60 protein-coding genes (2 of these 60 cut by a window edge) are annotated in these 55,764 nt (G+C 70.5%); 22 read left to right on the forward strand and 38 right to left on the reverse strand.

Annotation, left to right across the window (positions count from 1 at the left end; all coding sequences use genetic code 11):
- From IW245_RS27915 to IW245_RS27935, 5 genes are all read right to left on the reverse strand, one after another.
- A protein-coding gene (locus IW245_RS27915) for a hotdog fold thioesterase (protein WP_197006121.1) crosses the window boundary here: on the reverse strand, positions 1 to 171 show its start. It extends 234 nt beyond the left edge of the window; the window shows 171 of its 405 coding nt (coding positions 1-171); it begins with the start codon at positions 169 to 171; its stop codon lies off the left edge, out of view.
- Complete coding sequence (locus IW245_RS27920; protein WP_197006122.1) at positions 168 to 902, reverse strand: enoyl-CoA hydratase/isomerase family protein; 735 nt, start codon at positions 900 to 902, stop codon at positions 168 to 170. Before IW245_RS27920 ends, IW245_RS27915 begins: the two co-directional genes overlap by 4 nt.
- The gene (locus IW245_RS27925; RefSeq protein ID WP_197006123.1) at positions 887 to 1,735 is read right to left on the reverse strand and encodes a 3-hydroxyacyl-CoA dehydrogenase family protein; all 849 of its coding nucleotides are present in this window, start codon (positions 1,733 to 1,735) and stop codon (positions 887 to 889) included. Before IW245_RS27925 ends, IW245_RS27920 begins: the two co-directional genes overlap by 16 nt.
- 103 nt (positions 1,736 to 1,838) lie before the next feature.
- On the reverse strand, positions 1,839 to 3,170 hold the full coding sequence (locus tag IW245_RS27930; protein WP_197006124.1) for a PrsW family intramembrane metalloprotease: 1,332 nt from the start codon (positions 3,168 to 3,170) through the stop codon (positions 1,839 to 1,841).
- Positions 3,167 to 3,688, reverse strand: a complete 522-nt coding sequence (locus IW245_RS27935) for a hypothetical protein (RefSeq protein ID WP_197006125.1) — start codon at positions 3,686 to 3,688, stop codon at positions 3,167 to 3,169. Before IW245_RS27935 ends, IW245_RS27930 begins: the two co-directional genes overlap by 4 nt.
- A gap of 184 nt (positions 3,689 to 3,872) precedes the next feature.
- Here IW245_RS27935 and IW245_RS27940 point away from each other — a divergent pair, with 184 nt between their 5' ends.
- The 3 genes from IW245_RS27940 to IW245_RS27950 all read left to right on the forward strand — a co-directional run bounded on the left by IW245_RS27940 (position 3,873) and on the right by IW245_RS27950 (position 7,761).
- Positions 3,873 to 4,427, forward strand: a complete 555-nt coding sequence (locus IW245_RS27940) for a helix-turn-helix domain-containing protein (RefSeq protein ID WP_197006126.1) — start codon at positions 3,873 to 3,875, stop codon at positions 4,425 to 4,427.
- A gap of 149 nt (positions 4,428 to 4,576) precedes the next feature.
- The gene (locus IW245_RS27945; protein ID WP_197006127.1) at positions 4,577 to 5,329 is read left to right on the forward strand and encodes an ABC transporter ATP-binding protein; all 753 of its coding nucleotides are present in this window, start codon (positions 4,577 to 4,579) and stop codon (positions 5,327 to 5,329) included.
- Positions 5,329 to 7,761 (forward strand): FtsX-like permease family protein, encoded by a 2,433-nt coding sequence (locus tag IW245_RS27950; protein WP_197006128.1) that lies wholly within the window; start codon positions 5,329 to 5,331, stop codon positions 7,759 to 7,761. Before IW245_RS27945 ends, IW245_RS27950 begins: the two co-directional genes overlap by 1 nt.
- 142 nt (positions 7,762 to 7,903) lie before the next feature.
- Here IW245_RS27950 and IW245_RS27955 read toward each other — a convergent pair whose 3' ends face one another.
- Together IW245_RS27955 and IW245_RS27960 are read right to left on the reverse strand one after the other, a co-directional pair.
- The gene (locus IW245_RS27955) at positions 7,904 to 8,431 is read right to left on the reverse strand and encodes a hypothetical protein (RefSeq protein ID WP_197006129.1); all 528 of its coding nucleotides are present in this window, start codon (positions 8,429 to 8,431) and stop codon (positions 7,904 to 7,906) included.
- A 10-nt stretch (positions 8,432 to 8,441) separates the two neighbouring features.
- Positions 8,442 to 8,627 (reverse strand): hypothetical protein, encoded by a 186-nt coding sequence (locus tag IW245_RS27960; RefSeq protein ID WP_197006130.1) that lies wholly within the window; start codon positions 8,625 to 8,627, stop codon positions 8,442 to 8,444.
- A 207-nt stretch (positions 8,628 to 8,834) separates the two neighbouring features.
- Here IW245_RS27960 and IW245_RS27965 point away from each other — a divergent pair, with 207 nt between their 5' ends.
- Entirely contained in the window at positions 8,835 to 9,671 is an 837-nt protein-coding gene (locus IW245_RS27965) for a helix-turn-helix domain-containing protein (protein WP_197006131.1), read from the forward strand.
- Positions 9,672 to 9,689: 18 nt separating this feature from the next.
- Complete coding sequence (locus tag IW245_RS27970) at positions 9,690 to 9,893, forward strand: DUF397 domain-containing protein (protein ID WP_197006132.1); 204 nt, start codon at positions 9,690 to 9,692, stop codon at positions 9,891 to 9,893.
- Between the two features lie 53 nt (positions 9,894 to 9,946).
- Here IW245_RS27970 and IW245_RS27975 read toward each other — a convergent pair whose 3' ends face one another.
- A complete protein-coding gene (locus tag IW245_RS27975; RefSeq protein ID WP_197006133.1) occupies positions 9,947 to 12,064 on the reverse strand; it encodes an MMPL family transporter in 2,118 nt (705 codons plus the stop codon).
- Positions 12,065 to 12,140: 76 nt separating this feature from the next.
- Between IW245_RS27975 and IW245_RS27980 the strand changes: the two genes are divergently transcribed.
- Positions 12,141 to 12,764 (forward strand): acyl-CoA-like ligand-binding transcription factor, encoded by a 624-nt coding sequence (locus IW245_RS27980; protein ID WP_197006134.1) that lies wholly within the window; start codon positions 12,141 to 12,143, stop codon positions 12,762 to 12,764.
- Here IW245_RS27980 and IW245_RS27985 read toward each other — a convergent pair.
- The 4 genes from IW245_RS27985 to IW245_RS28000 form a co-directional block, all read right to left on the reverse strand.
- Positions 12,751 to 14,583, reverse strand: a complete 1,833-nt coding sequence (locus IW245_RS27985) for a hypothetical protein (RefSeq protein ID WP_197006135.1) — start codon at positions 14,581 to 14,583, stop codon at positions 12,751 to 12,753. The genes IW245_RS27980 and IW245_RS27985 overlap by 14 nt on opposite strands.
- A 31-nt stretch (positions 14,584 to 14,614) precedes the next feature.
- A complete protein-coding gene (locus IW245_RS27990) occupies positions 14,615 to 15,880 on the reverse strand; it encodes a gluzincin family metallopeptidase (RefSeq protein WP_197006136.1) in 1,266 nt (421 codons plus the stop codon).
- Positions 15,881 to 15,988: 108 nt separating this feature from the next.
- Positions 15,989 to 16,198 (reverse strand): BldC family transcriptional regulator, encoded by a 210-nt coding sequence (locus IW245_RS27995; RefSeq protein ID WP_197006137.1) that lies wholly within the window; start codon positions 16,196 to 16,198, stop codon positions 15,989 to 15,991.
- 174 nt (positions 16,199 to 16,372) lie between these two features.
- Entirely contained in the window at positions 16,373 to 17,215 is an 843-nt protein-coding gene (locus IW245_RS28000; RefSeq protein ID WP_197006138.1) for a DUF8083 family protein, read from the reverse strand.
- Between the two features lie 145 nt (positions 17,216 to 17,360).
- On the opposite strand from IW245_RS28000, the gene IW245_RS28005 reads away from it, so the two are divergent.
- The 3 genes from IW245_RS28005 (at position 17,361) to IW245_RS28015 (ending at position 19,432) form a co-directional block, all read left to right on the forward strand.
- Entirely contained in the window at positions 17,361 to 18,428 is a 1,068-nt protein-coding gene (locus tag IW245_RS28005; RefSeq protein WP_197006139.1) for a Glu/Leu/Phe/Val family dehydrogenase, read from the forward strand.
- A 213-nt stretch (positions 18,429 to 18,641) separates the two neighbouring features.
- Positions 18,642 to 18,824, forward strand: coding sequence for a DUF3073 domain-containing protein (locus tag IW245_RS28010; RefSeq protein ID WP_197006140.1), 183 nt, complete (start codon positions 18,642 to 18,644; stop codon positions 18,822 to 18,824).
- A gap of 92 nt (positions 18,825 to 18,916) precedes the next feature.
- Positions 18,917 to 19,432: an amino-acid N-acetyltransferase gene (locus IW245_RS28015; RefSeq protein WP_233472901.1), complete on the forward strand. Its 516-nt coding sequence runs from the start codon at positions 18,917 to 18,919 to the stop codon at positions 19,430 to 19,432.
- Between the two features lie 35 nt (positions 19,433 to 19,467).
- Here the strand turns inward: IW245_RS28015 and IW245_RS28020 are convergent, their stop codons facing one another.
- From IW245_RS28020 to IW245_RS28035, 4 genes are all read right to left on the reverse strand, one after another.
- Entirely contained in the window at positions 19,468 to 20,076 is a 609-nt protein-coding gene (locus tag IW245_RS28020; protein WP_197006141.1) for a hypothetical protein, read from the reverse strand.
- A 210-nt stretch (positions 20,077 to 20,286) separates the two neighbouring features.
- Positions 20,287 to 21,402: a phosphoribosylformylglycinamidine cyclo-ligase gene (gene purM, locus IW245_RS28025; RefSeq protein ID WP_231398958.1), complete on the reverse strand. Its 1,116-nt coding sequence runs from the start codon at positions 21,400 to 21,402 to the stop codon at positions 20,287 to 20,289.
- Complete coding sequence (purF, locus tag IW245_RS28030; protein ID WP_197006142.1) at positions 21,399 to 22,898, reverse strand: amidophosphoribosyltransferase; 1,500 nt, start codon at positions 22,896 to 22,898, stop codon at positions 21,399 to 21,401. The genes purM and purF overlap by 4 nt, the downstream gene beginning before the upstream one ends.
- A 241-nt stretch (positions 22,899 to 23,139) precedes the next feature.
- Positions 23,140 to 23,445: a sterol carrier family protein gene (locus IW245_RS28035; RefSeq protein ID WP_197006143.1), complete on the reverse strand. Its 306-nt coding sequence runs from the start codon at positions 23,443 to 23,445 to the stop codon at positions 23,140 to 23,142.
- Between the two features lie 169 nt (positions 23,446 to 23,614).
- Between IW245_RS28035 and IW245_RS28040 the strand changes: the two genes are divergently transcribed.
- On the forward strand, positions 23,615 to 24,982 hold the full coding sequence (locus IW245_RS28040; protein ID WP_197006144.1) for a carboxypeptidase regulatory-like domain-containing protein: 1,368 nt from the start codon (positions 23,615 to 23,617) through the stop codon (positions 24,980 to 24,982).
- A gap of 285 nt (positions 24,983 to 25,267) precedes the next feature.
- On the opposite strand, the gene IW245_RS28045 is transcribed toward IW245_RS28040, so the two are convergent.
- The 5 genes from IW245_RS28045 to purB form a co-directional block, all read right to left on the reverse strand.
- Entirely contained in the window at positions 25,268 to 26,026 is a 759-nt protein-coding gene (locus IW245_RS28045) for a 2-phosphosulfolactate phosphatase (RefSeq protein WP_197006145.1), read from the reverse strand.
- A gap of 1 nt (position 26,027) precedes the next feature.
- The gene (gene purL, locus IW245_RS28050) at positions 26,028 to 28,238 is read right to left on the reverse strand and encodes a phosphoribosylformylglycinamidine synthase subunit PurL (protein ID WP_197006146.1); all 2,211 of its coding nucleotides are present in this window, start codon (positions 28,236 to 28,238) and stop codon (positions 26,028 to 26,030) included.
- Positions 28,235 to 28,918, reverse strand: coding sequence for a phosphoribosylformylglycinamidine synthase subunit PurQ (gene purQ / locus IW245_RS28055; protein WP_197006147.1), 684 nt, complete (start codon positions 28,916 to 28,918; stop codon positions 28,235 to 28,237). Before purQ ends, purL begins: the two co-directional genes overlap by 4 nt.
- The gene (purS, locus tag IW245_RS28060) at positions 28,915 to 29,151 is read right to left on the reverse strand and encodes a phosphoribosylformylglycinamidine synthase subunit PurS (RefSeq protein ID WP_197006148.1); all 237 of its coding nucleotides are present in this window, start codon (positions 29,149 to 29,151) and stop codon (positions 28,915 to 28,917) included. The genes purQ and purS overlap by 4 nt, the downstream gene beginning before the upstream one ends.
- A gap of 240 nt (positions 29,152 to 29,391) precedes the next feature.
- A complete protein-coding gene (purB, locus tag IW245_RS28065) occupies positions 29,392 to 30,810 on the reverse strand; it encodes an adenylosuccinate lyase (RefSeq protein ID WP_197006149.1) in 1,419 nt (472 codons plus the stop codon).
- A gap of 177 nt (positions 30,811 to 30,987) precedes the next feature.
- On the opposite strand from purB, the gene IW245_RS28070 reads away from it, so the two are divergent.
- Entirely contained in the window at positions 30,988 to 31,575 is a 588-nt protein-coding gene (locus IW245_RS28070) for a VldE C-terminal domain-containing protein (RefSeq protein WP_197006150.1), read from the forward strand.
- Between the two features lie 213 nt (positions 31,576 to 31,788).
- A complete protein-coding gene (locus tag IW245_RS28075) occupies positions 31,789 to 32,103 on the forward strand; it encodes a hypothetical protein (protein ID WP_197006151.1) in 315 nt (104 codons plus the stop codon).
- Here the strand turns inward: IW245_RS28075 and IW245_RS28080 are convergent.
- Positions 32,100 to 32,738, reverse strand: coding sequence for a TetR/AcrR family transcriptional regulator (locus IW245_RS28080; RefSeq protein WP_197006152.1), 639 nt, complete (start codon positions 32,736 to 32,738; stop codon positions 32,100 to 32,102). The genes IW245_RS28075 and IW245_RS28080 overlap by 4 nt on opposite strands.
- A gap of 61 nt (positions 32,739 to 32,799) precedes the next feature.
- Between IW245_RS28080 and IW245_RS28085 the strand changes: the two genes are divergently transcribed.
- Positions 32,800 to 33,270 (forward strand): hypothetical protein, encoded by a 471-nt coding sequence (locus IW245_RS28085; protein WP_197006153.1) that lies wholly within the window; start codon positions 32,800 to 32,802, stop codon positions 33,268 to 33,270.
- Positions 33,271 to 33,316: 46 nt separating this feature from the next.
- Here the strand turns inward: IW245_RS28085 and purD are convergent, their stop codons facing one another.
- Positions 33,317 to 34,531, reverse strand: a complete 1,215-nt coding sequence (gene purD / locus IW245_RS28090; RefSeq protein ID WP_197006154.1) for a phosphoribosylamine--glycine ligase — start codon at positions 34,529 to 34,531, stop codon at positions 33,317 to 33,319.
- Positions 34,532 to 34,574: 43 nt separating this feature from the next.
- On the opposite strand from purD, the gene IW245_RS28095 reads away from it, so the two are divergent.
- Positions 34,575 to 34,778 (forward strand): ribbon-helix-helix protein, CopG family, encoded by a 204-nt coding sequence (locus IW245_RS28095; protein WP_197006155.1) that lies wholly within the window; start codon positions 34,575 to 34,577, stop codon positions 34,776 to 34,778.
- Positions 34,775 to 35,152 (forward strand): type II toxin-antitoxin system death-on-curing family toxin, encoded by a 378-nt coding sequence (locus IW245_RS28100; protein ID WP_197006156.1) that lies wholly within the window; start codon positions 34,775 to 34,777, stop codon positions 35,150 to 35,152. The genes IW245_RS28095 and IW245_RS28100 overlap by 4 nt, the downstream gene beginning before the upstream one ends.
- A 40-nt stretch (positions 35,153 to 35,192) precedes the next feature.
- On the opposite strand, the gene IW245_RS28105 is transcribed toward IW245_RS28100, so the two are convergent.
- Positions 35,193 to 36,491, reverse strand: coding sequence for an adenylosuccinate synthase (locus IW245_RS28105; RefSeq protein ID WP_197006157.1), 1,299 nt, complete (start codon positions 36,489 to 36,491; stop codon positions 35,193 to 35,195).
- Between the two features lie 78 nt (positions 36,492 to 36,569).
- Between IW245_RS28105 and IW245_RS28110 the strand changes: the two genes are divergently transcribed.
- Entirely contained in the window at positions 36,570 to 37,442 is an 873-nt protein-coding gene (locus IW245_RS28110; protein WP_197006158.1) for a diacylglycerol kinase family protein, read from the forward strand.
- 160 nt (positions 37,443 to 37,602) lie between these two features.
- On the opposite strand, the gene IW245_RS28115 is transcribed toward IW245_RS28110, so the two are convergent.
- The 3 genes from IW245_RS28115 to IW245_RS28125 all read right to left on the reverse strand — a co-directional run bounded on the left by IW245_RS28115 (position 37,603) and on the right by IW245_RS28125 (position 39,551).
- Positions 37,603 to 38,010, reverse strand: a complete 408-nt coding sequence (locus IW245_RS28115) for a DUF3151 domain-containing protein (RefSeq protein WP_197006159.1) — start codon at positions 38,008 to 38,010, stop codon at positions 37,603 to 37,605.
- Positions 38,011 to 38,219: 209 nt separating this feature from the next.
- On the reverse strand, positions 38,220 to 39,332 hold the full coding sequence (locus IW245_RS28120; RefSeq protein ID WP_197006160.1) for an LOG family protein: 1,113 nt from the start codon (positions 39,330 to 39,332) through the stop codon (positions 38,220 to 38,222).
- A gap of 39 nt (positions 39,333 to 39,371) precedes the next feature.
- Positions 39,372 to 39,551: a hypothetical protein gene (locus IW245_RS28125; RefSeq protein ID WP_197006161.1), complete on the reverse strand. Its 180-nt coding sequence runs from the start codon at positions 39,549 to 39,551 to the stop codon at positions 39,372 to 39,374.
- A 105-nt stretch (positions 39,552 to 39,656) separates the two neighbouring features.
- Between IW245_RS28125 and fbaA the strand changes: the two genes are divergently transcribed.
- From fbaA to IW245_RS28140, 3 genes are all read left to right on the forward strand, one after another.
- Positions 39,657 to 40,682 carry a class II fructose-bisphosphate aldolase gene (gene fbaA, locus IW245_RS28130; RefSeq protein ID WP_197006162.1) on the forward strand — a complete coding sequence of 342 codons (1,026 nt, stop codon included), beginning with the start codon at positions 39,657 to 39,659 and terminating at the stop codon, positions 40,680 to 40,682.
- A gap of 176 nt (positions 40,683 to 40,858) precedes the next feature.
- Entirely contained in the window at positions 40,859 to 41,506 is a 648-nt protein-coding gene (locus tag IW245_RS28135; RefSeq protein ID WP_197006163.1) for a glucosaminidase domain-containing protein, read from the forward strand.
- Between the two features lie 67 nt (positions 41,507 to 41,573).
- Entirely contained in the window at positions 41,574 to 42,302 is a 729-nt protein-coding gene (locus IW245_RS28140) for a DedA family protein (RefSeq protein WP_233472899.1), read from the forward strand.
- A gap of 53 nt (positions 42,303 to 42,355) precedes the next feature.
- Here IW245_RS28140 and IW245_RS28145 read toward each other — a convergent pair whose 3' ends face one another.
- The 5 genes from IW245_RS28145 to clpB form a co-directional block, all read right to left on the reverse strand.
- On the reverse strand, positions 42,356 to 42,733 hold the full coding sequence (locus IW245_RS28145) for an ArsR/SmtB family transcription factor (RefSeq protein ID WP_197006164.1): 378 nt from the start codon (positions 42,731 to 42,733) through the stop codon (positions 42,356 to 42,358).
- 203 nt (positions 42,734 to 42,936) lie between these two features.
- Positions 42,937 to 43,464, reverse strand: coding sequence for an orotate phosphoribosyltransferase (gene pyrE / locus IW245_RS28150; protein ID WP_197006165.1), 528 nt, complete (start codon positions 43,462 to 43,464; stop codon positions 42,937 to 42,939).
- Between the two features lie 10 nt (positions 43,465 to 43,474).
- Positions 43,475 to 44,254, reverse strand: coding sequence for an SDR family NAD(P)-dependent oxidoreductase (locus tag IW245_RS28155; protein WP_197006166.1), 780 nt, complete (start codon positions 44,252 to 44,254; stop codon positions 43,475 to 43,477).
- Between the two features lie 34 nt (positions 44,255 to 44,288).
- The gene (locus IW245_RS28160; RefSeq protein ID WP_197006167.1) at positions 44,289 to 44,891 is read right to left on the reverse strand and encodes a hypothetical protein; all 603 of its coding nucleotides are present in this window, start codon (positions 44,889 to 44,891) and stop codon (positions 44,289 to 44,291) included.
- A gap of 78 nt (positions 44,892 to 44,969) precedes the next feature.
- Positions 44,970 to 47,555 carry an ATP-dependent chaperone ClpB gene (clpB, locus tag IW245_RS28165; protein ID WP_197006168.1) on the reverse strand — a complete coding sequence of 862 codons (2,586 nt, stop codon included), beginning with the start codon at positions 47,553 to 47,555 and terminating at the stop codon, positions 44,970 to 44,972.
- 46 nt (positions 47,556 to 47,601) lie between these two features.
- Between clpB and IW245_RS28170 the strand changes: the two genes are divergently transcribed.
- Positions 47,602 to 48,351, forward strand: coding sequence for an SDR family NAD(P)-dependent oxidoreductase (locus IW245_RS28170; RefSeq protein ID WP_197006169.1), 750 nt, complete (start codon positions 47,602 to 47,604; stop codon positions 48,349 to 48,351).
- A 23-nt stretch (positions 48,352 to 48,374) separates the two neighbouring features.
- Here the strand turns inward: IW245_RS28170 and IW245_RS28175 are convergent, their stop codons facing one another.
- The 5 genes from IW245_RS28175 to IW245_RS28195 all read right to left on the reverse strand — a co-directional run bounded on the left by IW245_RS28175 (position 48,375) and on the right by IW245_RS28195 (position 52,499).
- Positions 48,375 to 48,761 carry a RidA family protein gene (locus IW245_RS28175; protein WP_197006170.1) on the reverse strand — a complete coding sequence of 129 codons (387 nt, stop codon included), beginning with the start codon at positions 48,759 to 48,761 and terminating at the stop codon, positions 48,375 to 48,377.
- A gap of 96 nt (positions 48,762 to 48,857) precedes the next feature.
- Positions 48,858 to 50,075 carry a hypothetical protein gene (locus IW245_RS28180; protein WP_197006171.1) on the reverse strand — a complete coding sequence of 406 codons (1,218 nt, stop codon included), beginning with the start codon at positions 50,073 to 50,075 and terminating at the stop codon, positions 48,858 to 48,860.
- A gap of 11 nt (positions 50,076 to 50,086) precedes the next feature.
- Positions 50,087 to 50,977 (reverse strand): fructosamine kinase family protein, encoded by an 891-nt coding sequence (locus IW245_RS28185; RefSeq protein ID WP_197006172.1) that lies wholly within the window; start codon positions 50,975 to 50,977, stop codon positions 50,087 to 50,089.
- Between the two features lie 70 nt (positions 50,978 to 51,047).
- The gene (locus IW245_RS28190) at positions 51,048 to 51,716 is read right to left on the reverse strand and encodes a hypothetical protein (RefSeq protein ID WP_197006173.1); all 669 of its coding nucleotides are present in this window, start codon (positions 51,714 to 51,716) and stop codon (positions 51,048 to 51,050) included.
- A 117-nt stretch (positions 51,717 to 51,833) separates the two neighbouring features.
- The gene (locus tag IW245_RS28195; RefSeq protein WP_197006174.1) at positions 51,834 to 52,499 is read right to left on the reverse strand and encodes an SDR family NAD(P)-dependent oxidoreductase; all 666 of its coding nucleotides are present in this window, start codon (positions 52,497 to 52,499) and stop codon (positions 51,834 to 51,836) included.
- Between the two features lie 88 nt (positions 52,500 to 52,587).
- Between IW245_RS28195 and IW245_RS28200 the strand changes: the two genes are divergently transcribed.
- Positions 52,588 to 54,849 (forward strand): bifunctional salicylyl-CoA 5-hydroxylase/oxidoreductase, encoded by a 2,262-nt coding sequence (locus IW245_RS28200; RefSeq protein ID WP_197006175.1) that lies wholly within the window; start codon positions 52,588 to 52,590, stop codon positions 54,847 to 54,849.
- 175 nt (positions 54,850 to 55,024) lie between these two features.
- On the forward strand, positions 55,025 to 55,396 hold the full coding sequence (locus IW245_RS28205; RefSeq protein WP_231400338.1) for a hypothetical protein: 372 nt from the start codon (positions 55,025 to 55,027) through the stop codon (positions 55,394 to 55,396).
- 20 nt (positions 55,397 to 55,416) lie between these two features.
- Here the strand turns inward: IW245_RS28205 and IW245_RS28210 are convergent, their stop codons facing one another.
- Positions 55,417 to 55,764: the 3' portion of a hypothetical protein gene (locus IW245_RS28210; RefSeq protein ID WP_197006176.1), read on the reverse strand. Its footprint extends 57 nt past the window's final position; only the last 348 of its 405 coding nucleotides appear in the window; its start codon lies off the right edge, out of view; it ends in the stop codon at positions 55,417 to 55,419.

The following is a 55,764-nucleotide window of genomic DNA, read 5'->3' on the forward strand; positions in this document are numbered from 1 at the left end:
GACGGTCTCGGCGAGGACGGCGGAGGCGCCGCCGTGCAGTACACCGTAGGGCTGGGTGTTGCCCTCGACCGGCATCGTGGCGACCACCCGCTCGGGGCTGGCCTCGGTGATCTCGATGCCCATCTTCTTGGCGAGGTCGCCGCCCGGGCTGATGTCGAACGACTCGGTCATTTCTTCTTCTCCAGGAAGGCTGTCATCCGGGCGTACTTCTCCGCGTCCTCGAACAGCACGGCCTGGCTGGCCAGTTCGATGTGCGGGTGCGCGCCCTCGGGGGCGTCCACGGCCAGCTTGGTCAGCCGGAGCGCGAGGGTCGAGGACTTCGCGATGTCGTCGAGGATGCCGTGGGCGGTGGCGAGCAGGTCGGCGGGCGCGACGACCCGGGAGACCAGGCCACGGGACAGTGCCTCGTCTGCGAGCATCCGCCGGCCGGTGAACAGCAGTTCCTTGGCCAGGCCCTCGCCGATCAGCCGGGGCAGCCGGTAGGTGGCCCCGGCGCCGGCGAGGATGCCCAGCCGGGCCTCCGGCTGGCCGAAGAAGGCGCGGTCGGTGCAGATCCGCAGGTCACACGCGTACGCGAGCTCCGCGCCCCCGCCCAGCGCCGGCCCGTCCACGGCGGCGATCGTCGGCAGCGGGAGCTTGAGGATCCGCGCGAACAGGCTCTGGTTGATCCCGGCCAGGGCTTCCAGGCGGCCCCGGTCGCGGAGCTGGGCGATGTCGGCCCCGCCGGCGAACAGGCCGTCCGCGCCGCCGGTGAGCAGCAGCAGCTTCGGGTCGCGTTCGAGCCGGGCGCACACCTCGTGCAGCTCGGCGACCAGTTCGGCGTCGATGGCGTTGCGCTTCTCGGGGCGGTCGAGAGTGACCACCAGCCGGTCGTCGCTCTCGGAGATCAGGAGGCTGGCCACGTGTGGAACCCCTCGCCGGTCTTCTTGCCGAGCTTGCCGGCCGCCACCATGTCGATCAGGAGCTGCGGGGGCGCGAACCGGTCGCCGTACGCGGCCTGCAACGTGCGGGCGATGTCGAGCCGGACGTCGAGCCCGACGACGTCGGTGAGCTCCAGCGGGCCCATCGGGTGCTTGTAGCCGAGCTTCATGGCCTTGTCGATGTCGGCGGCGCTGGCCACGCCGTCCTCGAGCATCCGGATGGCCTCCAGGCCGAGCATCACGCCGAGTCGGGAGGTGGCGAAGCCGGGCATGTCCCGGACGACGACCGGGTCCTTGCCGAGCCGGTCGGCGACGATCAGCGCCCGCTCGCGCGCGTCGGCGGAGGTGTCGTCGGCGAGCACGATCTCCAGCAGCGGCATCGCGAACACCGGGTTGAAGAAGTGCAGCCCGCACAGGACCGACGGGTCGGGCAGGCCCTCGGCGAGCGAGGAGATCGCGATCGAGGAGGTGTTGGTGGCCAGCAGCGCCGGCTTGAGCGCGGCGGCGGCGGCCAGCACGGACCGCTTCAGCTCCAGCCGCTCGGGCACGGCCTCGACGATCACCGACGGATCGGGGGCGACCTCGTCCAGGGACCGGACCAGGTGCAACCGACCGGCGGCCCCGTCGGCTTCGAGCTGCGACAGCTTGCCCCGGGTCACCGCCTTGGCCCACAGGTCCCGCAGCCCGGCGACCGCTGCGGGCCCCCGGTCGGGATCGGGCTCGACGAGCGAGACGACGTACCCGGCCCCGGCGGCGACGTACGCGATTCCCGCGCCCATCGTCCCGGCCCCGATCACCACGAAGCGTTCCAGCATGAGCCCGATTCTGCCCGGCTCCGGATCGGCCCCGCCATGACCCCCGCCACGGGGTGCCGAAGTCATGTCCGTGCATTTCATGCAGTTGCATATTATGCAGGCGTCAGCCGCCGCCCAGCCGGCGGATCAGGACGGCCAGGGCGACCGCTCCCACCACCACCAGCCCCACCCGGAACAGCAGCCCGTTCCAGTGCACCCGGTGCCGCACCTCCGTCGGCGCGGCGGCGTCGGAGATCCCCAGCCCGAGCAGCCGGCCCCGGAGCATCCGGACCTCCTGCACCCGCCGCTGCACGACAGCGGCCGGATCCCGGAACCGGCCGGCCACGTCGTACACCGTCCCGGCCGGGTTGCCCTGGGCCCGGCTGATCGCGACCGCGAGCTTGGCCTGGGCCATCTGCAGCCGGCGGACCAGCAGTTGGGCCTTGAGTCCGCCGCGCGCCTTCGCGTACCGCCGGGCCGCGTGCCGCCGCCGCGCGTGGCACAGCGTGTCGACCTCCCCCGCCGTGGCCAGCCCCGGGTCGGTCAGCCCGAGCAGGGTGTCGGAGTAGTAGCGCGCCTCGCTGCGTTTGGCCGCGCCGACCAGGAGCAGCACGAGCAGCAGGCCCGGCAGGCCCTTGATCAGCAGGATGGCGGCGATCCCGCCCAGTCCGCCGCCGAAGCCGTTGATCAGCAGCGGGGAGTTCCAGACGAAGTGCAGGCCCCACGCGCCGAGGAAAGCCAGCGCCGCGATGCCGAGCCGGCGCCACCAGGGCCGGCGGACGGCGACGAGTGCGTACCCGATGCCCGCGCCGGCGAGCGCCGTGAACATGGTGTGGCTCCACAGCCCGGACAGGAACCCCCTGACCAGAAATGTCGCGACCACCGGGGAGACGGTGTCGCCGTTGCCGGAGATGGCGACGGCGTACATCGCGTACATGAAGTTCTCGACGAGCTGGAAGCCGAGGCCGACGAAGGCCCCGTAGACGACGCCGTCGACGACGCTGTTCAGCTGGCCCTTGGCGAGCAGCACGATCATGATCACGCCGAGGATCTTGGCCGGTTCCTCGATGGTCGGGCCGACGATGGCCGGGGACCACTGGTCGGAGAACGCCGGCGAGATCAGCTTGGCGAGGATGCCCTGCAACGCCTGGCCGCCGGTCACGCCGACCGCCGTCGCGGCCAGGCCGCCCCAGGCCACGGCGGTGCCGATCAGGGACACCGGTTCGGGTTCGAGGTAGTCGAGGCCGGTGACCAGCAGGGTGTACGGGATCGCGTACAGCCCGAACAGCACCACGGCCAGCGCGGCGGCCCGGGGATAGTTGACGAAGTTCGGGTACCCGAACTTCCCGATCTGCCAGGCCCCGTATCCGATCACGACGACGGTCAGCCACAGCGCCGGGCTGCGCCAGGTGAGTCTGCGTTGCCCGCTCTGCATGGGTCGGACGGCGGCGGTCACGCGAACCTCAATCCCGCGAGGCTCTGCTCCACGGCCCCGACCTGTTCGGCGAGCGCGGTGCCGCTGACCGTGACCTGCACGCCGATCCCGTTGGACACGTACGCCGCGTAGATGCCGTCGCGGCCGGTGGAGGAGAACGTGCCGCGCAGGCCGCGCACCCCGGCGTCGGTGTGCACCTCGCGCAGGTCGCCGGTGACCTGGACGCCGCGCTGGTTCTGCACCCGGGTGCGGAGCCGGCTGGCGAGCCCGTCGACGCCGTCGGAGGTGGTCTTCGCCTCGGCCCGGAAGTCGAGGCCGTGCAGGACGAGAGCGAGCACGCCCCGGTTGGGCAGGGTGCGGGTGACGTCGACCCTGGCCCCGACGGGTGGGGTGATGGTCACCCCGTAGCCGATCGCCAGCTCCTGGCCGGCGGGCAGCGAACGCTCGGCGGGCAGCGCGCGGTTCACGGCTGGTAGGCCGAACGTGAGGGTGGCCAGCACCGCGAGGACCGCGAGGGTGCCCAGCAGGTTCGCACGCACTCGGCCTCCCCTACCGGTAGCGGCGTTATCGCTGAGGGTGAGCCTACCGTGTCCGGACCCCAGGTTGGAGCCCCGACACAATCCGCTCTTTCCGGGTACCGATGCTGTGCACACGCCCACGTGCACAAAGTTTCATGCACAATCCCCCTTGCACAATCTCCTGTGCACGAGTGATCATGGACGCATGACGGGCTCACCCCTCCCCCCGGAGGTGACCGACCTGGAAGCGCTCCGCACTCTCGCGCATCCCCGCCGGCACCGGATCCTCCAGCACCTGGAGGTGCACGGACCGGCGACGGCCACCACCCTGGCGGCGGCCCTCGGCGAGAACACGGGCGCCACCAGCTACCACCTGCGCGAACTGGCCCGGTACGGCTTCGTCGCCGAGGTGCCCGACCTGGCGCACGGCCGGGAGCGGTGGTGGAAGTACACCGAGCGCCGGCTGCCCCTCCGCGACCAGCAGGACCAGGACATGCGCCCGGTGCTGCACGAGGTCACCCGGCTGGGCTACTCGGCGGACCTGGACCTGTTCGCCGCGGCCCAGGCCGCCCGGGACGCCACCGGCGAATGGGCGGAGGAGCTGCCCTACGACCGCGATGCCGTCGAGCTCAGCTACACCGAACTCATCGCACTGCAACGCGACTACCAGGAGCTGCTGGCCAGCTACCGCGACCGGCCCCGTCCGGCCGACGCCCGGACCGTGCACCTGCGCTTCCTGGCTTTCCCCGCACCCAGGTAAGTCCCGACACGAAACATCCGGGCCGCGCGCCAACGCGGCCCGGGATCCGCACACGCAAAAACGGGTCGTCGAGCGCCAACTCGACGACCCGGCCCTGCCCTTGCGCAGAAAACACCGCACAGCGCTTCCTCCTCAAAGGACAACACACCATGCGCACCGAACACAACGACCCGCCACCCGCAGTGCACCTCACCGGCGTCACCCGCAGCTACGGCAGGGGCGACGCCCAGGTCCACGCCCTCCGCGACCTGTCGGTGTCGATCCCCCGGGGCACCTTCACGGCGGTGATGGGCCCGTCCGGCTCGGGCAAGAGCACGTTCCTGCACTGCGCCGCCGGCCTGGACACCCCGACCTCCGGCTCCGTCCGGCTGGGCGACACCGAGCTGTCCGGCCTGTCGGAGACGGCGTTGACCCTGCTCCGCCGCGACCGGCTGGGCTTCGTCTTCCAGGCGTTCAACCTGCTGCCGGCGCTCACGGTCCGCGAGAACATCACGCTGCCGCTGCGGCTGGCCGGCCGGAAGACCGACCAGGCCTGGCTGACCGAGATCCTGCACCGGGTGGGCCTGTCCGCCCGCGCCGACCACCGGCCGAGCGAGTTGTCCGGCGGCCAGCAGCAGCGGGTGGCCATCGCCCGCGCCCTGGTCACCCGGCCGGAGGTGCTGTTCGCCGACGAGCCGACCGGCGCGCTGGACAGCCGCACGGCCGCCGAGGTGCTGGGCCTGCTCCGCCAGATCGTGGCCGAGTCGGGCCAGACGATCGTGATGGTCACCCACGACCCGGTGGCCGCCGGGCACGCCGACCGGGTGCTGTTCCTGGCCGACGGCCGGATCGTGGACTCGATGTCCGCGCCGACCACCGACCGGGTCGCCGAGCGGATGGCACGGCTGGGGGCGTGGGTCTGATGCTGGGACTCGCCCTGCGCACCCTGCGCTTTCGCAAGGCCAGTTTCGTGGGCGCGTTCCTCGCCCTGTGCTGCGCCGCGGCCCTGGTCTCCGCCTGTGGCCTGATGCTCGACACCGGCCTGCGCGGCGGCCTGCCCGCCGAACGCTACGCCGGCATGACGATCGTCGCCGGCGACCAGGAACTGCACCACGACACCGGCAAGAAGATCAAGACCAAGCCCCTCACCGAACGGGTACGCGTCCCCGCCGACCTCGCCGCCACCCTCCGCGCCATCCCCGGCGTCCGGACGGTCGTCCCGGAGCTGAGCTTCCCGGCGGTGCTGCCCGGCGTGCCCGGCCCCCAGTCCCTGGGCCACGCCTGGGAGTCGGCGGCCCTGGGCCCGTGCACCCTGGCCGACGGCCGCGCCCCGGCCACGGGTACCGAGGTGGTGCTCGACGCGGCCCTCGCGGGGCGGGCCGGAGTCCGGACGGGTGATCAGGTCACCGTGCAGTCGACGGGGGCCCCGGCCCGGTACACGGTGGTCGGCCTCGCCAGCCCGCTGCGCCTGCAGTCGGCGGTGTTCTTCGCCCCGGCCGAGGCGGAGCGGCTGTTCGGCCACCCGGGTGAGGTCACGGCGTTCGGCGTGGACGCGCCGGGCGTGAACCTCGGCAAGGCTCTGGCCGGCACGCCCGCCCGGGTCTACACCGGGGCGGACCGGGGCGGCCTGGAGTTCCCCGACTCGGCCAAGGCCCAGGTGCGCCTGGTGAGTATGAGCGCCACCCTCGGCGGCACTGCCCTGATCGTCGCGATCCTGGTGGTGGTGGGCACATTCGCGCTGCTGCTCCAGCAGCGGTACCGCGAGATCGCGCTGCTCCGGGCCATCGGCGCCACCCCGAGGCAGATCCGCCGGCTGATCGGCGGCGAGGCGCTGCTGGTCGGCGTGGTGGCCGGCGGCCTCGGCTCGGTGCTCGGCATCGCCCTGATGTCCTGGCTCCGCGACCGGTTCGTGGCGGCCGGCGCGATCCCCGCGGCCCTGGATCCGGTGGTCGGCTTCGTCCCGCCGCTGGCCGCAGCCCTGGTGACGGTGGCCGCCGGTCTGGTCGCCGCGCTCGTCTCGGCCCGGCGCGCGATCCGGATCCGCCCGACGGAGGCTCTCGCGGAGTCCAGCCTGGGCGTCCGCACCGGCGTGGGTCGGCTGGTGGCCGGCGCGGTGGTCGGCGTCCTCGCGCTCGCCGGCACGGGACTGCTCACCATCCTGGACACCGAGGCCGCGTCGAGCCCGGTGACGTACCTGACCGTGCTGCTGTGGTGCACGGCCGTGTCGCTGCTCGGCCCGCCGCTGGCCCGGGGCGCGGTCGCCGTACTGGCCGTCCCCCTGCGCCGGTTCCGGATCGGCGGCTGGCTGGCCGCGGCGAACTCCACGGTCGGCTCCCGCCGGCTCGCCTCGGTGATCACCCCGCTCACGCTGATGGTCGCGATGACCTGCACCGTGCTGTTCATGCAGTCCACGACCACCGAGGCCACCACCCGGCAGGCCAACGACGGCCTGCTCGCCGAGCACGTCCTGGGCTCAGCGACCGGCGTACCCACGGCAGCGGCCACCGCCGCCCGCGCCGTGCCCGGGGTGACCACGGTGACCGAGGTGAAGCGCGGCCGGGTCCTCAACGGGCTGACCAAACTGTCCGCCCAGGGCGTCACGCCGGCCGGCGCGGACCGCACCCTGGACCTGGGGGTCAGCGCCGGCGACCTCGCCGACCTGGCAGCCGACAAGGTCGCGGTGAGCGCCCGACTGGACCTCCGGGTGGGCACCTCGCTGAGCCTGAGCCTCGGCGACGGCACCCGGGTGAGCCTGACGGTGATCGCCGTCTACGACCGTGGCCTCGGCTTCCCGGACGTGACCATCGACCACGACCTGCTCGCCGCGCACGTCGACAACCCGCTCAACGACATGGTCCTGGTCCGGGGCGGCGACCCGGCCAGCCTGGCGGCGACGTTCCCCGGCCTGCGGGTACTCGACCGGACCGGCGTCCAGGCCGCCCAGGCCGAGCAGGGCAGCGTCAACGCGCAGATCAGCCTGATCGCGATGGGCCTGGTGCTCGCGTTCACCGCGATCGCCGTGGTGAACACCCTGGCCCTGTCGGTCGGCGACCGCCGGCGGGAGTTCGCCCTGCTCCGCCTGGTCGGGGCGACCCGCCGCCAGGTCCTGGGCATGCTGCGCTGGGAGTCCGCGGTGGTGGCCGTGATCGGCCTGGTGTTCGGCACGGCGGTCAGCCTGGCCGTCCTGACCGGGTTCAGCGTGGGCCTGACCGGAGCGGCGTCCCCGCAGGTGCCGCTCATGACCTACATCGTCGTGGCCCTGGGCAGCGCGGCTCTCGCGTTCGCCAGCACCCTGGTGCCGGGTCGGCTGGCGCTGCGGGCCAACCCGGCGGACACGATCGGCGCCCGCCAGTAGGACATGCGAAGCCCGGAGCCGCCCTCGTCCCACACCGGGAAGGGGGCGGCTCTCCACCCAGATCAAGAACATTCATTTCCGGTTACGGCGACACCTGCCCCGGTCTCCATCAGCGGCCCCGGCCGGCCTGCCGGCGACAGCCCTACGGCCAGCGCCGCAGCTCCCAGCACACCCCGACCGGCCACAGCGCATAGTTGCGCCCCGGGTCGAGGTGTTCACGGACTCCCGTGTCGAGGGGTAACACGGTCGCGTAGGAGTCGCCCCGGGTGAGCCGGTGCATGCGCTCGACGTCGAGCCCGTCCCCGGCGAGCATCCAGCACAGATCCGTCCGGTACCAGGCCATGTAGTAGAGCCCGCCGGGAACCATCCAGTATTCGCGGACCCCGGCTGTCCCGTCGGTCGCCAGGTCCACGCCCTCGATGGCGCACCGCTGCTCACTCGCCGGGATCCGGTATCCACCGAGCACCACCGCCGGCCCGATCGTGTCGAGCACCCCCAACAGCACCCCGGGCGTGCGCGCGTCTGCGGCGGGCCCTGGCCGCGCAGGCTGCTTCGTGGCGGGGCGCGGCCGCTCGGGCTCCTCTGTGGCAGGGCCCGGCCGCTCGGGCTCCTCCGTGGCGGGGCCCGGCCGCCGGGGATGGATCGGGGAACCCGACGACCGGGCGTTCATGGGTGGCATGTCAGGTCCGCCGGGTCAGCCCGAGCAGCCTGTTGCCGAGCCGGTTGCCGGCATCCAGGTAGGTGTCGCAGGGCCACGGCCGCTGACAGGCGACACAACACCCGGTCTCACTGTCGAGATGCGCCGCCCGCAACGCCTCGTCAGCGGCGACCTCGGAACCGACTTCGTTGAGGGGGATGGCACTCACGGGGAGCCTCCGTCCGGGAAGTGTCCGGGGCGCGAGACGCCTGGGGCCGGGACGGCACGCCACGGCACCACAGGCGTCTCGCGCTGGGCGCCAGCTCTGTGAGCCGGGCCACACACCGAGATTAGAGCAGCCGATTGCAGCATGCAACACTCATCTTGACCGTTTTCAGCTGTGGAGATCCACTCGTCCGTGCGCCACACTGTGTGGATGGCTGGACCCACTCTCAGGCGGCGGCGACTCGCCCGCGCTCTCCGTGCCCGACGCGACCAGGTCGGGCTGGGCCTCGGCGAGGCGGCGAAGAAGGCTGGCGTCTCGAAGTCGACGTTGAGTCGCCTGGAAGACCCGACCGTGACCGTCATGCCCAGCGTGCCGACAGTGGCCACCCTCGCCCGGATCTACGGCGCGAGTGAGCAGGACATCGAGGCGTTGACCCAGGTGGCACGCGAGGCGCGGCAACGTGGCTGGTGGCGGAAGTTCAGCGACGTGCTACCCGACTGGTTCGAGCTCTACGTCGGCCTGGAATTCGACGCGAGCGAGATCCGGGACTACTCCGTCGCCCAGATTCCGGGTCTGCTGCAGACCGAGGACTATGCCGGGGCGGTCCTGTCGACCGGCCCGCGCACGGCCGCCGCGATCGAGAAGCTGATCGAGTTGCGCATGCGTCGGCAAGCGCGCGACGACAAGCCGCGGCTGCATTTCATCATTGATGACGTGGTGCTCCGCCGACCCGTGGGTAACCCCGGCGTGATGCGTGGCCAGTTGGCGCGCCTGCTAAATGCGGCCGAGCAACCCAACCTCACCTTGCAGATTCTGCCGGCCAGCGCGGGTGCGCACGGCAGCATGGGCATGGCGTGGACGGAGCTTCTCTTCGACACTGAGGAAGATCCGCCACTCATCTACCTCGAGAACTACACCAGCAGCCTCTACCTCGAGGAGCGACCGGAGGTCGAGCAGTATGAAGCGTTGTTCGGCCAGCTCCGGAAGCTCGCGATGACTCCCAAGGACTCGACGGAGGCCATCGCGGCGGCTGCGGACGGCACCTAGGACAGAAAGGAGGGCTGGATGGCTGGGCAGACAGACATCCACGCCCCGTGGCGCACCTCCACCCGGAGCGGTAACCAGGGTGGAAACTGTGTCGAAGTGGCGTTGGGCGAAGTGGTCGGTGTCCGGGACACGAAGGACCGCGCGGGCGGGGTTCTCGTCGTCGACGGCAGAGACTGGTCGGCGTTCGTCGCTGACGTGAAGACCGGCCGTTTCTCGGGCTGACCCGCACGGAAAAGGTCGCCCCGCTCTCACTGAGGGCGGGGCGACCTTGTGCGTCAGCGCGCGAGCGCCGGCTCCTCCGCGACCACGTCGGCCGGGGCCGGTCGGTGGCCCGGCCACCAGGACGAGCCGCCGAACAGGACGGTCGCCGCCGGCACCAGCACGAGGGACACCACGAACGCGACCAGCGCGATCCCCAGCGTCACCGCGAAGCCCATCTCCGCGAAGAACGACACCCCGGAGATCAGGAGCGATCCGAAGGTACCCATCAGAATGACCGCGGCAGCGGCCACCGACGGTCCGGCGTGCTCGATGGCCAACGCCGCGGCGTCCCGGGGGCTCCGGCCCTCCCGCAGTTCCTCACGGATCCGCGCGGTGACCAGGATGTTGTAGTCCGTCCCGATGGCTGTGACGAACAGGTACATGATGATCGGGAGCATGAACATCAGGCCGCCGTGGCCGAGTGCGCCCTGGAAGACGTACACGGTCGCGCCGAGGGTGGCGACGAAGCCGAGGACCACGAACACCACGAGGTAGAGCGGTGCGACCATCGCGCGGAGCAGGCCGCCGAGGATCAGTAGGAACAGCAGGCCGGCCACCGGGAAGATGACGCTGAGGTCCCGGTTGGTGATACCGCGGATGTCGGCGAAGGTGCTGGTCATGCCGCCGATGTGCACCTGGGTGCCGGCCGGGGCCGCGTGTTCGGCGGCGGCCCGGAGTGCCGGCACGGAGTCCATCGCAGCGGTCTCGTAGGGCGAGGACTTCAGGATCAGCGGGATCTGGGCGACCTTGCCGTCCGAGGACACCGTGGGCGGCATCGGGCCGGCGACCCCTGGGGCGGTGGACATCGTGGCGACGAACTTCTGCAGCTCGGCGGGGGCCAGCGGGTGGTCGGACCTCAGGTACACCTGGGAGGGGTTGGCCACGCCGGCCGGGAAGTTCTTCCCCAGGTCCTTGAACGCCGTGGTGGCCTCCATCTTCGCCGGCAGCTGGGCGAGGGGGTCGAACTGCGGCTGGAAGCCGAGCGCCCCGGCGGCGAGTACGCCGAGCAGGACGAGCGAGCCGACCAGCGCGACGGCCGGGCGGTGCGCGACGAACCGGCCGAGCCGGGCGAACCCGGGGTGCCCCTTGCCGTCGGCCTTCGTCCTCGTCGGCCAGAAGACCCGCTCGCCGAGCAGGGTGATGATGGCCGGTACCAGGGTGAGCGCGGCGAGCAGCATCACGAACACGCCGATGGCCAGCGAGGGCCCCAGGGTGGTGAAGAAGCCGAGCAGCGCCAGGACCAGCGCGCCGAACGCCGCGATCACGGCGAACGCCGCGGAGGAGATGGCCTCGCCGACCTTGTCGACGGCCGCGACGATGGCCTCGCGCGCGGTGTCGCCGGCCCGGAGCCGTTCGCGGTAGCGGAACAGGAGGAACAGGATGTAGTCGGTGCCGATTCCGAAGAGGACCACGGTCATCAGGGTCTGGACCTCGGTACCGATCTGGAAGTCGAAGGTTTTCGCCGCGATCGCGACCAGCGCCTGGGCGATGCCGTAGACGATGCCGACCGACACCAGCGGCAGCAGCGACGCGACCGGGCTGCGGAAGATGACCAGCAGCAGGATGACGATGAGGCCCAGGGTGGCCAGGGTGACGATCTTCTCGGCGTCGGCCATGGCCTTGGTGTTGTCCACGTCGATGGCGGCCTCGCCGGTCATGCCGGCCTTCAGCTGGCCGCCCTTGAGGGCTTCGGCGGTCTGGGTCCGCAGGGTGGCGACGGCGTCGTGCACCTTCTCGTCGCGGGCCGCGCCCTCGAACTGGACGACGAGCAGCGCGCCCCTGCCGTTCGGCGCGACGGTCTGGGCCGGGTCGAAGAGCACGCCGGTCACGGCCGGCGCCTTCAGCGTCTGCGCCAACCCACCGATCGCGCCCAGGTCGGCCTGGGTCAGGGTGCCGCCGTCGGCTCGCTGCACGTGGATCACGCCGGTCGCGCCCTTGGTGAACCCGGCAGCCTTCGCGACCGCTGCGGCCTTGGCCGACTCTGCGGAGCTGGGCAGAAAGGCACTTTGATCCGAGTTCGTCACGGATTTCAGGCTCGGCGCCGCCGCGATGACCGCGACCGCCACGAGCAGCCACGTGGCGATGACCAACCATGGCCTGCGGGCCACCCCGCGCCCGATTGCTGCGAACATGTCCATCCTCCCCAATCTGGCACGCCGTGCCACAAGACACAGCGTGCCACATGAGTTTCCGTGACACCATGTGAGCGTGACGACAGAGGTGGGACAGCCGACCGAACCCGGACGCCGGGAGCGCAAGAAGCTGGAGACCAGGAGAGCCCTGGAGAACGCGGCACTGCGGCTGTTCGCCGAACAGGGCTACGAGCAGACCACGGTCGAGGACATCGCCGAGGCGGCCGACGTGGCGGTCAGAACCTTTTTCCGGTACTTCTCGTCCAAGCAGCACGTCCTCTTCGGCGACGTCGCGCACGACATCACCAACCGGCTCCGGGCCAGCTTCGAGGCCCGGCCGGCCGACGAGCCGGCGATCGAGGCGGTGCGCAACGCGCTGGACGCGCTGGCGTTCGACGCGGAGGAGCAGCAGCGGCAGATCGGCGCGCGCCTGGACCTGATGGCGCGGCAGCCGGCCCTGCTCGGGTCCTACTACGCGGTGTTCGCCGAGCTCACGGACGTGGTGGCGGAGTACGCGGCCAAGCACAGCGGCCACGACGTCAACGACATGTTCCCCCGGCTGTTGGCCGTGGCGGCGATCGGTTCGGCCCAGGCGGCACTCAGCGTCTGGCACGCCGGGCGGGGCGCGGCGGGCCAGACGCTGGACGACCTGTGCCGGGAGAGCTACGACACCCTGATCTCAGGGCTCAGCCCCCGTTGATCGAGCGCTTCACCTCGTTGCGCCACTGCGTGGTGAAGTCGGCCAGCGACACGCCCAGGGCGTCGCGCATGGCCTTGTCCCGGGTCTCCAGGTTCTGGTCCTTCGCGTCCTTGAAGGCCAGGTACAGCGCGAGCAGCTTCGCCCGGCCGTACTTGTCGGCGATCATCATGCAGGCCAGCCACGCGAGCGTGTAGTTCTCGCCGTTGTCGTCGTAGAACGTCCGGGCGTAGGGCAGCTCGTCGAGGTTCTTGCCGGCGAGGTGCTCCTTGGCCCATTCCGGCTTGATCTGCATGTTCGTCATCATGCCGCTCTCGACGAACTCGGCGGTGCCCTCGACCAGCCAGCTCGGGGTGTAGCCGTTGTCGATCGGCTGCATGGCGACGTGCGTGATCTCGTGCGTCATGATCGACTCGATCCGGTCGTCGCCCTTGCCGAGCGAGTCAGGATTGATCATCACGAGGGAGCCGGAGATCTTCGGCGGGGTGGCGCTGCTGCTCCACCGGCCGACCCGGTCGTACCGGGCGGTCTGGAACGCGGAGAACTTGTCGCCCTTCCCCTCGCCCATGTACTCGTTGTAGAGCTTCTTGTCCCGTACCGCGATCGCGTAGACCTTGCCCGACCAGCCGTCCGGCCGGAACTTCTTCACGTCGCGGATCGAGTTCTCGATCAGGTTCGACCACTCGGCGACCTTGCTCTCGTCGGACGGCGAGTAGACCAGCACGGCGTTGGCCGTGGTCCGCACCGAGATCGCGTCGCCCTGCCAGGGCTGGGTGCCGAAACCGAACGGGATCGCGCTGTCCAGGTCCTTGGTCACCGCCTCGCCGACCAGGGTCCACTTGTCCTTGATCCGGCCGAAGATCGGCACGTAGGGCGTGGCCGACTCGACGTCGTCGACCCCCTCGATCCGGAAGTGGATCGTGACCGCGGGCAGAAAAACGATCTTCTTGTACTTCGCGACCAGGTCAGCATGCGACTTCAGCCGGAACTTGTCCGTCTCCAACGTGTAGCTGAACGCGGCGAACGGCAGCTTGACCAGGTTCTCGTACTGCAACGTCTGCGCCGCCACCAGCCCCGGCTGGGACGGGTCCACGTCGGCGAGGAAGGCCGCCTTGTCCTTCTCCCGGACGGCCTTGGACCGCCGGGCGAGCAGGTCGGACACCTCCCGGTTGCGCTGGTCGACGACCACCCCGGACAGGTACAGGCTCGCGGCGGGGGCGTCGCGCTTGTCCTTGGCGACCTTGACGGCCGCGGCGGCCGAGCCGACCCCGGCGAACAGCAGCGCCGCCACCAGGCCGAGGATCGTGAGCACCAGCGGGACCCGGCTGGGGCCACGACGGGGCGGCGGCCAGCCCTGGGGCTGCCAGCCGGCGAGCTGCGGCGGCGGCCACGGCATCGGCCCGGCCTGCCCGGGCACGTACTGCCCGCTCCCGGGCGGGACCTGGCCGTAGGGCTGGGGGCCCGGCTGAGCCTGCGGGTAGGTGCCGAACACCGGCTGGCCCGGCACATAGGGCTCGGGCGCGACCTGACCCGGCGGGATCTGGCCGGGCGCGCCGGGCAGGGGCTGGGCCCACGGCCCGGGCTGGGGCTGGGGCTGCGGCACTGCGGTGGTGACCGGCTCGGAGTTCACGGCCCAGGTGTCCGGCTCGGACTGACCGGCGGCCCAGGGGCTGGGCGCCGGCTGATCCACTCCAGCAGGACCGGGCACGGGCTGGCCGGGCAAGGGCTGGGCCGGCGCGGGCTGCGCGGGCGTGGTCTCGCCCGGCCCGTCCCGGAGGGGGCCGTCGACCGGTCCGAGACCGGGCGCGGGGTAGTCACTCATGGTGGCGCCTATCAATGTGAGGGGTGGCAGGTCAGCCTGCCGCGACAGTGTCCTGGACCTGGCGGCGCCACAGGGCGGTGAAGTCCGCCAGGGAGATCCCCAGCACTTCCCTGAACCCCTGGTCCGGTGGGCCGTCGTGCTGGGCGAACCACTCGTAGACGCCGACGAGGCCACGCTCGCCGTACCGGGTCACGAGGAGCTTGCAGGCCAGTAACGACAGGTCGTAGTTCTCCACGGCGTTGTAGAAGGTGTCGTCGGGTGGCAGGCGGGAGAGGTCGCGTCCTGCGAGGTGCTTCTTCGCGTACGTCGCCCCCAGCACATCATCGCCGAACTCGACGTACACCGCTGTCCCTTCCATCAGCCAGGTCGGGGTCGCCGCCGTGGTGACCGGCCCCATGGCCGCGTGCGTGAACTCGTGGACGAGGGTCGCCGACAGCCCGGGGTCGTCCAGCCCGTCCGGGTTGATCACCACGACCGTGCCGGCGTATCCGGCCTTCTCGCCCGGGTGCCACTCGGGGACCCGGTCGAACTGGGCGACGGCGACAGCGCCGACCCGGCCGGCCTCGGCCCCCAGGTACCCCTCGAGCATCTTTCTGTCCCTGACCGCGACGACGAACACCCGCCCCGACCAGCCGCCCGGGCGGAACCGCAGCACGGCGTCCAGCGCCGACTCGATCCGTCCTGCCCACGCGTCGGCCCGGCCGGTGTCCTCCGGGGAGTGCACCAGCACGGCGCGCGGGGTGGCGCGGACGGCGATCGGGTCGCCCTGCCACGGCTGCGCGCCGGGCGGGACCGGCGCGTCGACGTCGGTGTCCGTCGCCTCGCCGGCCACCGCCCACCGGCCGCCCGTCCACGCCAGGATCGGCACGTAGGGGGCTGCGGCATCCGCCTGGTCGACGTCGGAGATCCGGTAGTGGATCTCGACGGCGGGCAGCGCCACCCTGCCGTGGTAGCGGTCCGCGAGTTCCGGGTGCCCCTTCAGTTCGTAGCGCGCCTTTCCCAGGGCGTAGGTGAACGCCGTCAGGGGCAGCCGGGCCAGGTTCTGGAAGGTACGGGTCTCCGCCGCGACGAGGTGCGGGCGGGCCCGGTCGACGTCGGCGAGGTACCCGTCGAGGTCGTGGTCGCGCACCGCCTTGGCCCTGCGGTCCAGCAGGGTCGCGAACGCCGCGTCCCGGGCTCCCGGGTCCGTGGCCGGCAGGAAACCCGCTGCGGGTGCCCCGAGCGCGCCGAGCACCGCCCCGCCCGCGCCCCCGAGGGCGAGAACAAGAGCGACCACGAGCGGGGTACGACGGCGCACGGGCATCCCAGTGGGTGAGGGCGGACATGCCGGAGGGGCGCGCCGTAGTTCACGGCCACGCCCCTCACCAGCAACTCCAGGGCTATCGAGGGTCCTGGAGCGACTGCACTACTCGCCCGTACGCTGCTGCGGGATCTGGCCCTGCAGCAGAGCGCGAACCTCTGACTCACGGTAACGGCGGTGCCCGCCGAGCGTGCGAATTGCGCTCAGCTTGCCAGCCTTTGCCCACCGGGTGACGGTCTTCGGGTCGACGCGGAACATCGACGCAACCTCAGCCGGGGTGAGCAGCGGCTCGGGCTCGTGAGTACGAGATGCCATCGGTCACTCCTCCACAAGTGCTCTCAAACGTGGCCGGGGTCCCGCCGACCAACGCCGTTCCATCGTCCGGCCTGTCCGCGATGTCGGACATGGCCCGAACGGTTGAAGCCATGTAGCCGGACGGCGGATCATTGGCTAATTTATGTGGATATGTCGCTCTTCGATGGTCACGAATCAGTTACAGCGTTCTAACAGTTGGGTCTCGCGCCAGAACTCAACCAGTTCTTCATAGGCCGCACCGGCCCCATTCAGGTCCCCTTCGGCCATCGCTGCCACCCCGTTGGCCGCCAATTCGGCCGACCTGTCGGCCATCAGCTTGGTCTCGGACATCAGTCCGGCGAGTCCGCCATAGTCCAGTTCGAGGATCGAGCCGGGGTGGAACTCCTCCAGCCAGCGCACCGTGTCGGCGAGCTCGGAGGTCACCGGGCCGTCCGGCAGCGCCCGACGGAGGATCGCCAACGCACGGTGACCACGGCGCCGGGCCAGCGAGATTGGTGTCCGAAATACTACAGACCGCTCGGGAAGGAGGTTTATCTCCCGTTCGGAGGCCTCCACGAAGACGAACCAGCGGATCGGCACCATCCAGTTCGAGGACTGCTCGTGCAGCCGGGGCGCGTTGCCCGGCTCGGACACCGAGGCCCGCCAGCCGGCCAGGGCCGCCTCGGCCGCCTCCGCCAGCCGGGACGGCACGAACGCGTCCGCCAGCACCGGCGGCACCCCGTCGCGGACCTCCAGCGCCGACTCGGCGACCCGGACCCGCAGGTTCCACGGACAGACCAGCGGCGGACTGAGGTCCGGTTCCGTCTTCCACAGCAGGTAGGCCTCGTCCTCGTCGGGCAGGCGCGACCAGCCGGCGCCCAGGGACTCGAGGATCAGGGTGCGCTGCCGGGCCGGGCCGGTGCTCGTCGACACCGCCCTGCCGGACTTGGCGTAGCCACGCCAGTAGCGTTGCCGCTCGCGGTCGAACGCTGCGAGCGGCTCGTACACCCGAAGAAAGCTGGCAAACGGAGACGACACGCGCCCGATCGTCGCACGTTGTGGGACCACGCGGGTGGCAAGCCACCCCACTGATCGGGCGGTCTATCGTGCGACTTACCCCGGCACCACCCCGCCGGGCCCGTCGGAAGGCCCCAGAAGGGCCGGCCAAACACAGGAGTTTGCGATGGGCGTATTCACCGCCGACACCGGACACGAGCAGGTCGTGTTCTGCCAGGACAAGCAGTCCGGGCTCAAGGCCGTAATCGCGATCTACTCGACCGCGCTCGGCCCGGGACTGGGCGGGACCCGGTTCTACCCCTATGCCACCGAGGAAGAGGCCCTGCACGACGTGCTGGAGCTGAGCCGGGGCATGGCCTACAAGAACGCGCTCGCGGGTCTCGACCTCGGCGGCGGCAAGGCCATCATCTGGGGCGACCCGGTCCGCGACAAGTCCGAGGCGCTGCTGCGCGCCTACGGCCGCTTCGTCGAGTCCCTCAACGGCCGGTACTACACGGCCTGCGACGTCGGCACGTACGTCCAGGACATGGACGTCATCGCCAAGGAGACCCGTTTCGTCACGGGCCGCTCCGTGGAGAACGGTGGCGCCGGTGACTCCTCGATCCTGACCGCCTGGGGCGTCTTCCAGGGCATGCGCGCCGCCGCCGAGCACCGGTGGGGCACCCCGTCCCTGGCCGGGCGCACCGTGGGCGTCGCGGGCCTGGGCAAGGTCGGCAAGTACCTGGTCCGGCACCTGATCGAGGACGGCGCCTCCGTGGTCGCCACCGACCCGTACGAGCCGGCGCTGGAGTGGGTGCGCGCGACGTACCCCCAGGTCGAGGTCGTCGCCGACACCCTGGCGCTGATCACGGCCCCCCTCGACGTGTACGCGCCCTGCGCCCTCGGCGGAGCGCTCAACGACGACACCGTGCCGGTCCTGACCGCCAAGGTCGTCGTCGGCGCGGCGAACAACCAGCTCGCGCACCCGGGCATCGAGAAGCTGCTCTCGGACAACGGCGTGCTGTACGCCCCCGACTACCTGGTGAACTCCGGCGGCGTCATCCAGGTCGCCGACGAGATCCAGGGCTTCAACTTCGAGCGCGCGAAGGCCCGGGCGACCCGGATCTACGACACCACGAAGCAGATCCTGGCCCTGGCCGACACCGAGAGCATCTCGCCGGCCGCCGCCGCCGACCACCTGGCCGAGCGTCGGATGGCTGACTGCGGTCGACTGCGCACCATCCTGCTGCCGTAGGGGTTCAGCCAGGTGTGACGTCGTTAACCCGGTGGGATTGCGGGATGGTTCGGACAAAACTAGCCGATCCTTCCGCGATCCCCCGGGCGCGCCGGTGGGGTGAGATTTTGCAAGTCGCCTCGGCGCTGTAGTGTTGTCTGCACGAGATAACCTGACGTCTTCGGGGCCCGCCTCTATGGGGCCGCCCCGTTCTTCTGTGCGAGGGGGTCGGCCATGGGGCGCGGCCGTGCTAAGGCCAAGCAAGCGAAGGTGGCCCGGGAGCTGAAATACTCCTCCCCCACTACGGACTTCGAGAAGCTCCAACGCGAGCTGGCGGGCGGGGATCCGCAGCCAGCCGGGAAAGTCGACGACCTCGACGAGGACGAAGACGACCCCTGGGCACCCACCCAGCGCTGAGCACTGCTCCATCCGCTCCACCCGTTTTCGCGCGAGCGCATCGTCCGGCCAGGGCGGTGCGCTTCGTCGTCGACGCGGAGTAGCATCGGGGCGTGCATGATGATGCGGAGAACCGTATAGCAATCCGGCGCGCCCGCACCGCGGACGTGCCCGGCATAAAACGCCTCATCGACATGTATGCACCGGACCGCCGACTGCTCACGAAGCCGGCGGTCACGCTGTACGAGACGGTGCAGGAGTTCCGGGTCGCCACCCGGGCCGACAGCGTGGTCGGCTGCGGTGCCGTGCACGTCTTCTGGCGGGACCTGGCGGAGATCCGCACCGTGGCCGTCGACCCGGCGATGGCCGGATCCGGCATCGGGCACCGCCTCGTCGCCGAGCTGCTCGACGCGGCCCGAGACCTGGGCATCCGCCGGGTGTTCGTGCTGACCTTCGAGGTGGACTTCTTCGCCAGGCAGGGCTTCGCCCCGATCGAGGACAGCCCGATCGACTCCTCGGTGTACGCGGAGCTGCTCCGTTCGCACGACGAGGGCGTGGCGGAGTTCCTCGACCTGCAGCGGGTCAAGCCGAACACCCTGGGCAACACGCGGATGCTGAAGCTGATCTGAGCGCCCTCCCACCCCGCTGGGCGGGACTGGGCAGGTCAGAGGAGCAGGGCCAGGCCCACGGCCGCCGGGTACAGGTGCGCCAGGATCGGCGGGTTGAACGGGCCGGAGAACCGGGTCGAGACCAGGCCGAACAGGCACCCGGGGCCCAGTACGACGCCGAGCCAGCCCAGCCATGTCGGCAGCTCCGATACGACGACGGCCGCGCCGAGCACCGTGAACGCGGTGTAGGAGGCGAGCATGTGGGCGCAGTACAGCCAGCTGGCCCAGGAGTTCAGCGCTGGGAAGATGCTCGGGACCTCGCCGGCCCGTACGGCCCGCGCGGCGGCCCATGGCACGACCGTCAGGCCGAACACCAGGGTGCAGAGCATGCACACCGCGCCGACCGCGTAGACCGCGAACGCCATGGCGGACAGGACCCTCGCCGACTCGGCCGCCTGGAGTTCCTGGAAGCCGGCCAGCCCGGCCGTGGTCACGAACATCGCCGCTGCCATCCAGCCGTGGATCCAGGCCCGGCGGCGGCGGTCGTGGTAGATCAGGGGCAGTGAGTCGGCCAGCGGGCCCTCGTACGCCAGTCGCCACCGGGCCGCGCCCACGCTGAAGACGACGAGGCCCGCGATGAGCACCCAGCCGACGAAAGTGTCCACGGTCGTAGCATCCCACCGCCGGGAGACCTCGCGAGGCAAGTGCCGACCCGCGGAGGAGGAGAAACGCGGCGTAACCAGAAAAGGGTCTTGATCTAAGGCGAAGTGGCCCGGCTCAGGGCGGCGAGGCGAAGGCGGGAAGGCTCCTGCATACCGGTGTTGTATGCAGGAGCCTTCCCAACGCGCGCATCGTCGTTCTGAGCCGGGCCCAACCTAACCTCGGGTGTAGTCGCCTAGCATCTGGACTACTCCGGAGCCCTCGATGACCTCGCCGACGACCCAGGACTCGACGCCCCGGGCCGTGAGCAGCGCCAACGCCCGGTCCGTGTCTGCAGCCGAGACGACGGCCATCATGCCGGCGCCCATGTTGAAGGTGCGCTCCATCTCGGCCAGCTCGATCTTGCCCTTGGCGTGCACGAGCTCGAAGATCGGCTGCGGGCGCCAGGTGGAGCGGTCCACGACGGCGTCCATGGTGTGCGGGAGGACCCGGTCCAGGTTGCCGGGGATGCCGCCGCCGGTGATGTGCGCGAACGCCCGGACGTCGCACTCGGCGATCAGCTCGAGGCAGTCCTTGGCGTAGATCCGGGTCGGGGTGAGCAGCTCCTCGCCGAGGGTGCGCTGGGTGCCCAGCTCCTCGACGACGGACTCCAGGCGCATCCGGCCGACGCCCTGCAGGACGTGGCGGACCAGGGAGTACCCGTTGGAGTGCAGGCCGCTCGACCGCATCGCGATCACGGTGTCGCCCAGCTGGACCCGGTCCGGGCCAAGCACGAGGTCGGCCTCGACGACGCCCACGGCGGTGCCGGAGATGTCGTACTCGTCCGCGCGCATCACGCCCGGGTGCTCCGCGATCTCGCCACCGACCAGCGAACAGCCCGCGTACCGGCAGCCGTCGGCCATGCCGCCGGCGATCTCCGCGATCCGGGCCGGGACGACCTCGCCACAGGCGATGTAGTCCTGCATGAACAGCGGCTCGGCCCCGCAGGCGACCAGGTCGTCCACGATCATCGCGACGAGGTCGATGCCGACCGTGTCGTGGATGCCCATCTGCTGGGCGATGACGAGCTTGGTGCCCACGCCGTCCGTGGAGGACGCCAGCAGCGGCTGCTTGTACTTCTGCACGTCGAGCTTGAACAGCCCGGCGAAGCCGCCGATCCCGCCGACCACCTCGGGCCGGTAGGTCTTGCGGACCTTGCTCTTCAGCAGCTCCACGGCCTCCTCACCGGCGGTGATCGAGACGCCAGCGTCCGCGTACGAAGGACCGCCGCGGCGCTTGCCCCCGTTCCACGGCTCCCGGATCAGTTTCGCGTCCTCGGTCGCATGGGTCATGACTCTCCCCTATGAGGGCCGGTGGTCAGCGGAGCGTCCTCGCGACGCTTGCTGAGGGTTTCCAGCAGGTGCTTGCCGAGCATGTTGTCCTCGGGCAGCGCGATCGGGTACTCCCCGTCGAAGCAGGCCCGGCACAGCCGGTTCTTCGGCTGTTCGGTGGCCGCGACCAGCCCGTCGATCGACACGTAGCCGAGCGAGTCGGCGCCGATCGAGCGGCGGATGCCGTCGGTGTCCAGGCCGTTGGCCAGCAGTTCGGCGCGGGTCGGGAAGTCGATGCCGTAGAAGCACGGCCACTTCACCGGCGGCGAGGCGATCCGGACGTGCACCTCGATGGCGCCAGCCTCGCGGAGCATCCGCACGGTGGCCCGCTGGGTGTTGCCCCGGACGATCGAGTCGTCGACGACGATGATCCGCTTGCCGCGGACCACGTCGGGCAGGGGGTTGAGCTTGAGCCGGATACCGAGCTGGCGCAGCGTCTGCGAGGGCTGGATGAAGGTCCGGCCGACGTAGGCGTTCTTGACCAGGCCCATCCCGTACGGGATGCCCGACTCCCTGGCGTAGCCGATCGCAGCCGGGGTGCCCGACTCGGGCGAGGGGATGACCAGGTCGGCCTCGACCGGGAACTCCCTGGCCAGCTGCTCGCCGATCGCCACCCGGGTCTGGTAGACGTTGCGGCCGGCGATGGTCGCGTCGGGGCGGGCCAGGTAGACGTACTCGAAGATGCAGCCCTTCGGGTCCGGCGCGGCGAACCGCTCGGACCGCAGTCCGTTCTCGTCGATCGCGATCAGCTCGCCGGGCTCGATCTCCCGCACGACGCTCGCGCCGACGATGTCCAGCGCCGACTTCTCGCTGGCCACGACCCAGCCGCGCTCCAGCCGGCCGAGGACCAGCGGGCGGACGCCCTGGGGGTCACGGGCCGCGTACAGCGTGTTCTCGTCCATGAAGACGAGGCTGAACGCGCCCTTGACCGTGGGCAGCACCTTCATCGCGGCGGCCTCGACCGACAGGTCCGGATACCCCGCGAGCAGGGTGGCCAGGCTGCCGGTGTCGCTCGTGCCGAGCTCGCCGGGGCTGATCTCGGCGGCCTGGGCGGCCAGCTCGGCCTTGTTCACCAGGTTGCCGTTGTGGGCCAGCGCGATCGTGGTGCCGGCGGTGGTGGACCGGAGAGTCGGCTGAGCGTTCTCCCAGGTGGAGTCGCCGGAGGTGGAGTAGCGGGCGTGGCCGATGGCCAGATACCCGTGCAGGCTCCCCAGGGTCGACTCGTCGAAGACCTGGGAAACGAGACCCACGTCCTTGTACACGGTCACTCCGGTGCCGTCACTCACCGCGATGCCCGCAGCCTCCTGGCCACGGTGCTGCAGTGCGTACAGCCCGAAATAACTTAGTTTGGCGACCTCTTCGCCGGGAGCCCAGACGCCGAAGACCCCGCAGGCATCCTGGGGTCCCTGGTCCTGGGGGTCGAGGTCATGGGTCAAGAGCCCGTCGCCTCGGCGCACGTGCCGCTCCTCGCAGAGAGGGGGGAATAGCCGTCGTCCGTGAGTCTACGCGAGCCCCCTGTGCTGGACCGGGAGCCACCGTGAAGCCGGTTTCCGTCACTGACCATAGCGGGCGACACCGGGCTCACGCCAGTGATTGAGTGCCATAATTGGGACTTTTTGCCGTACCCCAATTTGATATTGAACGTTCTTTTTAGCCTTTTTATGATTTTTGTACGTTTTGGCTGTGACCAGATTAACGTCAGACCAACGGCAGGTAGTCCGACAGGTCGGCCCGGGAGCCGCTCGCCCTGACCCGACCGGCCTCCACCGCCGCCGACCAGTCCAGCTCGCCCCGCGCGAGCGCCAGCCACGTCGACGGATCGGTCTCGATCACGTTCGGCGGGGTGCCCCGGGTGTGCCGCGGACCGCCGATGCACTGCACTGCCCCATAGGGCGGAACCCTGACCTCCACCGATCTCCCCGGGGCGCGTTTCGCCAGCTCCTGGAGATACAACCGAGTGGCACTCTTCTCATCGCCGGCCGAATTCGCGTCATGAACGGGCATGAACCGACCATAGCTCCGGGCTCGCGACGCAACGCCTCCCCGGTCCGCCGTATAGTGCACGACGGTGGTAATGCGGGGGGAAGGCTGACCAGGAGGCGGGAACGTGGGCACGCACCGAGCGGCATGGGTGGCGCGAATCGGCGTCGTCGGCGCACTCATCGTAAGCAGTGTGGCAATTGCCGCAACACCGGCCCTGGCAGCGGACGGTGTCGACGTCAACGTGTCACCGAACACGGTCGCGGTCAACGCGGGTGGCACCGCGTCGGTCCGGATCGACATCGACAACAAGAGCGCCGCGGTGGCTCCCGTGACGGGCACGGTGACGATCACGTTGCCGTCGAGCGTCTCGTTCTCCGACGCCATCCAGAACAACGCCTACCTGACCGGTTGCGCGCTGAGCAACCAGGGCAAGACGGCCAAGTGTTCGCTGGCGATCCCGAAGAGCCAGAAGGGCCAGGTCCAGCTCCAGCTCGGCGCCCAGCAGGGCACGCCGACAAGCAGCCTGAGCGCCAGCGTGGAGGTCGCGGCCAGCGTCCCGGACAACGGTGACAAGAGCTTCACCGTCAACGTGACCGGTAGCGCCACACCGGCCGGCGTCCTCGGCGTCACCGGCACCGTCACCGACGCCGCCGGAGCCGCCGTGGCCGGAGCCGACGTGACGGCCACCGACTCGGCCAACAAGGTCCGCGCCACCACGACCAACGACCAGGGCGTGTACGTCATCGACGTGCAGACCGACCCGTTCAAGGCCGGGCCCATCGTCATCCAGGCCAAGAAGACCGGCTTCGCGATCGGCAAGTTGACCCGCACCGGCGCCGCCGGCCAGCCGATCACCAACGCCGACCTCAAGCTCGCGCTGTCGGCCTCGCCCAGCGCGTCGGCGAGCGCCTCGGCCTCGGCCGCGCCGTCCTCCGCCCCGCCGACCTCGGCCCCGGCGGCCACGGACGACACCTCCGCCAAGACCGGCAAGGGCGACGGCGGCGGTGGCGTGCTGATGTGGCTGATCATCGCCTTTGGCGTGCTGCTGATCGGCGGCGGCGGCGCCGCGATCTTCTTCCTGCTCCGCAAGGGCAAGGACGACGACGACACCGGCTCCGGCAAGCCCACCCCCACGGTGTACGGCGGCGGGGCCCCCGGCGGCCGGCTGCCCGTCGCCGACGACTCGCCGACGATGATGCACCAGGGCCCGCTCGTCACCGACGACCCGTACGGCGACCCGCGCACCCAGCCCTACGGCGGCGGCTACGGCGGCCGGACGGACCAGTATGGCGCGCCGGCCGACCCGTACGCCGCTCCGCCGGCTCCGCCCACGCAGCAGTACAGCCGGCCCACGGACCCGTACGCGGCGCCGCCGACCCAGCAGTACGGCGGGCGACCGGCGGCGGATCCGTACGCCGACCAGACTCGGCAGTACGGCGCGCCGCAGCAGCAGGACGAGCGGACCCAGCAGTACCGTCCGCAGCAGCCGCAGGGCCACCAGCAGCAGGCCCCCGGCCAGCCCGACAACCGCAAGCCGCTGGACTGGCTGGACGACTAGCAGGTCCGGCACCGCGCCCCGGCAGTTCTCCGCGAGGAGAGTGCCGGGGCGCGGTCGTTGTGCCCGGTCGGCGCGCGGAGTTTCCGGGACTGGCGACACCAGTGATCAACTACGCGTAATTGCGGTTTTCGGCGACGGAGAACTACAACTACGCGTAGTTGATCACTGAGGTGGGTGGCGGGGCCGGGCCGGGCGGGCCCACCGAGTGCTTGTCCCAGGATGGGGGGACGCGCGGGGCTGGGCCGTGCTGATCGGGGCAGGTGTCGCCGTAACCGTCTGACGGTTTTAGAAGGCGGGGATGAAGGAGTCGTTGCGCAGGATGGGGACCACGTCGGAGACGTCGCGCTGGGCGGCGAGGTCCACGTCCGCCGCGAAGCCCATGTCGCGCAGCTCACCGGCCGAGACGCTGCCCCGGACGGCGGCGCTGATGTCCGGGACGCCCGAGTAGGACGCCAGGGCCACGGCCGCCTCGATCGACAGGCCGCCCGCGGCGTTGACCAGGCCGTCGAGGATCGTGGCCGCGCCCAGCAGGTCCTCCACGGACGGCCGGAGCGTCGCGTTCGGCCAGCGTTCGCCGGCGGCGATGACACCGATGGGCCGGTCCGGAGTGCCGTAGCCCTGGGCCAGCAGCCAGCGGGAGACGGCGCGCGCGTTGCGCAGGCAGCCGGCGACGACGGGAACGCCGGTCGAGCCGGCGGCGGAGCAGATCGCCGAGCCGTTCGGGGACGGCAGGACCAGGTCGGACACGAAGGGGGCGCCAGCGAGCGCCGCCGGTGACAGCGACCAGGGGTGCTGCGGGGTGGCCCCGCGCCGGGCCGCGGCCACGGTGGCCCCGATCCGGCGGGCGTACTCCGCGGCCTGGGTGTCCCACGGGAACGGGTACACCCGGGTGCCGCGGCTGACGGCGATGCTCACGGAGGTGGTGAACGACAGAACGTCCACCACGACCAGAACCGAACAAATCCTGCCGAGTTCGGCGGCGCCGGTCAGCCCCCAGTCGAAGCGGACCCCGCTTCCGGGTTGCGTGACCGGCGCCTCAGCCAACTCAGCCGAACAATCGCGCCAGAGTGCCCTGGTGGGCCTCCGCCAGCTCGGTCAGCGGGATCTCGAACTGACCCTCGATCTTGAGGGACTCACCGCCGGTGGTGCCCAGCACGGTCAGCGGGATGTCCCCGACGACCGCGCGCAGCGCCTCGACGTCCTTGACCGTGACCAGCACCCGGCCGGCCGACTCGCTGAACAGCGCGACGAACGCGTCGCCTTCCAGCGTGACGGTCGCGCCGACGCCGCGCCGCAGCGCGGACTCGGTCAGGGCCTGGGCCAGACCGCCGTCGGACAGGTCGTGCGCGGAGACCAGGTCGGCGGCGCGCAGGGCGTCGGCCAGCTTGATCTCGCCGAGCAGGTCGACCTTCGGCGGCTGACCGCCGAGGTGCTCGTGCTTCACCCACGCCCACTCGGAGCCGGACAGCTCCTCACGGGTCTCGCCGAGCAGGACGATCGTGTCGCCCGCCTCGGCGAAGCCCATCGGGGTGCGCTTCGTGACGTCGTCCAGCACGCCGAGGACCGCGACCACGGGGGTCGGGTTGATCGCGACGGTGCCGGTCTGGTTGTAGAAGCTGACGTTGCCGCCCGTGACCGGGATGCCCATCTCCAGGCAACCGTCGGCCAGGCCGCGCACGGCCTCGGCAAACTGCCACATGACGGCCGGGTCCTCGGGCGAGCCGAAGTTCAGGCAGTCGGACACCGCGATCGGGGTGGCCCCGGTGACGGAGACATTCCGGTACGCCTCGGCCAGCGCCAACTTCGCGCCCTCGTACGGGTTCAGCCGGGTGTAGCGGCCGTTGCCGTCCGTGGCGAGCGCGACGCCGAGGTTGGACTCCTCGTCGATCCGGATCACGCCGGCGTCCTCGGGCTGGGCGAGCACGGTGTTGCCCAGCACGTACCGGTCGTACTGCTCCGTGATCCAGCTCTTGTCGCACAGGTTCGGACTGCCGACCAGGGTCAGCAGCTCGGCCCGCAGGTCGGTCGGCCGGGGCAGGGTCTCGGCCCGGTCGGCCTGGAGCAGGATCAGGTCGGCCGGCTCGCGCAGCGGACGCGCGTAGACCGGACCGTCGTCGGCGAGGCTGCCCGGGGGGCAGTCCACGACGACCTGGTCGTTCCAGGAGATGACGAGCCGGCCGCCCTCGGTGATCTCACCGATGTTGGTGCCGAGCACGCCCCACTTGTCGCAGATCGCCAGGACGGCGTCCACGTTCTCCGGGGCCACGATCAGCAGCATCCGCTCCTGGGACTCGCTGGCCAGGATCTCGTGCGGCTCCATCGACGCCTCGCGGAGCGGCACCCGCTCCAGGTAGGCGCGCATGCCCAGCCCGCCGGCCGCGCTCGTCTCGGAGAGCGCACAGGTCAGGCCCGCGCCGCCGAGGTCCTGGATGCCGACGACCAGGCCGGCGTCGTAGATCTCCAGGCACGACTCGATCAGCAGCTTCTCCGTGAACGGGTCGCCGACCTGCACGGCCGGCCGCGAGTCCTCGGAGCCCTCCTCGAACGTGGCGCTGGCCAGCACGGACACGCCGCCGATGCCGTCGCGGCCCGTCTTGGCGCCCATCAGGATCACCGCGTTGCCGACGCCGGACGCCGTCTTGTTCTGCAGCCGGCTGATCGGCAGCACGCCGATGCTCAGCGCGTTGACGAGCGGGTTGCCCTGGTAGCACGGGTCGAACACGGTCTCGCCGCCGATGTTGGGCAGGCCCAGGCAGTTGCCGTAGCCGCCGACGCCCTGGACGATGCCGTGCACGAGGCGCGGGGTGTCCGGGTGGTCGACCGCTCCGAACCGGAGCTGGTCCATGACTGCGATCGGGCGCGCGCCCATCGCGAGGATGTCGCGGACGATGCCGCCCACGCCGGTCGCCGCGCCCTGGTACGGCTCGACGAAGCTCGGGTGGTTGTGCGACTCGACCTTGAAGGTGACCGCGATCTTGTCGTTCAGTGCGACGACGCCCGCGTTCTCCCCGATGCCCGCGAGCATCTTGTTGTTCTTCGCGACCTTCTCGGTGAACTGCTTGAGGTGCACCTTGCTCGACTTGTAGGAGCAGTGCTCGCTCCACATGATCGAGTACATCGCGAGCTCGGACTGGGTGGGCCGCCGACCGAGGATCTCGCGGATCCGGTCGTACTCGTCGGGCTGGAGACCCAGCGCCGCGTACGGCTGCTCCTCGTCGGGCGTCTTCTCCGCCAGGTCGACGGTATCCGCGGTCATGCCTTGACTCCCAGCGACGCGAGAACGGACGTGAACATCACCAGACCGTCGACGCCGCCGCCGAACGGGCCGGTCAGCGCCTCGGTGGCGTGCTCGGGGTGCGGCATCAGCCCCACGACGTTGCCGGCCTCGTTGCGGATGCCGGCGATGTCGCGCTGCGAGCCGTTCGGGTTACCGTCCAGGTACCGCATGACGACCCGGCCCTCGGCCTCCAACGCGTCGAGCGTGTGCTCGTCGGCCTGGTAGCAGCCCTCGCCGTTCTTCACCGGGATGACGATCTCCTGGCCCTCGGTGTAACCGCTGGTCCACGCGGTCGAGGTGTTCTCGACCTTCAGCTTCTGGTCCCGGTTGCGGAAGTGCAGGTGCGAGTTGCGCAGCAGGGCGCCCGGCAGCAGGTGGGCCTCGCAGAGCACCTGGAAGCCGTTGCAGATCCCCAGCACCGGCAGTCCACCGTTGGCCGCGTCGATGATCTTCTCCATCACCGGCGAGAACCGGGCGATGGCGCCGCAGCGCAGGTAGTCGCCGTACGAGAAGCCGCCGGGCAGGACGACCGCGTCCACGCCCTTCAGGTCCGCGTCGGCGTGCCACAGCTGCACGGCCTCGGCACCGGCCAGGCCGGCCGCCCGGCGGGCGTCGCCGTCATCGAGCGAGCCGGGGAAGGTGACTACCCCGATCTTCACTTCTCGACCCGCACGTCGAAGCTCTCGATGACCGTGTTGGCCAGGAGCTTGTCGGCGATCTCGCGTGCCTTCTCCAGATCGGGCTCACCGGTGAATTCGAGCTCGATCCGCTTGCCGATCCTCACCGAGGCCACCTCTGTGACCCCGAGCCGGGGCAGCGCATTGGCCACCGCCTGCCCCTGGGGGTCGAGGATCTCGGGCTTGAGCATGACGTCGACTACGACGCGCGCCACGGGTCACTCCTGACGTTAATTCACAGCCATTAGCGCCTCAGAGCTTACCGGTCGCCGTGAACCACCACGCCTCTGACCAGCACAGTGACGCCCACCACTGGCTGGTTTCGGAAAGTTGCCGCCATTTCACGCGAACAGCGGCAACATTTCCGCGCTCTTAGCAGCAACTTTCCACATCGTGAACACTGACGCAGGCGCGAAAAGAGGCCCCGGGCGTCGCCCGGGGCCCCGATGTGCGCGTTACAGGATCGCGCCCGGTGCGTAGCTCGTCGCGTCCGGGTGGGAGGCGAGAACCTTCTCGATCCGGGACAGGACATGCGCGACCTGCGCCCCGGCCGCGCCGGTGAACGCCGCCTTGTCGGACACCAGGACGTCGATCTCCGCGCGGGACAGCTTCAGCCGGTCGTCTGCGGCGAGCCGGTCGTACAGGTCGTTGTCCGCCGCGCCCTTCTCCCGCATGCCCAGCGCGACGGCCACCGCGTGCTCCTTGATCGCCTCGTGCACCTGCTCGCGGCCCACGCCCTTGCGCACCGCCGCGACGAGGATCTTCGTGGTGGCCAGGAACGGCAGGTACCGGTCCAGCTCGCGCTCGACGACCGCCGGGTACGCCCCGAACTCCTGGAGCACGGTGAGGAATGTCTGGAACAGCCCGTCGAGGGCGAAGAACGCGTCGGGCAGCGCGACCCGGCGGACCACGGAACAGGACACGTCGCCCTCGTTCCACTGGTCGCCGGCCAGCTCGCCGGTCATGCTGAGATATCCCCGGATGATCACCGCGAGGCCGTTGACCCGCTCGCAGGACCGGGTGTTCATCTTGTGCGGCATCGCCGAGGAGCCCACCTGGCCCGCCTTGAAGCCCTCGGTCACCAGCTCCTGGCCGGCCATCAGCCGGATCGTGGTGGCCATGCTCGACGGGGCGGCGGCGGCCTGCGACAGCGCGGAGAGCACGTCGAAGTCCAGCGAACGCGGGTAGACCTGGCCGACGCTGGTCAGCACCCGCTGGAAGCCCAGGTGGGTGGCGACGGCCTTCTCCAGCTGGTCGAGCTTGTCCGGGTCGCCGAGCAGGTCCAGCTGGTCGGCGCCGGTGCCGACGGGACCCTTGATGCCCCGCAACGGGTACCGGTTGACCAGGTCCTCGATCCGCTCGTAGGCGATCAGGAGCTCCTCGGCGGCGCTCGCGAACCGCTTGCCCAGCGTGGTGGCCTGCGCCGCGACGTTGTGCGACCGCCCGACCATGGTCAGCGCCGTGTACTCCCCCGCCCGCTCGCCCAGCCGGGCCAGCGTCGCGGCGATCCGGCCCTGGATCAGCTTCAGCGAGGACAGGATCTGCAGCTGCTCGACGTTCTCGGTGAGGTCGCGGGACGTCATGCCCTTGTGAATGTGCTCGTGCCCGGCCAGCGCCGAGAACTCCTCGATCCGCGCCTTCACGTCGTGCCGGGTGACCCGCTCGCGTGCGGCGATCGACTCCAGGTCGACGTGCGCGACGACGGCCTCGTAGGCCTCGATCACGCCGTCGGGGATCTCGACCCCCAGCTCCTTCTGCGCCCGCAGGACGGCCAGCCAGAGCTGACGCTCCAGAACGATCTTGTACGCCGGCGACCACAGCTCGGTGAGCTCGGCGGAGGCGTAGCGGTCGGCGAGGACATTCGGGATCTGCACGGCTCCATCCTATGGCTGTGACGCTGCCCACCTGACCAGGGCATCGACCTCCGCGGGAGGTGTCCGGGCCGGGTGCGCCGACGACCGGGCCTGTCCCGGACGCCCGACCACCTTCCGGGACGCCGACGGGCCGACTTCGCTGGGCATCGACCAACTCCCACCGAACGGAGCTCGAAGATGTCCACGTTCACCAAGAGAATCCTCCCCCTCGCCCTCGGGGTCGCCCTCGTCGGCGGCCTGATCGCCGGGGTCGCCGGCACCTCCTTCGCCCAGGGCGACTCGACGGCCCTCTCCGCGAGCCACAGCGAGAGCGTCGCCGACCTGACCGCCGACGCGGAGACCGACCGGATCGCGGCCGAGGCGCTCGCCGCCGCCAAGCCGGTGCCGTGCCCCGCCAGGACCACGGCGAAGATGTGCACGCTGTACCGGGCGGCGCTGACCGCGTCCACGGCCGGCAAATACAAGTGGGACAGCATCGGGTGCTACCGGCAGGACCGACTGCCGTACCACCCGGAGGGCCGGGCGTGTGACCTCGTGTACGGCACCATCGGCAGGCGGGCCGCCGGGGACAACCTCTCCGACGGGACGGCCATGAAGAACTGGCTGGTGAAGAACCACACGAAGTACAAGATCGACCACATCATCTGGCGGGGCGTCATCTACTCGCCCAACGGCAACTGGAAGGGCCACCCGCAGCCGAACTGCAACTCCGGCAAGATCACGGAGTGCCACTACGACCACGTGCACGTGGCGGTGGTCCGCTAGCCGGATCCGAGCGCGGGCGCCGGGTTCCCCGGCGCCCGCGCTGACGTCGCCGGAGGCCACAGTGGATCCCCTGTGAACACGCCGTTCTGGCGAGGCCATTTCAGATAGTGCGACAAACGGGCGCCTGGGTCCAGTGACCAACATTCACTCAACAAGTGACCACTATTCGCGGCCCAGTGACGAGAGTGGAATGGAGAGCAGAGAGGAACCCACATGGACAGCACCACAAAAGTGCCAGTCGGCGGACACCTGCTCCGAGAACTGCTCTGGTGCGGGGCCGTCTGCCACAAGCCGATGTTCGCGGCCGTGCTCGACGGCACGGCCATCTACCACTGTTCCTGCCTCATCGTGGACGCCGAGGCGGTGGACGCGCACGCGTGGCGCCAGTTCGAGCGGGACCATGAATGGCTCGCCGGCGCCGTTCCGCCGCACTGCCGGGGCCACGTGCTCGGGCACGCCACGGGCGCGGTCACTTATCGACCGGTACCCGGTGGCGGATTCGTTCTTTCTTTCGAATCGCGGAACTAGAGACCCGCGTATCCGGCGAGCAGGATGTCGACCGCCTCGGCGAAGCGGTGGTCGAAGTCGAGCCCGACCCCGGTGGTCAGCACCTCGGCGAGATTCGGAAAGGCGCCCAGGTCCCGCCCGTCCAGGTCCGGCTCGCTGCCCTCGTGACCGGGCGTCCGGCCGACCTCGGCGAGCGTGAGGCCGATGGTGAGGGTCGCCAGCACGTTGAGCATGTCCATGGCCCGCCCGAGGGGCAGCCCTGCCGCCCGGAGCCCGCCCAACCAGCCGTCGAGCACGCGTAGACCGTCGGGCGAGTTCAGCGGCCGGGTCGCGGCCAGCGGGAGGATTCCGGGATGGGCGAGCAGGACTGAGCGGAAGCCGTGGGTGAACCGGCGCAGCCAGGGCACCCAGGAATCGTCCTCCGCCGGTGGCGGGCCGGTGAAGGCGAGTTCGAGCGTCCGGTCCACGAGCCCGTCGAGCAGGGCTTCCTTGTTCGGGAAGTAGTGGTAGATGGTCATCGCCTCGACGCCCAGCTCCGCGCCGAGTTTGCGCATGGACAGCGCCGCCAGGCCGTGGCCGTCCACATAGCCCAGCGCGGCGTCGAGGATTCGCTCCCGGGTCAGGCCCTTCTTCACACCGTTACCCCCTTGACTCACCCTTACAGCGTAAGTGAGACTACCTCAGCACACGGCCTTACACCGTAAGATGGAGTCTCCGATGCTGACGACCGCACTGTTCCTGATCCTCGCCGCAGTGGCCTACTTCCTGGTCACCACCCTGGTCGACCTGTATCCGCTCAACAACGTGCGCGGCGCGCGGCGCTCCGAACGGCTTGCCGAGGTGAAGATCAACGCCCCGGTGATGGCACTGCCGGCGCTGTTGCTCGCCGGGGCTGCCGCCTTCCGGCTGCCCTTTCTGGGGTACGCGGCCGGCGCCGTCGAATCCCTCGTCGTCCTCGGCGGCCTGCTGCTGTGGTGGCTGCCCTACCTGGCCGGGATCACCGTGCCGTGGGCGACCACGTCCGCCGAGGTCACCTGGGCCGACCTGCACAGCCGCACCTACGCCCGGACCCTGATCGTCCTGCCGCGGCTGGGCGACCGGCCCCGGCCCAACGTCGAACACATGATCCTGCACGCGCTGATCCTCGCCGCGGCCGTCTGCACGTTCGCGGCGACGGCGGCGCTCTGAGCCCGGCGGCGGTCCGGCCGCTGCCGGTCCGCCGCCCCGCGCGGTGCTACCTGGCGATGTCCGTCCGGTGCTGTTCCCCGTCGAAGCGCACCTTTTCCACCAGCTGGTACGCCGCCGCCCGGGCTCCGGCCACCGAGTCGGCGACCGCCGTGCAGCACAGCACCCGGCCACCGGCCGTGACGAGCGCGCCGTCCGCGCGCAGTGCCGTGCCGGCGTGGATGACGCCCGGGGCCTCGGCGCCGGTGATGACGTCCCCGGACCGCGACGAGGCCGGGTAGCCGGCCGACGCCATGACGACCGCCACCGCGCCGCCGTCCCGCCACTCCAGCGGCGGGTGCTCGGCGAGGGTGCCGGTCGCGGCGGCGGTCAGCAGCCCACCGAGCCCCGTCCGGAGCAGCGGCAGCACGACCTGGGTCTCCGGGTCGCCGAACCGCACGTTGAACTCGATCACCTTCGGGCCCTTGGCCGTCAGGGCGAGACCGACGAACAGGAGCCCCTGGAAGGGGGTACCCCGATCCGCCATCTCCCGGAGCACCGGCCCCACCACCTGCGACATCACGGTCGGCACCAGATCGGCGGGCGCCCAGGTCAGCGGGGCGTACGCGCCCATCCCGCCGGTGTTCGGCCCCGTGTCGCCGTCGCCGATCCGCTTGAAGTCCTGCGCGGGGAGCAGCGGCACACCGGTCAGCCCGTGGCACACCACGAACAGCGAGACCTCCGGCCCGTCCAGGTACTCCTCGATCACCACCCGGCCACAGGCCGCGGCGTGCGCGAGGGCCGCGTCCCGGTCATCGGTGACCACGACGCCCTTGCCGGCGGCCAGCGCGTCATCCTTGACCACGTACGTCGGGCCGAACTCGTCGAGCGCGGCGGCGGCCTGCTCGGGGGTGTCACACGTGTACGACCGCGCGGTCGGCACCCCGGCGGCGGCCATCACGCCCTTGGAGAAGTCCTTGGAGCCCTCCAGCCGGGCGGCCTCGATCGACGGCCCGAAGCAGGCGACCCCGGCGGCGCGGACCGCGTCGGCGACCCCGGCGACCAGCGGCGCCTCGGGGCCGACGATGACCAGGTCGGCGGCGGTGTCCACAGCCAGGGCCGCGACGGCCCCCGGGTCCATCGGGTCGACGGCGCGCAGCTCGGCGAGCGGGGCCATCCCGGGGTTGCCGGGGGCCGCCAGGACGTGGCTGACGGCTGGGTCGAGGGACAGGGCGGTGACCAGGGCATGCTCGCGTCCCCCGGTGCCGATCACAAGTACGCGCACAAGTCGGTAGCCTATGCGGTATCACGGCGATACCATCGAGGGCATGGCCATGACTCTCCGCCTCAGCGAATCCCAGAGCGCCGCGCTCCGGCAGCGCGCCGAGCTCGAGGGCCGCAGCATGCAACAGGTCGCCCTCGACGCCATCGAGGAGTATCTCGTCCGCGCCGCCGACGACGCCACCACCGACGAGCTGGCCGCCCGGGGCGCGCACCGGTTCGCCGAGCTGCTGCGACGGCTCGGGGAGTGACCAGCTACCTGACGCTGGAGCAGACCCTCCGGATCGCCCGCGCTGCCGTCGGCGGCCCCGTGGGAATGCGCGACCTGGGGCTGCTCGACGCGGCTGTGCACCGGCCGCAGGCGACGGTCTTCGGGCAGGACGCGTATCCGACCCTGTTCACCAAGGCCGCCGCGCTGCTGCACTCGATCGCGACGAGCCACCCGCTGGTCGACGGCAACAAACGCCTGGCCTGGTTGGCGACGTACGTGTTCTGCGCCAAGAACGGCGTCGAGCTGGACCCGACCGACGACGGGGCGTACGCGCTGGTGACGGACGTGGCCTCGGGCCGGGTCAACGAGGTGGCGGCGATCGCGGCGACGTTGGAGTCGTTCATCCGCCGATGACGGGCCGGGGCCTCGCCAGGGTCCCGACCCGGTCCCGACGTCAGCGGCGCGGGATCAGCTCGTGGATGACGACGTTCTCGTCCCGGCCGGGGCCGACGCCCACGATGCTCACCTTGGTGCCGCACAGCTCCTCGATGCGCTTGATGTAGTTCTGCGCGTTGACCGGCAGGTCCGAGAACACCCGCGCCTTGGAGATGTCCTCGTCCCAACCGGGCAGGTACTCGTACACCGGCGTCGCGTGGTGGAAGTCCGTCTGGGTCATCGGGATGTCGTGGTGGCGCACCCCGTCGACGTCGTAGGCCACGCAGATCGGCACCTGTTCGATCCCGGACAGGATGTCGAGCTTGGTGACGACGAGGTCGGTGATGCCGTTGAGCCGGGTCGCGTACCGGCCGATGACGGCGTCGAACCAGCCGGTGCGGCGTTCGCGGCCGGTCGTCGTGCCGTACTCGCCACCCGTCTTGCGGATGTGCTCGCCCATCTCGTCATGCAGCTCGGTCGGGAAGGGCCCGGAGCCCACCCGCGTGGTGTACGCCTTGGTCACGCCGATCACCTGGGTGATCCGGGTGGGCGGCACGCCGGCCCCGACGCAGGCCCCGGCGGAGATCGGGTTCGACGAGGTGACGAACGGGTAGGTGCCGTGGTCCATGTCGAGCATCGTGGCCTGCGCGCCCTCGAACAGGACGATGTCGCCCCGGTCGAGCGCGTCCCAGATCAGGGTGCGGGTGTCGACGATGAAGGGCGCGATCCGCTCCGCGTAGCCGAGGTACTCCTCGAGGACCGACTCCAGGTCGATCGCCTTGCGGTTGTACACCTTGGTGAGGATCTGGTTCTTCTCGCGCAGCGCCAGCTCGAGCTTCTTGCGCAGGATGCCCGGGTCGAGCAGGTCCTGGGCGCGGATGCCCATCCGGGCGACCTTGTCGCCGTAGGAGGGGCCGATGCCCCGGCCGGTGGTGCCGATCTTGGCGGAGCCGAGGTAGCGCTCGACGACCCGGTCCAGCGCGCGGTGGTGCGGCATGACCAGGTGCGCGTCGCCGGAGATCCGGAGCCGGGGCGTGACGTCCATGCCGCGCTCGGCCAGGCCGTCGATCTCGGCGAGCAGGACCTTCGGGTCGATGACGACGCCGTTGCCGATCACGATGATCGCGGTGGGGGAGAGCGCGCCCGACGGCAGCAGGTGCAGCGCGTACTTCTGGCCGTCCGGGGTCACCACGGTGTGACCGGCGTTGTTGCCGCCCGAGTAGCGCACGACGTAGTCGGTCTGACCGCCGAGCATGTCGGTGATCTTTCCCTTGCCTTCATCGCCCCACTGCGCGCCAATAAGAATAATTGCTGACATATGTCCGCCCCTAACCCGCGCCGCAGCCTAACCGATGCGGATGAAAGGCTAACCCACGAACTGACGAAGGGGGTCCCGGTGAGCGAGGTCATCATCCTCACGTTGGGTGACGGTGCAGGCGGCTGCTGCGATGACGGCGGGTGTGGGACGCGTACTCCCGTGCTGCACTGCCGCGACGCGCTGGTCGCCGCGGGCGCTGAGGTGACGCTTGTCACGGCGAACTCCGACGCGGAGATCGACGCCGTACTGGAGTCGAACAAACGGCTGGTCGTCGCGGCGAGCACCGACGGGGAGCTGCGGGCGGTGCTCCGCCGGCTCGTGAAGCGCTACGCCCCGGCCCCGGGGAAGCGCACCGCCGACCTGCCGGCCGACCGGACGGTCCCGGACCTGCCCCCGGTCGGCATCCTCCCGCTGGACGCCTCACCCCTGGTGACGCTCCTGGATCTCCCCAAGGACCCGGCGGCGGTCGCGGCGGCGGTCGTGGCCGGCGCGTTCCGCCGGCTGGACCTGCTGCGCACCGACGCCGGCTCGGTGACCCTGAACGGGGCCCTGCTCGGTACCACCGACGAGAGCGGCCGGGCCGTGACCTGGCAGGCGGGCGTCGAGGTGGACGACACGGTGCTCAGCGACGGCACGGAGCCGATACTGGCGGTGGCGATCGCGAACGGCTCGGGCTACGCCACCTTCGACGGCCTGCCCCTCGCCCCGGGCGCGGTCCCCGACGACGGCCTGGTCGACGTGGCCGTCGCCGTGAGCATGGTCTCCCGGGGCCTACTCGGAAAGACCAGGGCCCGCATCGAGGTACGCCGCGCCCGCGGCCGGGCTGTGGGCATCACCCCGAAGGCCGACGGCCTGCCGTACCTGGACGACGGAGTAGAGGGAACCATCCCGAAGCGGCGCAACTGGTGGATCGAACGCGCCGCCTGGGCGGTGTATGTGGGGACCCGCTGAGAACGAATCTGGACTGCACATCCTGGAGAGCCGCAGGGCCCGCCCTAGCGGCCCTCCGCGATGCTTGCCAGATTCGCCCTCAGCGGGCCACTTCGCCTTAGATCAAGAGCGAAGAGCATTTTGTGTTACACGCAGGGTGTGACCGGCGCGCGTCAGCACATCAGCCGGTGAGGGCATCCCCAGCCGCGGGATCACAATCACGGAGGAACTGGGCACAGCGTGCCGCCTCGTCCGACTCGCCGATCGCGTCAGCCGCCCGGCCCAGGGCGTGCAGGGCGCGCAGGAAGCCCTGGTTGGGCTCGTGGTTCCACGGCACCGGGCCGTGCCCCTTCCAGCCGGCGCGCCGGAGCTGGTCGAGGCCGCGGTGGTAGCCGGTGCGGGCGAAGGCGTAGGACGTGACGACCTCGCCGGCCTGGTAGGCACGGTCGGCGAGCGCCGCCCAGGCGGCACTCGACGTCGGGTACTGCGCGGCGACGGTCGACGGGTCCTCACCGGCGGCCAGCGCGGCGGCCGGGCCGGTCTCGATGTCGAGCAGGGTTTCCGGCACTCCGGGCATCAGATTCTTCATCGCACCATTGTCTGGTAGGAAACTACGGACTCTTAACCGAACGGTTGAGACGTGCATCACGCGGACGGCCAGTAAAAGGTGAGCGTCCGGCCGGTAACGCCCAACCGGCCCGGGGCGATACAAATATAACTCCGGAGCCTCCCCAGGACCGGTAACGCAGCCCGGCGTTCCGACAGTGACGCCGGGCTGTTCCCTGTCCGGGCCCGGCGCTACGCCCCGGTGATGATCGCCAATGCCTCGTCGATGTCGTCCGTGACCAGGACAAGGTGCGACCGGTCCCCGCCCGGAGTGCCCGTGAGCAGGGTGCGGAGCAGCGCCGGGGCCGGCACGTCCTCGGTCCAGTAGCGCGTGCCGAGGAACACGAACGGGCCACTGGGGCCGTCGGTGGCATAGAAGGTCTTCGTCGCGGCCTGGAAGACCTCCTGCACCGTGCCGGCCTTACCCTCCGCGAACACGATTCCGCCCCGGGCGAGTCGGAGAATGATGTCCTCGCGCAACGCGTTGCTGAAATACTTGGCGATCTTGGCGGCGAAGAGATTCGCTGGTTCGTGGCCGTACAACCAGGTGGGAATGGCCAGTCCGCCACCGTCCGACGGAAATTCCGCGCGAAGATCCAGAGCCTTTTTCGTGTACCGGTCGTGATCCCGGAAATCCGGTGCCGTCGCCAACTCGTCCACGGCGGCCGACAGCGCCGCCCCGTCCGGCAGGTACGCGCCCAGGTTGGCCGCCTCCATCACCCCGGGGCCGCCACCGGTGACCACGAGCGCGCCCTGGCGGGTGAGCCGGTGGCTGATCTCGGCGGCCTGCCGGTACCCCCGTGATCCGCGCGGCTCGGCGTGCCCGCCCATGATGCCCACCACGGGGCCGCCCGGCCGCAGGTGGCGCCACTCGGCCATGGCCTCCTCGAGCGCGTCGTCGATGCCGGCGTCGTGCAGCCGCTGGGCGATCGCCGTGCGCACGTCGGGGGTCGCGCCGCCCTGCTTGACGAAGTGCCGGTAGACGACGGTGTCGTACATGCCCTCGAAGCCGTCCTGGGCGAACCCCGCCGCGAGGTCCTCGGCCGTGTACAGCCCCGACGGGTGGGTGGAGAACGGCGCGTCCGGGAACGGCGGGATGACCGCCGCGCCCCGGCGGACCATCTCGGCGGCGATCTCGCGGTCCCGGAAGTGGCAGCCGACGAACAGGGTGTCGGCGAGGGCCACGCCGGACAGGTCGACGCCCGACAGGTCCAGGCCCTGCAGGGTCAGGCCGGACAGGCTGCCGTGCTCGACGTACGGGGCGAGCTCGGCGAGGGACTCGATCTCATCGGGGCTGTAGGCCATGCCCACCATCATCCACGGCGGACGGTGCCCCGGCGCGGGTCAGCCCTCGTAGTCCTCACCGGCGTCGGGGATGAGTTGGGCCTGCTCGATCGCGTCGGCCTCGGGGGTCTCGATCCCGATCACCGGCTCCTCCTCGGGCAGCGTCTCCGCCTCGAGGGACTCCTCCAGCACGTCGGACTCCTCCTGCGCGTCGAGATCCGAGATTTCGTCACGGGCCATATGCCCACAGTACGGGCCGAGCGCGACGGCGGGGTGGCACTGCGGAATACTCCGGGTGGAGGGACAGCGCGGTCTCGCGTTTCGATCTAGACAAAAGGAGCAGTAATGCCCATCGCTTCTCCCGAGGTGTACGCCGACATGCTCGACCGCGCCAAGGCCGGCGCGTTCGCGTACCCAGCGATCAACGTGAGCTCCTCGCAGACCCTCAACGCCGCGCTCCGGGGCTTCGCCGAGGCCGAGTCCGACGGCATCATCCAGGTGTCCACCGGCGGGGCGGAGTACCTGTCCGGCCCGACGGTCAAGGACATGGTCACCGGCAGCGTCGCTTTCGCCGCGTACGCGCACGAGGTGGCCAAGAACTTCGGCGTGAACATCGCGCTGCACACCGACCACTGCCCGAAGGACAAGCTGGCCGGCTTCGTCCGCCCGCTGCTGGCGATCTCCGCCGAGCGCGTCGCCCGGGGCGAGAACCCGCTGTTCCAGTCGCACATGTGGGACGGCTCGGCCGTGCCGCTGGACGAGAACCTGCAGATCGCCCAGGAGCTGCTGGCCCAGGCCGCCGCCGCCCGGATCATCCTCGAGGTCGAGATCGGCGTCGTCGGCGGCGAGGAGGACGGCGTCGTCGGGGCGATCGACGAGAAGCTGTACACCTCGGTCGAGGACGGGCTGGCCACGGCCGCGGCGCTGGGCGTCGGCGAGAAGGGCCGCTACATGGCCGCGCTGACCTTCGGCAACGTGCACGGCGTGTACAAGCCGGGCAACGTGAAGCTGCGGCCGGAGATCCTGAAGGAGATCCAGGACGCGGTCGGCGCGAAGTACGGCAAGGACAAGCCCTTCGACCTGGTGTTCCACGGCGGTTCGGGCTCGCTGCTCTCCGAGATCCGCGACGCGCTCGACCACGGCGTGGTGAAGATGAACATCGACACCGACACCCAGTACGCGTTCAGCCGCCCGGTCGCCGCGCACATGTTCCAGAACTACGACGGCGTGCTGAAGGTCGACGGCGAGGTCGGCAACAAGAAGCAGTACGACCCGCGGGCCTGGGGCAAGGCCGCCGAGGGTGGCATGGCCGCCCGGGTCGTCGAGGCGTGCGAGCACCTGCGCTCGACGGGGACCACGTCCTCGAAGTAGCACTCTTCCGCAAGGGGGCGCCGGTCGGCTGACCGGCGCCTTTTCGCGTCCCGGCGCGGTATCCGGGCTGGCCGGGTGCGGTCGGGACAGGCTCGGCCGGGCGGACGCCTGGCGTGACGGCCCGGCTGGCGCTGGGCTGGGTGGCAGGTCAATCGACACCTCCCAGGGAGTACCCGATGAAGGTTCTGCAGAAGTTCGCCCCCGTCGCCGCCGCACTGGCCCTCGCCGCCGGCCTGGTCGCCGGGATCGCCGGCGCCGCCAACGCCGCGGACGCCGGCTACCCGGACAAGGCCCCGGTGGCCGAGTCGCTCACCGAGGAGAGCTTCGACGCGGTGGCGGCCGAGGCGTCCAGCGCGGCGTCGGCGTTCGCGAAGAAGGCCGGCAAGGCCGGTCAGGCCGGCGACCGCGCCTACGGCGTACCGGCATCGGTCACCGCCGCGCAGGCCATCCTCGAGTCCGGCTGGGGCAGGAGCACCCTGGCCAGCAAGTCGAACAACTACTTCGGCATCAAGTGCGTGAACAAGAAGCCGGGCCCGATCGCGAAGAGCTGCAAGGCGTACAGGACGAAGGAGTACGTCAACGGCAAACCCGTCTATGTCACCGCCTACTTCCGGGTGTACGCGAACATGTCCGACTCGTTCAAGGACCACGCGCTGTTCCTGAAGTCCAACAGCCGTTACAAGGCGTGCTTCGATGTGAAGGACAACTCCTCGAAGTTCGCCCAGTGCCTGCAGAGCAAGGGCTACGCCACCGACCCGAACTACGCGAAGACCCTGATCAGCCTCATGAAGACCTACAAGCTCACCCAGTACGACGTGCGCTGACGGTCACGGTGTGACGGGTGTCGCACGCGCCCGCGAGTTCTTCTCACGCCCCGGGTAACCTCGGGGCGTGAACCTCGCAGACAAGACTCAGGCCGCCCTCGACGGCCTCGGATTCAACCCGCTCAACGCGAAGGACTGGCTTCAGGCCATGGGCCCGTTCGCCATGATCGGCGTCTGGTTCATCATGTTCGCCGAAACCGGCCTCCTGGTCGGATTCTTCCTGCCGGGTGACTCGCTGCTGTTCCTGGCCGGGGTCGCCTCCTCCGACGTGGCGCTCGAGATCGTCGGCACCAAGATCTCACTGGTCGGGCTGCTGATCGGCGCGCCGATCGCCGCGATCGTCGGCGCGCAGCTCGGCCACCACCTGGGCGCGAGGTACGGGCGGAAGCTGTTCGAGAACCAGAAGTCCCGGCTGTTCCAGAAGCTGTTCAAGCCGGAGTACATCGAGAAGGCCGAGCACTACTTCACGAAGTTCGGCCCGAGCAAGGCCGTGGTGCTGGCCCGGTTCATCCCCATCGTGCGCACCGTGCTGAACCCGGTGGCCGGGATGCTGGGCATGCCGGCCCGGCAGTTCTTCGTGTGGAACGTGCTCGGCGGCGTGCTCTGGACCGACGGGATCATCCTCGGCGGCCACTTCCTCGCCAAGCAGATCCTCGACAGCATCGGCGTCGAGAATGTCGACAAGTACATCCTGCCGTTCATCTTGGTGATCGTGTTGATCTCGATGATTCCGATCTTCATCGAGATCATCCGGAACCTGCGCGAGCGCAAGCGCGCCAAGGCGAATATCGGCTGAACGCACAAAAGAAGGAGGCACCCGATCCGGGTGCCTCCTTCTTTTGTTTGTTACTAGCGGGTCTTGCGGCCACCACGCTTGCGCGGCGGGGTCAGCAGCTCGGCGACAGCGCCGATCGCGGACGGCACCAGGCGGTAGAAGGCCCACACGCCGCGCTTCTCGCGCTCGAGGAGCTGGGCCTCCGTGAGGATGCGCAGGTGGTGGGAGACGGTCGGCTGGCTCAGCCCCAGGGGCGCGGTCAGGTCGCACACGCACGCCTCACCGTCCGGGGACGACTGGATCAGGCTCAGCAGGCGAAGCCGAGCCGGGTCGGCGAGCGCCTTCAGCACGCCAGCAAGGCGCTCGGCATCCGCACGCTCCAGAGGCTCGCCGGTGAGCGGCGACAGGTTGGGCATCATTTTCTCGGCCACGGCGGCACCCACGTGCTTCATCCTTCCAACACTACTATCGATTTGAATAGATATTCACAAATCCAGATCAGCGGCTTCTCGTTAGAGAATGCCACGCGGAGCGGTCATCGACCCTGTGTGTCGCCTCACGCTCATCTAGAGAGCTAACGACTGTCGGCCGATAGGTTGACGGCCTACTCACAGGAAACATCGTAAACCACCGATCTGGGTCAAGCCTATCCGGATCAGGACAACCCTAGATCTTTCAGGGTGTACGCGGCGCGACAGTCCAGCCCAGCGGCCCGGATCGTGTCCCCGGCACCGCGGTCCACAATCAAGGCCACCCCGGCCACGACCCCACCGGCCTCGCGGACACCCTCCACCGCGGTCAGCGGGCTACCGCCGGTCGTCGAGACGTCCTCGACCACCAGCACCCGTTTCCCGGTGACGCTCGGACCCTCGATGCGCTGCTGCATACCGTGCGCCTTCGCGGCCTTGCGGACCACGAACGCGTCGATCGGCCGGCCGGGCGCGTGCATGACCGCGCCGGCCACCGGGTCGGCGCCCAGGGTCAGGCCACCGACGGCGGCGTAGTCCCAGTCGGACGTCAGATCGCGCAGCACGCGACCCACCAGCGGGGCGGCGGCGTGGTGCAGGGAGATGCGGCGCAGGTCCAGGTAGTAGTCGGCCTCCAGACCGGAGGAGAGCACCACCTTGCCGTGCACGACGGCCAATTCCTTGATCAGCTGAAGCAGGTCGTCACGGTCGGTCATAGTGATGAGCTTACGTACCTGCGTCGCGCGACTTTCCCCGGGTGTCCCCTGCCAGGCGATACATCAGGGTCGACGGCAAGTGTCGCAGCAGGAACACCGACACCTTGTACTTCACGCTCGGTATCGACACCAGCTTCCCGCGCCGGAAGTCCCGCAGTCCGTCGCGGACAACCTGCTCCGCCGAGAGCCATGACCACGACGGCTGGCCCTTCTTCGAGATGCCCGCCCGGTCGTGGAACTCGGTGTGGGTGAAACCGGGGCACAACGACATGACGTGGACCCCGCGCTTGCGCACCGACAACGCGATCGACTGGCTGAAGTTGGTGACCCACGCCTTCGACGACGAGTACGTCGAGCCGGGGGACAGCACGCCGAAACCCGCCACCGACGACACGTTGATGACCCCGCCCGAGCCCTGGGCGACCATGTGCGGCAACGCCGCGTGCGTCAGACGGAGCACCGCCTCGACGTTCAGCCGGAGCATCCGGCGCTCGTCGGCGTAGTCCACCTTGACGAAGGACGTGTTCAGGCCGATGCCGGCATTGTTGACCAGCAGGTCGACGCCTTCGGCGAGCCGGTCGGCCACGGTGGAACAACCGGCCTCCTCCGCCAGATCCGCCGGCAGCACCTCGACGACTCTGCCGTGCTCCGTGCGGAGCCCCTCGGCGAAGGACTCCAGCCGGGCCGCGTCGCGGGCCACGAGCACCAGGTCGTAGCCGTCGTGGGCGAGCTGGCGCGCGAACTCCGCGCCGATGCCGGCGGTCGCGCCGGTGATGAGAGCGGTGGGCACGCTGCTCAACGTAGCGTGCCCACCGTCGTTTGTCTTAGAACTGCTCCGTCGGGGGAATCCACTCCGCGACCGGCTTCTTGAAGTACGCGTTCGCGGCCGGCAGGGCCAGCATGATGATCGCCGCGAGCAGCGAGATCGCGATGAGCGCCTGGACGGTGACGCTCACCGGCACCAGCCAACCGGGCTGGGCGTCGAGCATCTTCGTGTAGGCGTCACGCTGGGCGCCCTCGGGGATCGAGTCCTTCAGGGCGCCCTGCAGGCCCACCGAACCGGCGCCGCAGACGCAGCACAGCGAGGCGATACCGGCGAACACCCAGGTCAGGATGCGGGCGACCTGCTTGCCCTGCGAGGTGTAGAACGCCAGCGCGACGAAGCCGAGCGCGATGACGGCGTTGATGACGACGCCGACGACGCCGCCGATCTGCTGGAAGTTCTTCATGGGGCCGCCGCCGCCGGGCATCGACTTGTAGTACTCATCGGCTGCGGCCTTGAACTCGTCGTTCTGGCCGACGAGGCTGACCACCGCGTAGATCAGGATCAGGAGGGCGACGATCGCCAACAGTCCGGACGCGGCCGTGACGACGCTGGGCCGCTGACGCGCGGGCTGAGCCGGCGGCTGCGAAGGAAACTGAGTCATAGGTGAACCGTAAAGGACTCGTACGACGGATGGGTCCCGCTGGGGAACGAGACGCCCTCCTTCCCCAGCAGTAGGACGTTATCCCCGCGTGACCTGCAGACCGTTGGCCGTGGCGTCCACGAGCACCCGGTCGCCGTCGCGCAGCTCGCCGCCGAGCAGCGCCCTGGCCAACTGGTCGCCGATCGAGGACTGCACGAGGCGGCGCAGCGGACGCGCCCCGTACAGCGGGTCGAAGCCGTGCTCCGCCAGCCAGGTCCGGGCGCCCTCCGACACCTCCAGGGTCAGCCGCCGGTCCGCGAGCCGCCGGGCCAGCACGTCGAGCTGGATGTCCACGATCGACTTCAGCTCGGCCAGGCTCAACGCGTGGAACACCACGATGTCGTCGAGCCGGTTGACGAACTCCGGCTTGAAGGACGTCCGGACCGCCGCCATCACCTCAGCTTTCCGCTGCTCCTCGGACAGCGTCGGGTCGGCGATCGCGTGCGAGCCCAGGTTGGACGTCAGCACCAGGATCGTGTTGCGGAAGTCCACCGTGCGGCCCTGGCCGTCGGTGAGCCGGCCGTCGTCGAGCACCTGGAGCAGCACGTCGAACACGTCCGGGTGCGCCTTCTCCACCTCGTCGAGGAGCACGACGCTGTAGGGGCGGCGGCGGACGGCCTCGGTGAGCTGGCCGCCGGACTCGTAGCCCACGTAGCCGGGGGGCGCTCCGACAAGGCGGGCGACGGAGTGCTTCTCCGCGTACTCGCTCATGTCGATCCGGATCATCGCCCGCTCGTCGTCGAACAGGAACCCTGCGAGGGCCTTGGCCAGCTCGGTCTTGCCGACGCCCGTCGGGCCGAGGAACAGGAAGCTGCCGGTCGGCCGGTCGGGGTCGGCGATCCCGGCCCGGGCCCGGCGGACCGCGTCGCTGACCGCGCGGATCGCCTCCGGCTGGCCCACGACCCGTTCGGTGAGCGACTCCTCCATCCGGAGCAGCTTCGCGGTCTCGCCCTCCAGCATCCGGCCGGCGGGAATACCCGTCCACGCCTCGATCACCTCGGCGATGTCGTCGGCGGAGACCTCCTCCTTGAGCATCGCGCCGTCGCTCTGCAGAACGGCCAGCTGGCGTTCCGCCTCGACGAGCTCGGCCTCCAGGGCCGGGATCCGGCCGTACCGCAACTCGGCGGCGCGGCCCAGGTCGGCGTCGCGCTCGGCCCGGTCGGCGGCGGCCCGCAGGTCCTCCAGCTCCTGCTTGGCCTCGGAGATGGCCGTGATGTGCGCCTTCTCGTTGCGCCACCGGTCGGACAGCACCGCGAGCTGTTCGCGTCGGTCGGCCAGCTCCTGGCGCAGCCGTTCCAGGCGCTCGGCGGAGGCGACGTCGGGCTCCTTGGCCAGCGCCATCTCCTCGATCTCCAGCCGGCGGACGATCCGCTCGATCTCGTCCACCTCGACCGGCAACGAGTCGATCTCCATCCGGAGCCGGGACGCCGCCTCGTCCACTAGGTCGATGGCCTTGTCCGGCAGGAACCGGTCCGCGATGTACCGGTCGGACAGCGTCGCCGCCGCGACCAGGGCGGCGTCGGTGATCCGTACCCCGTGGTGCACTTCGTAGCGCTCTTTCAGCCCCCGCAGGATGCCGATCGTGTCCTCCGGGCTGGGCTCGCCGACCACCACCGGCTGGAAGCGACGCTCCAGGGCCGGGTCCTTCTCGATGTGCTCCCGGTATTCATCGAGCGTCGTCGCGCCGACCATCCGCAGCTCACCACGGGCCAGCATCGGCTTGAGCATGTTGCCGGCGTCCATCGAGCCCTCGGCCTTGCCTGCCCCGACGACGGTGTGCAGCTCGTCCAGGAACGTGATCACCTGGCCGTCGCTCGACTTGATCTCCTCCAGGACGGACTTCAACCGCTCCTCGAACTGGCCACGGTAGGACGCGCCGGCGACCATCGCGCCCAGGTCCAGCGACACGAGCCGCTTGTCCTTCAGGCTGTCGGGCACGTCCCCGGCCACGATCCGCTGCGCCAGCCCCTCGACGATCGCGGTCTTCCCCACCCCGGGCTCGCCGATCAGCACCGGATTGTTCTTGGTACGCCGCGACAACACCTGGATCACGCGCCGGATCTCCGCGTCCCGCCCGATGACCGGGTCCACCTTGCCGTCGCGGGCCTTGGCGGTCAGATCCAGCCCGTACTTCTCCAGTGCCTGGAACGTCTGTTCCGGGTCGCTCGACGTCACCCGACGGTCACCGCCCCTGATCTGCGGGAACGCTGCGATCAGCTGCTCGGCGTTGGCCCCGGCGCCCTTGAGCGTCGCCGACACGTCGCCCCCGAGCTGGGCCAGCCCGGCGAGCAGGTGCTCCGTCGAGATGTACTCGTCCCCCAGCGGCTGGGCCACGTGCTCCGCGGCGTTGAGCGCGTTGACCACCTCGCGGGACAGGCTCGGCTCGGCGACCGTCGTGCCGTGCGCCGACGGCATCCGCTCCAGGGCCCGGGCCGCGGCGCGGCGGACGTCGGCCCCGTTGGCGCCGACCGCCCGGAGCAGGGCTGGCGCGGTCGAGCCGCCGGTGTCGAGCAGGGCCAGCAGCAGGTGCCAGGGCTCGACGATCGCGTGGCCCCGCTGGGTGGCGTCGGAGACGGCTGCGGAGATGACCTCGCGGCTCTTGGTGGTCAGGCGCTCAGCGTTCATGAGGTTGAGCCTATCCGACTCAACTCTGTCTGGCTAAGGTGATGCCATGTCGAGCTGTCTGGTTACCGGTGCTGGGCGCGGCATCGGCCGCGCGGTCGCCGTCGCGCTGTCCACCGCCGGTCACAGCGTCGCCCTGACCGCGCGGAACGCCGCAGAACTGGCCGGGACCGCCGCGCTGTGCCCTGGGCCGACGCTGGCGATCCCGGCGGACATCACCTCCGCCGACGGGATCGAGGGCGTGTTCGCGCAGGTCGAGAAGGAGTTCGGGCCGGTGGAGATCCTGGTCGCCAATGCCGGCGGGGCCAGTTCCTCGCCCCTGGCGAAGATCACCGACGAGGACTGGCAGGCGATGCTCGACCTCAACCTGACCGCGCCGTTCCGCTGCGTCCGGCGCGCGGTCCCGGCCATGGTCGACGGGGGGTACGGCCGGATCGTCGTGATCGCGTCCGTCGCCAGCAAGGTCGGGGAGCCGTACATCGCGGCGTACACGGCGGCGAAGCACGGGGTGCTCGGGCTGGTCCGGTCTGCGGCGGCGGAGCTGGCCAGGACCGGGGTGACGGTGAACGCCGTGTGCCCCGGGTATGTGGACACCCCGATGACGGACCAGTCGGTGGCGGCGATCGTGGCGAAGACGGGGCGCTCGGCGGCGGAGGCCCGCGAGATCCTGGCCCGCAAGCAGCCCACCGGGAAGTTGATCACGGTGGAGGAGGTGTCGGCCGCGGTGCTGTACTGCGTTTCGAACGGGGCCGTCACCGGGCAGGCGTTGAACGTGGACGGCGGGGCGTTGCAGTCCTGAGGGGTGTCGCCCACGGCACCCCGCTACAGAACGGCGATTCCCTCGATCTCCACCAACGCCTCGACATCCCACAGCCGCGCGATCCCGATCCCGGCGGCCGCCGGGTACTCCTGCCCCGCGAGCCGCTTCCACACCCGCCCGAGTTCCCGCGCGTGCGCCCGGTAGTCCTCGACGTCCACGATGTAGATCGTCACCTTGGCCAGCTGGTCGGGCCGCCCACCGGCCGCCGCCAACGCGGTCAGCAGGTTGCCGAGCGCCTGCTCGAACTGTTCGACGATCCCGCCGGGCACGATCCGGCCCTCCTTGTCGAGGGCGGTCTGGCCGGCGAGGAAGACCATCGTGCCGGTCCCCACGACCGCGTGCGCGAAGCCGCTCGGCGTGGCCAGCTCCGCTGGATTGATGCGTTTCACGTGAAACCTTCCTCGGGGGCCGACTGGACCGGACTCAGGCCGCACTCCGTCGTCGCGGGCCCGGGACCGACCATAGATCACCGGATCCGGCCGGCTCTATCCCCGGCGCGCCTGGTACCCCACGTACCCGGTCACGGCGAGCACGACCACGCACGGGATGAACCAGTGCATCAGCACGCCGCCAGGCGTGCCCCCGGTCAGCACGCTGAGCACCCGGATGCCGTGGGCGAGTTTCACGCCGATCGCGATGGCGCTGACCAGCAGTCCACCGGTGAGCACCGCCGTGGTCCGGTTGACCTCGCGCAGCCCGGCGCCCACGGTGGCGGCGGCCCCGATGGCGACCGCGATGATCGACCAGAGCGCGAACCGGGGCTTGCCGCCGACGTCGAGCGTGCCCAGCAGTCCGAGGAGGGTGACGGCCGGGCCGATCATGAGCAGCGGGCGACGGATCCGGTCGGGGGCCAGCACCGCGGCCACCGCCACCACGAGCCCGACCGCCCCGGCCACGGCGAACGCCGGGCCGATCCTGATTCCCTGCAACTGAACCGTGAGCTGGACGCTCGTGCCCACCACGACGACACCGAGCAGCGCGACCCCGGCGAGCAGCGGGCCCCGGCTGCGGATCGACGCGTAGAGGGCGTAGCCGGCGAGGGCCGCCAGTGCCAGATACAAGATCATGAGGTCGGTCGGCGTGGTCGGACGAAGGGGCTGGAGCAGCGGGCCGACAGCCGCGAACACCGCTAGCCCGCCGAGCAGGACCAGGAGCTGACCGGCCCCCGGGTCCACCGGCCGCTTCTTCACGTTCTCGAAGGGCGACGGGACCAGGCTGGTCAGGAAGCCGAGCACGGCGATCCAGAGGAACAGCTTGTCGTTGACGTTGGCTTCCAGCCACGCGCCGGCCAGCCCGGTGCAGAAGACCGCGCCGGCCCAGCACGCGGCGAGCACTGCGGCCCTCGGCCTGCGGGTCTTGGGGAACGGGGCGACGGCATGGGTGAGAACCGCCCCGAAGGCGACTGCGGCGGCGAGGAAGGGCAGGCCGTGCACGACCAGCTGCCCGAAGAACTCGACATTCGTGTACGCGTTCCCCAGCAGCACCGCGGCGGTCACCCCGAGCCCGGCCATGACGGCCCACCTCGCCCAGCCGCGTTTCGCCAGCCACGCGCCCGCCACGACGCCGACCAGTATCCCGATCAGCGGTTCCTTGAGCCCGTCGACCCAGCGGGTGGTCGAGGCCTGCATGATCACCCGGGTGCCGACGCTGGCCGTCGCGGCCACGGTGACGCCGAGCGCGAGGTCGGTGAGCCGCTTGTCCATGGCGCCAGACGCTACATGTACTGGCGGGTAGCGCGCAGCACCGCGGAGCGATATTTCACGCCGAACAGTGCCGTGTGCGCGAGGAGCAGGTGCAGTTGGTGCAGTGCGATCCGGTCCCGCCAGCCGTCGGCCAGCGGCCAGGCCTCGTGGTAGCTGGCGAGGATGGTCTCCAGGTGCGGGGCCCCGCCGAACAGGAACAGCGTGGCCAGGTCGGATTCGCGGTGCCCGCCGTACGCGGCCGGGTCGACCAGCCACGGGGTGTCGTCAGCGCCCCAGATGATGTTGCCGGGCCACAGGTCGCCGTGCAGCCGCGCCGGTGGCTCGTCGGGGGCCTCGATCCAGATCCCGGCGATCCGGGCGGCGTCCGTGGGGTCGAACGCGCCGTTGTCCACGGACAGCCGCAGGTACGGCAGGATCCGGCGCTCCAGGTACCAGGGGGCCCAGTCCTCCCCCGGCGTGTTGTCCAGGGCGAGGTTGCCCAGATACCCGTCGTCGGCTGCCCCGAACGTCGGCGCGCCGGCCCTGTGGGTCGCGGCCAGCTCTCGGCCGAACCGCTCGGCCGCCGCCGGGGTCGGCTTGCCGTGCTCGATCCACTCCATCAGCAACAGCTCGTCGGTCGCGGCGATCAGCTCGGGCACCGACACCCCGGAGCCGTCCCGGAGCCAGCGCAGCCCGCGCGCCTCGGCGGCGAACAGCCCCGGCGGCGCGGACCGCCGCTCCTCGGTGGGCGACCCGGACACGCCGCCCGGCCAGGTCTTGAGCAGCAGGTCCGTCCCGTCGTCGAGCGTGATCCGCTCCGCCGAGCAGATCGAGCCCCCCGCGACGGGGGTGGTACGCAGCCGCTGGTGCGTCATGAACGTGAGCAGCAGGTGCGGGTTCGCGCGCAGGTAGGCCAGATCCACGCCCTCATATTGCCCCAGGGAAACCCCCGATGGGCGAATCAGGGTGGGACGCGGGTGATTCCTGAGGCGCTCAGCTGAGAGGTACGGCCTCGAACACGGCCGGCACCATCTGGGACCCGTCGTCATCCCAGCGCAGCAGCTCCACCTCGGTGATCAGAACCTCGCCGAGGTGGAGCCGCCGTCGTTCGCCGACCCAGTCCACGAGGCACGCCGGCTCGGCGATCGGCGCGGCGAAGTGCACCAGGTTCGCGTACCAGATGGCACGGCGGAATCCCGCCTCGTAGTGCCCGTCGGCGCCCAGGGCCTCGCCGAGCCGGTCCTTGAGCAGCTCGGCGGTGTCGCCGTCGGCCTCGGCGCAGGCCATCACGCTGCCCGGGGTCAGGGTCAGCCCGGTGACCTCCAGCCGGAAGGGGCGCAGGCCCACGACGGCCTTGCGGAGCGCGTCGCCGACCCGGCCGACCATGGGGTCGCTGGCCGGGACGCCGGTGCGGTACGTCTCCAGGCAGCGCAGCGTGAAGTGTGAGGAGTGGGCGTTGCCGGTGGGCCAGTGGCCGGGGCCGGCCAGGGTGAGGGCTTCCGCTGCGACCGCGGCCATCCGGGCGGCGAGGGTGGGCGAGGGGCGGACCACGACGGACAGGCCCCAGGCCGGGCCGCCGTCGACCGGCGGGGTCTCGGTGTAGTGCTGGCCGGCGAGGACGGCCGTCCGGCCCTTTTCGTAGAGATCATCAAAGAGGGTCACGGCGGGCGAGCCTACCCCGGCGGCCCGTCCGGGGACTGCCCCGAGGAGGGCCGCCGCTGCCGGAGCAGAGACGCGGCGTAACCGTCAGATCTGTGTGATCTTCATGAAGAGCGCGCCCTAGAGGGGGAGGTAGCGGCCGCCGTTGACGTCCAGGGTGATGCCGGTGATGTAGCTGGCGGCGTCGCTGGCGAGGAAGACGATCGGGTCGACGATCTCGCGGAGCTCCGGCATCCGGCCGAGCGCGATCGCGTCGAGCACGTCGGATCGCTCGCGGTCGCTCAGGCCGTCGAACATGCCCTGCAGCCGGCCGGTGAGGAACAACCCGGGCGCGACGGCGTTGACCCGGATGCCGCGCGGCCCGAGGTCCCGGGCGAACTTCCTGGTCAGCCCGCCGATCGCGGCCTTGGCGGCGGCGTAGGGCGCGCCGGTCACCGGCGAGGGCTGCCGGCCGCCGATCGAGGAGCAGGTGACGATCGCGTCCCCCGGGGACATGTGCCGGGCGGCCTCGCGCACGCAATGCAGGGTGCCCTTGACGTTGACGTCGAGAACCAGATCAAGATCGTCTTCCGTGTACTCGTCCCGCGGCGTCCCCAACGACCCCCCGGCCAGCGCGATCAGCACATTGGGTCGGAAGTCGGCCATCAGCGCGGCCACCCCCGCCCGGTCACGGACGTCGTGTTCGGGCAGGTCGGCGGACAGGACCGTGTCACCGAGCGCCTCGAATGCCGCGCACACCGCGCGTCCGATTCCGCCGTTTCCGCCTGTGACCAGCACTTTCCGCACAGCCGCTCCTCCTTCGACCCGGGTCCCGCCCGATGATGTGCATGTCGCAGCGTTGACGATCGTCGCGAAGACAGCATAACCTCGTGGGGTGCGTATCGCGGTCATCGGCGGCGGCCCCGGCGGGCTCTACTTCGCCGCGCTCGCCAAACAGCTCGACCCCACCCGGGAGATCACGGTCTGGGAGCGCAACGCCCCCGACGACACCTTCGGGTTCGGTGTCGTGTTCTCCGACGAAACCCTCAGCGGCATCGAGACGGCCGACCCGGCGTTCTACGCGTCCCTGGCCAGCGAGTTCGCCCGCTGGGACGACATCGACGTGCGGTACCGGGGCGAGGTCATCACCTCCGGCGGCCACGGCTTCGCGGCGGTCAGCCGTCGCCGGCTGCTGAACCTGCTGGTCGAGCGCTGCCGGGACCTGGGCGTCGTGCTGCACCACAGCACGGAGTTCCCGGGCGACCACGCCGCCTACGACCTGGTCGTCGCCTCCGACGGCGTCCACTCCGCCACCCGCAGAGCCCTCGCCGAGGAGTTCAGGCCGAGGTACGAGACCGGCGACTGCCGCTACATCTGGCTCGGCACCGACAAGGTCTTCGACGCGTTCACGTTCGACGTGCTGGAGACCGAGTTCGGCGTGATGCAGGCGCACGCGTACCCGTACGACGCGCACGGCTCCACCCTGATCATCGAGATGCGGTCGGACGTGTGGGCCCGGGCCGGGTTCACCGACGAGAACGCGATCGAGCGGATCGGCGCACTGTTCGCCGACCTGCTCGGCGGACACAAGCTGGTCAGCAACAACTCTCGGTGGATCGACTTCACGACCGTGGCCTGCGAGCGCTGGCAGTACCAGAACGTGGTGCTGCTCGGGGACGCCGCGCACACCGCGCACTTCTCGATCGGCTCCGGGACGAAGCTCGCCATGGAGGACGCGCTGGCCCTGGCGGCGTGCCTGGCCGAGCAGCCGGACCTGGACCTGGCGCTGACCGCGTACGAGGTGGAGCGCAAACCCGTCGTCGTCTCCACCCAGCGCGCGGCCAGGGCCAGTCTCGACTGGTTCGAGAACCTCGCCGACTACGTGGGCCAGGAGCCGCTGCGGTTCGCGTTCAACCTGCTCACCCGGTCGCGGCGGATCACGTACGACAACCTGAGGCTGCGCGATCCGGAGTTCGTGGCCCGGGTGCAGGCCAGCGGCACCCCGCCGATGTTCGAGCCGTTCCGGCTGCGCGGGCTGGAGCTGCCCAACCGGATCATCGTCTCGCCGATGGACATGTACTCGGCCGTCGACGGCATGCCCAACGACTTCCACCTGGTGCACCTCGGGGCCAGGGCCCTGGGCGGGGCCGGCCTGGTGATGACCGAGATGGTGTGCGTGTCCGAGCCGGGCCGGATCACCCTCGGCTGCACCGGGCTGTACACCGACGAGCAGGCCGACGCCTGGGCCAGGATCGTCCGGTTCGCCCACGACAACGGGGCGCGGATCGGCGTCCAGCTGGGGCACTCCGGCCGCAAGGGCTCCACGAGGCTCATGTGGGAGGGGATGGACGAGCCGCTCCCGGAGGACAACTGGGAGGTCGTCGGCCCGTCACCGCTGCCGTACGGCCCCGGAAGCGCCGTCCCGCGCGAACTGACCAGGGCGGACCTCGACGCGATCACGGCGGAGTTCGTCACCGCCGCCGCGCGCGCCGACCGGGCGGGCTTCGACCTGCTCGAACTGCACTGCGCGCACGGCTACCTGCTGTCGTCGTTCCTGTCCCCGCTGGCCAACCAGCGCACGGACTCCTACGGCACCGACCGGCTGAAGTTCCCGCTCGAGGTCTTCGACGCGGTCCGCGCCGTCTGGCCGGGCGAGAAGCCGATGTCCGTCCGGATCTCCGCGACCGACTGGCACGCCGGCGGGGTGGACGCCGACGAGGCGGTCCGGATCGCCCGGGCGTTCGCCGAGCACGGGGTGGACGCGATCGACGTGTCGACCGGACAGGTGCTCGCGGCGGAGCGGCCGGCGTACGGCCGGTCGTACCAGACGCCGTACGCCGACAAGATCCGCAACTCGGTGCCGGGGCCGGCCGTGATCGCCGTCGGAGCCATCTCGTCCTACGACGACGTGAACTCGATCCTGCTCGCGGGCCGTGCCGACCTGTGCGCGATCGGCCGGGCGCACCTCTACGACCCGCACTGGACCCTGCACGCGGCGGCGGAACAGGACCACAGGGTCACCTGGCCGGCACCCTACCGGGCGGGGAGCCGAAAGCCGCAGACCGGGCGAACCGACGGCCCGAAACCGCGTCTGGAGTTGCTGCGCGGTAACGATTCGGGCACGCGGCACCAGCGTTGGCGACCTGAAATCTCCTGATCTGGCACTATTCCCCCTCAGACAATCATCATCATCACCGCGCGGGGGATAGCCTCGCCCCCCGCGATCCGGCTAAGTTGTCGCCGCTGACTGGTGTTTTCGGAGAGGGGGAATCGTGAACGAGCAGGCCACATTCCACGGCTTCGCGAACCCGGTCGACCCGACCGGCGCGGAGATGCGCGAGTGGGCCTACCACCCGGACTCGGTGTCGCTCGCCGGCCTGCCGCCCGACTGGGACCTCCTGGTCGCCCAGGACTCGCTGATCCCGACGCTCTACGAGCTGGCCGCCGACGGTCAGTGCCCGGCGCGCCGGTTCGCGCTGCACTGCCTGTACATCTACACCGCCGACGCCGTGCGCACCGACTTCCGCGCGCACCCGAAGCGCAAGCTCAAGAAGCTGATCGACCGCGCCGGCTCCGAGTCCGACGAGCAGCTGCGGATGTGGGCGGCCAACGCGCAGGCCCTGATCAACAACCCGGACCTGTTCGACTACGCCGACTGGTGCCAGGGCGGCCTGGTCCGCAAGCCCCGCCGCCTCCTGACCTGACCGGGCCGGACCTACCGGGCCTACTTCCACTCCCACCATCGTCCGGTGGTCTTGCCGCTGTCGTCGACCTCGTACTCGAACGCGCAGCACAGGCCGTTGAGCCGCGCGAACCTCGACGCCCCGGTCTCGTAGACCACGCTGCCCCGGTACTGGGTCACCCCGTTGGCCTGCTGCCCCACCCCGAACGCCGTCCAGGTGAGCATGTCGCCGTCCGGGGTGCTGACCACGCCCTGGCCGTGGCCGAGGATCGTCCCGTTCGGCCGCAGCTCCGCGGTGTAGGTGCCCATGTCCATCGCCGGCGCGTCCAGCAGCGTGCCGGAAGCCTGGAACGAGATCTCCAGCGTGGGCGGTCCGCCGTTGACGGAGCG

It is taken from the genome of Longispora fulva (genome assembly GCF_015751905.1).
Taxonomy (GTDB): domain Bacteria; phylum Actinomycetota; class Actinomycetes; order Mycobacteriales; family Micromonosporaceae; genus Longispora; species Longispora fulva.

Coding starts and splice junctions, on each gene's coding strand:
- IW245_RS27925 (WP_197006123.1), bottom strand. CDS start 1,735: ATGCTGGAACGCTTCGTGGTGATCGGGGCCGGGACGATGGGCGCGGGA.
- IW245_RS27940 (WP_197006126.1), top strand. CDS start 3,873: ATGACGGGCTCACCCCTCCCCCCGGAGGTGACCGACCTGGAAGCGCTC.
- IW245_RS27945 (WP_197006127.1), top strand. CDS start 4,577: ATGCGCACCGAACACAACGACCCGCCACCCGCAGTGCACCTCACCGGC.
- IW245_RS27950 (WP_197006128.1), top strand. CDS start 5,329: ATGCTGGGACTCGCCCTGCGCACCCTGCGCTTTCGCAAGGCCAGTTTC.
- IW245_RS27955 (WP_197006129.1), bottom strand. CDS start 8,431: ATGAACGCCCGGTCGTCGGGTTCCCCGATCCATCCCCGGCGGCCGGGC.
- IW245_RS27965 (WP_197006131.1), top strand. CDS start 8,835: ATGGCTGGACCCACTCTCAGGCGGCGGCGACTCGCCCGCGCTCTCCGT.
- IW245_RS27970 (WP_197006132.1), top strand. CDS start 9,690: ATGGCTGGGCAGACAGACATCCACGCCCCGTGGCGCACCTCCACCCGG.
- IW245_RS27975 (WP_197006133.1), bottom strand. CDS start 12,064: ATGTTCGCAGCAATCGGGCGCGGGGTGGCCCGCAGGCCATGGTTGGTC.
- IW245_RS27985 (WP_197006135.1), bottom strand. CDS start 14,583: ATGAGTGACTACCCCGCGCCCGGTCTCGGACCGGTCGACGGCCCCCTC.
- IW245_RS27995 (WP_197006137.1), bottom strand. CDS start 16,198: ATGGCATCTCGTACTCACGAGCCCGAGCCGCTGCTCACCCCGGCTGAG.
- IW245_RS28005 (WP_197006139.1), top strand. CDS start 17,361: ATGGGCGTATTCACCGCCGACACCGGACACGAGCAGGTCGTGTTCTGC.
- IW245_RS28010 (WP_197006140.1), top strand. CDS start 18,642: ATGGGGCGCGGCCGTGCTAAGGCCAAGCAAGCGAAGGTGGCCCGGGAG.
- purM (WP_231398958.1), bottom strand. CDS start 21,402: ATGACCCATGCGACCGAGGACGCGAAACTGATCCGGGAGCCGTGGAAC.
- IW245_RS28035 (WP_197006143.1), bottom strand. CDS start 23,445: ATGCCCGTTCATGACGCGAATTCGGCCGGCGATGAGAAGAGTGCCACT.
- purL (WP_197006146.1), bottom strand. CDS start 28,238: ATGACCGCGGATACCGTCGACCTGGCGGAGAAGACGCCCGACGAGGAG.
- IW245_RS28070 (WP_197006150.1), top strand. CDS start 30,988: ATGTCCACGTTCACCAAGAGAATCCTCCCCCTCGCCCTCGGGGTCGCC.
- IW245_RS28075 (WP_197006151.1), top strand. CDS start 31,789: ATGGACAGCACCACAAAAGTGCCAGTCGGCGGACACCTGCTCCGAGAA.
- IW245_RS28085 (WP_197006153.1), top strand. CDS start 32,800: ATGCTGACGACCGCACTGTTCCTGATCCTCGCCGCAGTGGCCTACTTC.
- IW245_RS28095 (WP_197006155.1), top strand. CDS start 34,575: ATGGCCATGACTCTCCGCCTCAGCGAATCCCAGAGCGCCGCGCTCCGG.
- IW245_RS28105 (WP_197006157.1), bottom strand. CDS start 36,491: ATGTCAGCAATTATTCTTATTGGCGCGCAGTGGGGCGATGAAGGCAAG.
- IW245_RS28115 (WP_197006159.1), bottom strand. CDS start 38,010: ATGAAGAATCTGATGCCCGGAGTGCCGGAAACCCTGCTCGACATCGAG.
- IW245_RS28120 (WP_197006160.1), bottom strand. CDS start 39,332: ATGGCCTACAGCCCCGATGAGATCGAGTCCCTCGCCGAGCTCGCCCCG.
- IW245_RS28125 (WP_197006161.1), bottom strand. CDS start 39,551: ATGGCCCGTGACGAAATCTCGGATCTCGACGCGCAGGAGGAGTCCGAC.
- fbaA (WP_197006162.1), top strand. CDS start 39,657: ATGCCCATCGCTTCTCCCGAGGTGTACGCCGACATGCTCGACCGCGCC.
- IW245_RS28135 (WP_197006163.1), top strand. CDS start 40,859: ATGAAGGTTCTGCAGAAGTTCGCCCCCGTCGCCGCCGCACTGGCCCTC.
- IW245_RS28145 (WP_197006164.1), bottom strand. CDS start 42,733: ATGAAGCACGTGGGTGCCGCCGTGGCCGAGAAAATGATGCCCAACCTG.
- pyrE (WP_197006165.1), bottom strand. CDS start 43,464: ATGACCGACCGTGACGACCTGCTTCAGCTGATCAAGGAATTGGCCGTC.
- IW245_RS28160 (WP_197006167.1), bottom strand. CDS start 44,891: ATGACTCAGTTTCCTTCGCAGCCGCCGGCTCAGCCCGCGCGTCAGCGG.
- clpB (WP_197006168.1), bottom strand. CDS start 47,555: ATGAACGCTGAGCGCCTGACCACCAAGAGCCGCGAGGTCATCTCCGCA.
- IW245_RS28170 (WP_197006169.1), top strand. CDS start 47,602: ATGTCGAGCTGTCTGGTTACCGGTGCTGGGCGCGGCATCGGCCGCGCG.
- IW245_RS28180 (WP_197006171.1), bottom strand. CDS start 50,075: ATGGACAAGCGGCTCACCGACCTCGCGCTCGGCGTCACCGTGGCCGCG.
- IW245_RS28205 (WP_231400338.1), top strand. CDS start 55,025: ATGCGCGAGTGGGCCTACCACCCGGACTCGGTGTCGCTCGCCGGCCTG.